The sequence below is a fragment of the Clostridium thermosuccinogenes genome (genome assembly GCF_002896855.1).
In the GTDB taxonomy this organism is placed as follows: Bacteria; Bacillota; Clostridia; order Acetivibrionales; family DSM-5807; genus Pseudoclostridium; species Pseudoclostridium thermosuccinogenes.
In genome coordinates, this window is sequence record NZ_CP021850.1 from 1 (window position 1) to 57,671 (window position 57,671).

At 43.2% G+C, this 57,671-nt stretch carries 41 protein-coding genes, 2 tRNA genes and 2 other annotated features (1 of these 45 running past the window's edge); of the genes, 32 read left to right on the forward strand and 11 right to left on the reverse strand.

Going from position 1 to position 57,671, the window contains the following annotated elements; genetic code table 11:
- Positions 1-601: 601 nt before the first annotated feature.
- Positions 602-1,492, forward strand: a complete 891-nt coding sequence (locus CDO33_RS00005) for a M23 family metallopeptidase (protein WP_103083028.1) — start codon at positions 602-604, stop codon at positions 1,490-1,492.
- Positions 1,493-1,766: 274 nt separating this feature from the next.
- Positions 1,767-2,600 (forward strand): diguanylate cyclase domain-containing protein, encoded by an 834-nt coding sequence (locus CDO33_RS00010; protein WP_103083027.1) that lies wholly within the window; start codon positions 1,767-1,769, stop codon positions 2,598-2,600.
- Between the two features lie 197 nt (positions 2,601-2,797).
- On the opposite strand, the gene CDO33_RS00015 is transcribed toward CDO33_RS00010, so the two are convergent.
- Complete coding sequence (locus CDO33_RS00015; protein ID WP_103083026.1) at positions 2,798-3,532, reverse strand: MurR/RpiR family transcriptional regulator; 735 nt, start codon at positions 3,530-3,532, stop codon at positions 2,798-2,800.
- 227 nt (positions 3,533-3,759) lie between these two features.
- Between CDO33_RS00015 and CDO33_RS00020 the strand changes: the two genes are divergently transcribed.
- The 9 genes from CDO33_RS00020 to CDO33_RS00060 all read left to right on the forward strand — a co-directional run bounded on the left by CDO33_RS00020 (position 3,760) and on the right by CDO33_RS00060 (position 13,831).
- A complete protein-coding gene (locus CDO33_RS00020) occupies positions 3,760-5,232 on the forward strand; it encodes an FAD-binding oxidoreductase (protein WP_103083025.1) in 1,473 nt (490 codons plus the stop codon).
- Between the two features lie 73 nt (positions 5,233-5,305).
- Complete coding sequence (locus CDO33_RS00025; RefSeq protein WP_103083024.1) at positions 5,306-6,568, forward strand: MFS transporter; 1,263 nt, start codon at positions 5,306-5,308, stop codon at positions 6,566-6,568.
- A 2-nt stretch (positions 6,569-6,570) separates the two neighbouring features.
- Positions 6,571-7,365: an electron transfer flavoprotein subunit beta/FixA family protein gene (locus CDO33_RS00030; protein ID WP_103083023.1), complete on the forward strand. Its 795-nt coding sequence runs from the start codon at positions 6,571-6,573 to the stop codon at positions 7,363-7,365.
- Positions 7,366-7,377: 12 nt separating this feature from the next.
- Positions 7,378-8,409: an electron transfer flavoprotein subunit alpha/FixB family protein gene (locus tag CDO33_RS00035; protein ID WP_242974829.1), complete on the forward strand. Its 1,032-nt coding sequence runs from the start codon at positions 7,378-7,380 to the stop codon at positions 8,407-8,409.
- On the forward strand, positions 8,406-9,182 hold the full coding sequence (locus CDO33_RS00040; protein ID WP_103083021.1) for an SDR family oxidoreductase: 777 nt from the start codon (positions 8,406-8,408) through the stop codon (positions 9,180-9,182). Before CDO33_RS00035 ends, CDO33_RS00040 begins: the two co-directional genes overlap by 4 nt.
- Positions 9,183-9,233: 51 nt before the next feature.
- Positions 9,234-10,679 (forward strand): FGGY-family carbohydrate kinase, encoded by a 1,446-nt coding sequence (locus CDO33_RS00045; protein ID WP_103083020.1) that lies wholly within the window; start codon positions 9,234-9,236, stop codon positions 10,677-10,679.
- 37 nt (positions 10,680-10,716) lie between these two features.
- Complete coding sequence (locus tag CDO33_RS00050; RefSeq protein ID WP_103083019.1) at positions 10,717-12,333, forward strand: BCCT family transporter; 1,617 nt, start codon at positions 10,717-10,719, stop codon at positions 12,331-12,333.
- Between the two features lie 638 nt (positions 12,334-12,971).
- Positions 12,972-13,283, forward strand: a complete 312-nt coding sequence (locus CDO33_RS00055; RefSeq protein WP_202849539.1) for a YciI family protein — start codon at positions 12,972-12,974, stop codon at positions 13,281-13,283.
- Positions 13,284-13,399: 116 nt separating this feature from the next.
- Positions 13,400-13,831 carry a DUF1801 domain-containing protein gene (locus CDO33_RS00060; protein ID WP_103083017.1) on the forward strand — a complete coding sequence of 144 codons (432 nt, stop codon included), beginning with the start codon at positions 13,400-13,402 and terminating at the stop codon, positions 13,829-13,831.
- A 359-nt stretch (positions 13,832-14,190) separates the two neighbouring features.
- On the opposite strand, the gene CDO33_RS00065 is transcribed toward CDO33_RS00060, so the two are convergent.
- From CDO33_RS00065 to CDO33_RS00075, 3 genes are all read right to left on the reverse strand, one after another.
- Positions 14,191-14,279: transfer RNA gene (locus tag CDO33_RS00065), tRNA-Ser, on the reverse strand.
- 149 nt (positions 14,280-14,428) lie between these two features.
- A complete protein-coding gene (tadA, locus tag CDO33_RS00070; protein ID WP_274540112.1) occupies positions 14,429-14,929 on the reverse strand; it encodes a tRNA adenosine(34) deaminase TadA in 501 nt (166 codons plus the stop codon).
- A 134-nt stretch (positions 14,930-15,063) separates the two neighbouring features.
- Positions 15,064-15,140: transfer RNA gene (locus tag CDO33_RS00075), tRNA-Arg, on the reverse strand.
- Between the two features lie 286 nt (positions 15,141-15,426).
- On the opposite strand from CDO33_RS00075, the gene CDO33_RS00080 reads away from it, so the two are divergent.
- Together CDO33_RS00080 and CDO33_RS00085 are read left to right on the forward strand one after the other, a co-directional pair.
- Positions 15,427-16,725, forward strand: coding sequence for an IS30 family transposase (locus CDO33_RS00080; protein ID WP_103083328.1), 1,299 nt, complete (start codon positions 15,427-15,429; stop codon positions 16,723-16,725).
- 598 nt (positions 16,726-17,323) lie between these two features.
- Entirely contained in the window at positions 17,324-19,657 is a 2,334-nt protein-coding gene (locus tag CDO33_RS00085; protein WP_103082165.1) for a fibronectin type III domain-containing protein, read from the forward strand.
- Between the two features lie 291 nt (positions 19,658-19,948).
- On the opposite strand, the gene CDO33_RS00090 is transcribed toward CDO33_RS00085, so the two are convergent.
- Complete coding sequence (locus CDO33_RS00090; RefSeq protein ID WP_103082164.1) at positions 19,949-20,587, reverse strand: cyclase family protein; 639 nt, start codon at positions 20,585-20,587, stop codon at positions 19,949-19,951.
- A gap of 155 nt (positions 20,588-20,742) precedes the next feature.
- Positions 20,743-21,318 carry a DUF6648 family protein gene (locus CDO33_RS00095; RefSeq protein ID WP_103082163.1) on the reverse strand — a complete coding sequence of 192 codons (576 nt, stop codon included), beginning with the start codon at positions 21,316-21,318 and terminating at the stop codon, positions 20,743-20,745.
- 464 nt (positions 21,319-21,782) lie between these two features.
- On the opposite strand from CDO33_RS00095, the gene pepF reads away from it, so the two are divergent.
- The 3 genes from pepF to CDO33_RS00115 all read left to right on the forward strand — a co-directional run bounded on the left by pepF (position 21,783) and on the right by CDO33_RS00115 (position 26,095).
- Positions 21,783-23,588, forward strand: coding sequence for an oligoendopeptidase F (gene pepF, locus CDO33_RS00100; protein WP_103082162.1), 1,806 nt, complete (start codon positions 21,783-21,785; stop codon positions 23,586-23,588).
- Between the two features lie 181 nt (positions 23,589-23,769).
- Positions 23,770-24,029, forward strand: a binding site (T-box leader).
- A 133-nt stretch (positions 24,030-24,162) separates the two neighbouring features.
- Positions 24,163-25,542 (forward strand): TrpB-like pyridoxal phosphate-dependent enzyme, encoded by a 1,380-nt coding sequence (locus tag CDO33_RS00110; protein WP_103082160.1) that lies wholly within the window; start codon positions 24,163-24,165, stop codon positions 25,540-25,542.
- Positions 25,543-25,588: 46 nt separating this feature from the next.
- Positions 25,589-26,095, forward strand: a complete 507-nt coding sequence (locus CDO33_RS00115; protein ID WP_103082159.1) for a DUF2284 domain-containing protein — start codon at positions 25,589-25,591, stop codon at positions 26,093-26,095.
- A gap of 302 nt (positions 26,096-26,397) precedes the next feature.
- On the opposite strand, the gene leuS is transcribed toward CDO33_RS00115, so the two are convergent.
- Complete coding sequence (gene leuS / locus CDO33_RS00120) at positions 26,398-28,845, reverse strand: leucine--tRNA ligase (RefSeq protein ID WP_422678806.1); 2,448 nt, start codon at positions 28,843-28,845, stop codon at positions 26,398-26,400.
- A gap of 42 nt (positions 28,846-28,887) precedes the next feature.
- Positions 28,888-29,142 (reverse strand) — a binding site (T-box leader).
- A gap of 180 nt (positions 29,143-29,322) precedes the next feature.
- Between leuS and CDO33_RS00125 the strand changes: the two genes are divergently transcribed.
- The gene (locus CDO33_RS00125; protein WP_161496550.1) at positions 29,323-30,330 is read left to right on the forward strand and encodes a polysaccharide deacetylase family protein; all 1,008 of its coding nucleotides are present in this window, start codon (positions 29,323-29,325) and stop codon (positions 30,328-30,330) included.
- 195 nt (positions 30,331-30,525) lie between these two features.
- On the opposite strand, the gene CDO33_RS00130 is transcribed toward CDO33_RS00125, so the two are convergent.
- Positions 30,526-31,089, reverse strand: coding sequence for a shikimate kinase (locus CDO33_RS00130; protein ID WP_422678805.1), 564 nt, complete (start codon positions 31,087-31,089; stop codon positions 30,526-30,528).
- A gap of 148 nt (positions 31,090-31,237) precedes the next feature.
- Between CDO33_RS00130 and CDO33_RS00135 the strand changes: the two genes are divergently transcribed.
- The 5 genes from CDO33_RS00135 (at position 31,238) to CDO33_RS00155 (ending at position 36,424) form a co-directional block, all read left to right on the forward strand.
- On the forward strand, positions 31,238-31,474 hold the full coding sequence (locus CDO33_RS00135; RefSeq protein ID WP_103082156.1) for a hypothetical protein: 237 nt from the start codon (positions 31,238-31,240) through the stop codon (positions 31,472-31,474).
- Positions 31,475-31,638: 164 nt separating this feature from the next.
- Positions 31,639-33,153, forward strand: coding sequence for a gluconokinase (locus CDO33_RS00140; protein WP_103082155.1), 1,515 nt, complete (start codon positions 31,639-31,641; stop codon positions 33,151-33,153).
- A gap of 95 nt (positions 33,154-33,248) precedes the next feature.
- On the forward strand, positions 33,249-34,070 hold the full coding sequence (locus CDO33_RS00145; protein ID WP_103082154.1) for an SDR family oxidoreductase: 822 nt from the start codon (positions 33,249-33,251) through the stop codon (positions 34,068-34,070).
- Positions 34,071-34,184: 114 nt separating this feature from the next.
- The gene (gene gndA / locus CDO33_RS00150) at positions 34,185-35,591 is read left to right on the forward strand and encodes an NADP-dependent phosphogluconate dehydrogenase (RefSeq protein WP_103082153.1); all 1,407 of its coding nucleotides are present in this window, start codon (positions 34,185-34,187) and stop codon (positions 35,589-35,591) included.
- A 62-nt stretch (positions 35,592-35,653) separates the two neighbouring features.
- The gene (locus tag CDO33_RS00155) at positions 35,654-36,424 is read left to right on the forward strand and encodes a sugar phosphate isomerase/epimerase family protein (RefSeq protein ID WP_103082152.1); all 771 of its coding nucleotides are present in this window, start codon (positions 35,654-35,656) and stop codon (positions 36,422-36,424) included.
- A gap of 119 nt (positions 36,425-36,543) precedes the next feature.
- Here CDO33_RS00155 and CDO33_RS00160 read toward each other — a convergent pair whose 3' ends face one another.
- From CDO33_RS00160 to CDO33_RS00170, 3 genes are all read right to left on the reverse strand, one after another.
- Complete coding sequence (locus CDO33_RS00160; RefSeq protein ID WP_103082151.1) at positions 36,544-37,554, reverse strand: Gfo/Idh/MocA family protein; 1,011 nt, start codon at positions 37,552-37,554, stop codon at positions 36,544-36,546.
- Positions 37,555-37,796: 242 nt separating this feature from the next.
- Entirely contained in the window at positions 37,797-38,954 is a 1,158-nt protein-coding gene (locus CDO33_RS00165) for a Gfo/Idh/MocA family protein (RefSeq protein ID WP_103082150.1), read from the reverse strand.
- 12 nt (positions 38,955-38,966) lie between these two features.
- Positions 38,967-39,824 (reverse strand): sugar phosphate isomerase/epimerase family protein, encoded by an 858-nt coding sequence (locus CDO33_RS00170; RefSeq protein WP_103082149.1) that lies wholly within the window; start codon positions 39,822-39,824, stop codon positions 38,967-38,969.
- Positions 39,825-40,016: 192 nt separating this feature from the next.
- Between CDO33_RS00170 and CDO33_RS00175 the strand changes: the two genes are divergently transcribed.
- From CDO33_RS00175 to CDO33_RS00220, 10 genes are all read left to right on the forward strand, one after another.
- Complete coding sequence (locus tag CDO33_RS00175; protein WP_103082148.1) at positions 40,017-40,892, forward strand: AraC family transcriptional regulator; 876 nt, start codon at positions 40,017-40,019, stop codon at positions 40,890-40,892.
- A gap of 209 nt (positions 40,893-41,101) precedes the next feature.
- Complete coding sequence (locus CDO33_RS00180; RefSeq protein ID WP_103082147.1) at positions 41,102-46,087, forward strand: S-layer homology domain-containing protein; 4,986 nt, start codon at positions 41,102-41,104, stop codon at positions 46,085-46,087.
- A 115-nt stretch (positions 46,088-46,202) separates the two neighbouring features.
- The gene (locus CDO33_RS00185) at positions 46,203-50,042 is read left to right on the forward strand and encodes a fibronectin type III domain-containing protein (RefSeq protein WP_103082146.1); all 3,840 of its coding nucleotides are present in this window, start codon (positions 46,203-46,205) and stop codon (positions 50,040-50,042) included.
- Between the two features lie 447 nt (positions 50,043-50,489).
- Positions 50,490-51,143 (forward strand): YwmB family TATA-box binding protein, encoded by a 654-nt coding sequence (locus CDO33_RS00190; protein ID WP_161496669.1) that lies wholly within the window; start codon positions 50,490-50,492, stop codon positions 51,141-51,143.
- 84 nt (positions 51,144-51,227) lie between these two features.
- A complete protein-coding gene (gene murA / locus CDO33_RS00195; protein ID WP_103082144.1) occupies positions 51,228-52,493 on the forward strand; it encodes a UDP-N-acetylglucosamine 1-carboxyvinyltransferase in 1,266 nt (421 codons plus the stop codon).
- 273 nt (positions 52,494-52,766) lie between these two features.
- Entirely contained in the window at positions 52,767-53,786 is a 1,020-nt protein-coding gene (spoIID, locus tag CDO33_RS00200; protein WP_103082143.1) for a stage II sporulation protein D, read from the forward strand.
- A 201-nt stretch (positions 53,787-53,987) separates the two neighbouring features.
- Positions 53,988-54,875, forward strand: coding sequence for a M23 family metallopeptidase (locus CDO33_RS00205; RefSeq protein WP_103082142.1), 888 nt, complete (start codon positions 53,988-53,990; stop codon positions 54,873-54,875).
- Between the two features lie 313 nt (positions 54,876-55,188).
- Positions 55,189-55,443 carry a sporulation transcriptional regulator SpoIIID gene (spoIIID, locus tag CDO33_RS00210; RefSeq protein WP_103082141.1) on the forward strand — a complete coding sequence of 85 codons (255 nt, stop codon included), beginning with the start codon at positions 55,189-55,191 and terminating at the stop codon, positions 55,441-55,443.
- Positions 55,444-55,687: 244 nt separating this feature from the next.
- Complete coding sequence (gene mreB / locus CDO33_RS00215) at positions 55,688-56,719, forward strand: rod shape-determining protein (RefSeq protein WP_103082140.1); 1,032 nt, start codon at positions 55,688-55,690, stop codon at positions 56,717-56,719.
- Positions 56,720-56,945: 226 nt separating this feature from the next.
- Positions 56,946-57,671: the 5' portion of a flagellar hook-basal body protein gene (locus CDO33_RS00220; protein ID WP_103082166.1), read on the forward strand. 54 nt of this gene lie beyond the right edge of the window; 726 of the gene's 780 nt are visible here — the first part of the coding sequence; the start codon lies at positions 56,946-56,948; the stop codon falls past the right edge of the window.

Here is a 57,671-nt window from a genome sequence, read left to right on the forward strand (position 1 = left end):
TATTCACCTCAGGGTTTTGTTGTATTTGTGTAAAATAGTAATGACACCTCACGACATACATTTCTACAACTGCGTTTATGGCGATTGACCTTTGTTCAAGCGTACAAAGGATTAGGTTGAATCACAGATGTTGCCATGTTTTTATATGCTTGGGTTTACCCAATGCTTTCCATCAAGGCGAGATCATGCTAACGCGATAATATGCCTACTTGCATGACGCTTGCAAAATTTATCACGCTTATCCTCCAGAGTATCATCGATATGCAACCGCCGATAATATACAGCACCATGACAATGCTGTGCCATATTCATCGCATATTTCAAATGCGGATATTCGATAAATATTATTCTGTATCCTTGTCTATTCCTTAATCATATTAAAGAGCTCGCTTTTGAGCACCTTCAGTATGTTGTTCTACTTGATTATCTAAATGAATTACATAAAACTCTGCAAGAGAAAAACGATTATTGACTTGAAAAACGGTCATGCAATTAGTTTGGATAGATCTAATAAATTGTAAGGTAAAGGTTTACTTTTATTTTCTTATTCTCTAAGCAACCAGACTCACAAGTCAAAAAAATATTAAAGGAGATGATGAAAATGGCAACAGGTTTGGTGATAAGCAAAACCCCGGTTTACTACGGACCAAGCACCACCATCTACCCATCTGAAGGCAGCACTGTAGGCCCTAACGAGAAGGTCACCATCTTGTGGAAGGAAGGCAGTTGGTACTATATTGAGTACTTTGTAGGCACCACATCAACCAGGAAAAGAATGTATATCGAAACTAATAGAGTATCCCATATTGTCGGAACTATCCCTTCCAAATCTTTTTTGGGCACTAAAAAAACAACCAGGCCAGCTACTGTTTATGCAGGACCTGGATCAGATTATGCAAAGACCGGCTCTGTAGGGGCAGAGGCTGTAACCGCCTATAATGAAGTGGCTGGTAATTATACCTTCATCGAGTATAATATTCCTGGAGGAAAAAGGAAAAGAGCGTATATTGAAACAAGCAGACTTAGCAATCCGAGTACATCAAAGATCATTAAAGACCCTATTAACCCTTCATTGAATTTTACCGGAAGCAATCACACTGACTATGGAGTACCTACAGGGACCCCGGTTTATGCAATGTGTGACGGTACTTTCAAATTTGCATATATTTGGGGGAAAAAGTACCAAGCCAGCAAGAACTCATACCTTAGCCTTGGGCGTGGAATACGCTTAACGCCTGCACCTGGATGGAAAACAGCGGACGGCAGAACACCTTCATATATAGAATATGGTCATTTGTCCCGCCTGAACGGTTTTTCCACACCAAATTATGTGGAGCGTTGTCAAGGCTCTGAAAGTGGCACAAACTACTTGGAAAAGACCGTTATTCTTGCCAATAAGACTGTAAAATGCGGAGAACTTATTGGCTATAGCGGTAATTCCGGAAACACTTATGGAGCAACCGGCGAACATCTTCACATTCGGTTAAGATAAAAGACCATAGTATAAAAAGGCAGATGTGCTAATTCTGCCTTTTGTTCTCGTTTAGCAAAGTCAAACCACACTTCTGTGAAAGCCTGGCATGAGCAAATACTAAAAATCTGATAGATAGTCACAGCTTGCATTCAAAGAAAATTAGAATATGGGGTTACTACAGATTTTCCCAGCCAGCAATAATTTGTACATAAAAAATCAAGTAGGGTCTTATATTCTTGATTATAATAGTATCTAGATAACGTTATCGAATGAAAGAAAAGAGGGGGTTCACGTGCGGGATTTATCTGTGCTTGTTACAGCTCTTGAGGTGGTTGAGAACAACCTATGTAAGCGATTCACTGTAGAAGACTTGGCTAGGGAATGTTATGTTTCTGTATCAGGCTTACAAAAGCTCTTTAGTTATGTCTTTGGTCTCTCAGTTGGTGAATACTTGTCAAAGCGCCGGTTGAGTGTGGCTGCTCGAGATCTGGTTAATACAAAGAAAAGCATAACAAGCATCGCATTGACATATAGATACACGTCTCCAGAAGCATTTTCAAGGGCTTTCAGGAAGTTCTGGGGGATATCGCCGTCAGCATTCCGCAAAGAACACCGCTTTTTTGAGTTGTTCCCCAAATTTGAATTTAATCTTGAAAACGGAGGTTATAATATGTCAGCTCGAAGAAAAGTTGATATAACAGAACTTTATGATGAACTCAAAAAGCTTCGTGACACGTATGTTTTGTGTGCCGATATATGCAATCTTAAGCTAACAAATGATACTTACGGTTTTGCAGCAGGTGACCTTGTTATTGCAGAGACTGCAAGGCGCATTGATTCTTCACTTTCTGATGATATGCTGATGTTCCGCATAGGACGGGATGAATTTGTTGTTTTGACCGGATATAATTCTGTAATTGATGCAGAAACCTTGGCTCAGAAAATCACTGCATTAAATGGCAAGCATGTTACATATGATGGCAAAGAGATTCCTGTCAGCATACGTATTGGTATTAGTAAAATTCCAAATGGTGGACTGAGTTATAAAGAAGCTTTTGACAAAATGCATGACACAATTGAAAGAGTTAAACAGGACGGAGTTTTCATTGGAGTTTTAGAGGAATAAGTAAGTTTGCAACACAATTTTATGAGAGGTGCACACCATTTAGCTCAGAGAAGGTTAAAGGGTGTGCACTTATTTATTTATCCTCATTTAACACACAAAATTCCGTGGAGCTGGAACCGTTAACGAGGCTTGCTTTGAGGAAATCCGCCAAGATGTAAAGCGACAGGAAGGTCGTAAATAATCCTGTATTGCTAAACTTAAAAATGAAATGAAATAGGAACGTTCCTTCGGTTGTCGGCAATGAGACGCTGGATTACCTCTTCAATAAAAATGAAGAAAACGGTCCTTGATTTCTCATAAGGCTTCAGGTCCTGCGGCTGAGGATACTTGGAAAGCCAGAAAATTCTGTCAAAACCGGTCTGCAGATTAGGGTTGTATTCCTCTATAATCAGAAGAACACTGCAACCCTTTTCTTTTGCAACCTGATTGACATAGTCAAAGGACTTGAACTGCCCTGTTGCGGAAAAAATGACGAGCAGGCTTGTGTCGTCCATCAGATTTTCCACAGAGACCTCATCGGGAACGGCGATAACTACCTTATTCGTTACGATTCTCAATTTATACTCAAAATACTGGGCGCATATAAAAGAAGGCCCATAGCCAAACAGAATAATCTTTTCATGTGCCTGCATCAATTCCACGAATTCATCGACCAGGGACACATCGAAATCATTAATAAAGTTTTTCAACCGTTCCAGTTCAGCTGAAAATTCGCGCCGCGGCTGCCACCTTCCATACAGAAAGTCAACATATTCTTTGAAATTGCTAAAGCCGAGTTTTTTTACAAATTTGGATATTTTTGAAATAGAACATCCGCAAATTTCAGCAGCTTCATTGATGGTGATATCTGAAGACTGCTTTGCATAGTTCATCAGCGTTTCGTTTATATTTCTTTCTAATGGGTTCAATCTATTGAAATCAATATTAATCATATGTATAAATCGCTCCGTCTATTTCTTTTCAAATTCTCAATACGGTTATCTGGCATATTGATTATATCACTTGCTGTTCTGTACTGCAAAAGGAAAATTTTCCGCTATACACTTAATTACAATATAAAAATAAAAAATTTTCCGCAAAAGTATTGACCTATAATTTTCGTTATTGTACAATTAAATTAACAATTCGACAAAATTCTACATTTCAGGAGGTAATCCATTTGGATAATCAAGCATTACTAAACAGCCTTAAAGAAATATTCTCAGAAGACCAAATCAATACCAATTATGAAGATTTGTACGATGCGGCTGCGGACCGTTATAAAAAATACGCTAAAGCCAAAAAAGTACTGGATGTTCCGGTTCCTATCGCAATCGTATATCCAAAATCTGCGGAAGAAGTAAGCAAGCTTCTGGTATTTTGTAATGAAAACAGCATCAACGTCATCCCAAGAAGCGGGAAGACGGCTACGGAAGGGGGGTTGGAAAACTGGAAGGAGCAAACAATTGTCATTGATGCGAAAAATCTTAACAAAATCATCAGGATCGACACCTATAATATGGAGGCAACCGTACAGGCAGGAGTTCCTCTGCAGGAGCTGGAGGATGAGGCCAGAAAACTGGGATATACCACAGGTCATTCTCCACAATCCAAACCGGTTGCAAAAATGGGTGGACTGGTAGCAACAAGAAGCATAGGCCAATTCTCGACGCTTTACGGGGGCATCGAAGATATGGTGGTGGGCCTTGAATGCGTATTCCCGGACGGACATATCGCAAGGATCAAAAATGTGCCGCGTCGTGCCGGAGGACCGGATATCCGTCATATCGTCATTGGGAATGAAGGTACGCTTTGCTATATCACTGAAGTTACGGTGAAGCTTTTCAAATTCTTCCCCGAAAACAGCAAATTTTATGGCTATCTGATCAAAGACATTGATACCGGTATAAAGGTACTCAGGGAGGTCGTGGTCAATGGATACCGTCCATCCATTGCCAGAGTCTATTCTGAAGAAGATGCAAGGCAGCATTTTTACCATTTTCACAAGGGAAAATGCGTGCTGATCTTCATGGCCGAAGGAAACCGGGATATAGTCAATGCCACCTGCGCGGGAATTGAAGCTGCGGTGGAGAAATTCAAGGATGGTATAATTGAGCAGGTTGACGGACAGCTGATATCCGACTGGTATGATCATTTGAACTGGTCCCAGCAGGACATTGATGACGAAATCCAGGGTATGATTGAAAATGACAGGCACGATGGCTTCACAACAGAGATATCGGCCAACTGGGAAACAATATCGAAAATTTACCACAATGTGATTAACAGAATCCGAAATGAATTCCCAAGAGCCCATGATTTGACCATGCTTGGCGGTCATTCATCCCACAGCTATATCAATGGAACAAATATGTACTTTGTTTACAACTACAATATCAATTGTGCTCCGGAAGATGAAATGAGAATCTATCACCATCCGATACACTCCATCATCGTAGAGGAAACGCTGAAACTTGGCGGATCCATGTGTCATCACCATGGTATCGGGAAGTACCGTACCGAATGGACAAAAGAAGAGCACGGTTCAGCATACTACATGCTGGAAAAGTTGAAGGAAGCTTTTGATCCGAAAGGAATTATGAATTTCGGAACCATTTATCCTCAGGAAGAAGGACTTAAGTATATTAAATAATTAAGCTTCCCCGCACGTCTTAACAAGCCCAAAATGGAAATTCAACAGTTTATTAAATGAAAGGTGATGAGGTATGAGTGATAAACTAAAAAGGTATTTCCAATTCCTGCTAATCGTGTTAGCGGCAGGAGCAATTTATCCAATTATGTATTTAAAAACCAATTATCAGGAAACTATTTTAGAAGTATTCAACATCACATTGCCTCAGCTAAATACCATCTATTCATTCCTTGGAATAGTGTGGGTTGTGGGTTATCTCCCCAGCGGTTTGCTGAGTGACAGATTTTCAGCTAAAAAATTGCTGTCCATCTCTCTTTTCGGTACAGCAGCAGGCGGATTATGGTTTGCACAGATACCTAACTATACCAATGTTGTAATCATCTACTGCATCTGGGGCGTATTCTCTGTATTTACCTTCTGGAGTGCCCACATGAAGCTGGTTAAGCTCCTGGCCAGCAGGGAAGAGGAAGGCCGCTTCTTTGGAATACTTGACGGCGGACGTGGCGTTGTGGAAGCTGTTCTTGCAAGTATTGCATTGCTGATTTTCTCAAATATTCTAGGCGACAGCACCAATATAGCGGATAAAAGATCGGCCATTGTTGCCATCATCTACATGTATTCCTTCGTATTGCTTGCTATTGGTATCCTTATTACCATTTTCGTCAAAGATGACGAGAAACTTATAGCTTCCGGGAAAGCCCAGGTTGTAAAACAAGACAGCTTCAGATTCTCGGATCTGGGTAAGGTATTTAAAAACAAATTCACATACCTGATGGGAGGCATCATTTTCCTCTCCTATGCCGTGACCTGGACTGTCTATTACTTCGGCGGCTTTCTGCAGACGAATATAGGTGTTGACCCTGTGACCGTTGCGACAATTACCGTTATCGTGCTCTGGATGAGACCCGTTGGCGGTATCGGTGGAGGAATACTGGCTGACAAGTTCGGTAGAGGCGCAATTGTTATGAGTGCTCTGCTTGCTACTGCTACCTGCCTCATCATTATGGCTGTTCTGCCGGCCAACATGGGCGCATCACTGTTCTATGCACTGGTTGTTGCCGGTGGCATGTTCCTGTACGCAATTCGCGGCACCTATTGGTCGCTTATCGGTGACTGCAAAATTGACAATGCCATCATCGGTACAGCCATAGGCTTCATTTCCCTGGTGGGATATCTGCCGGATATCATCCTTGGACCTTTCAACAGTATGCTCTTCAAGGTATTTGGGGATAACGGAGGATATAACGCCTACTTCATAGCCAGCGCCATCTTCGGCATTATCGGCGCATGTCTGGTAGCAGCATTTATTAAGATGACAAAAAAGGAAAGAGTATAGTAATGAAGATTGTATGCCTGGTTAAATTTATTCCCGATGTGGACAACTTCTCATATGACTATGAAAAAAATACCTTGGTCAGGGAAAATGTAAAACTGATACTGAATCCTGATGACGCGTGCGCCCTGGCTTTCGCCCTGGGAGTGAAGGCAAAAAGGCCGGAGACCATGGTGGAAATTGTAACTATGGCACCGGCAAGTGTCATACCCCTTGTTGAGGATTTGCTAAGGCGCAACGCGGATCGGGCGACCATAATCTCGGACCGGCTGTATGCGGGCAGCGATACCTATGTGACAAGCAGAATCATCGGCAGATATCTGGAAAGTATAGAATATGACCTCATTCTCACAGGCACCCATACCCTTGACGGCGATACTTCCCATGTACCTTCCCAGATTGCCGAAATCCTGAAGCTGGAGCAGCTGTCCAATATTGTGAAAATCCATGAAGAGTGCATGACAGGTAAAAGAGTCATCGTCGAAGCGGATACCGAAAAAAACTTGTCAAAATTCGAAATGGAACTTCCTTGTATCCTGAGTTTGAGCCATGAGAGCAAATACAAACTGCCCTATATCAGGTACAAGGATCTTGAGTTGGATGTAAGGGACAGGATATCGGTCATAGGCAATGAAGTGCTGTCTTTCCCGGAAACCGATACCGGTCTGAAGGGTTCTCTGACCAGGGTGAACAGAACCTTTGTAAAGTCTCTCCAGAAAAAAGAGAGAATAGTTGTAGGCACTGATGAAGAGGGTATAGAAACAGTTTATCGTTTTCTGAAATCCAAAGGATTTATCTGAAATTAAGGGATTTTGCCTGAAATCAAAAAGATTTGCATCAAAAGGATTCACTTGAAATTAAAAGGATTGTTTGATATGAAGAAAAGCTTGATTTATCTGGACGAAGGGGATCTAAAAAGTTCCATAGACTTATTGGAAGTTGTCCGTCAGATTTATCTCGGCGGATTCTATGAAACATATGCTTTCTGCATAAATCACTCACCTGATGCAGCCATAGGACAGTTTGACTATGTCTTAACAGTTAAGGACGGCAGGGTGCAAGACTGTGACACAATAAACTTGACAAATTGCTTGGAAGAGGCGCACAGAATTTATGATTTTGACAGTATTCTGATACCTGCCACCTATAAAGGCAGAATGCTCGCTCCCAGACTGGCTATGCGGCTTGGCGTCGGACTGGTGGCTGATGTTACCAGCATTGCCTTCAGCAACGGGGAACTGGAAATGGTAAGACCTGCTTTCAGCGGCAAGCTCTTTGCGGGAGTGACAAACAATGGCCGAAAACCGGTGATGATGAGTGTTCGTCCCAATGTTTTCACCTATTCTTCCGGTCATTTCAGGACAACACGACTGATGGAATTTCAGCCTTCATCAATACAGCCTGCAGGGTTAAGACTGCTGGAAACCAGAAACAAGGAAAAGGCAAAAGACATCAGGGAAAGCGAAATCCTGGTTTCGGGGGGCGGCGGAACTGCTGATCATTTTGATAAGCTTTATGAACTTGCAGAAGTGCTTGAGGGCATGGTATCCGCAAGCAGACGCATTGTTGACAGCGGCATTGCCGAACGCAGCATCCAGGTCGGTCAATCGGGGAAAACTGTCAGCCCCAGGCTATATATTGCGCTGGGTATCTATGGGTCAGTTCAGCACATGGAAGGACTCAAAAACGTAGAAAACATCATCTCGGTAAACACGAACAAAAATGCGCCCATCTGCAGTGTGTCCGACATTGTGGTGGAAGGCGACTCCAAGGAGTTCATCATAAAACTGACTGAAAAAATCAAAAATAACAAAAAATGTATCAATAAGGAGGCAGAAAAATGAATATCACAGATTTTAACATGGATTTCTTCTCATTGAAGGGAAAGAACGCAATTGTCACAGGTGGTAATACCGGTTTAGGACAGGCATTTTCTCTGGCTTTGGCAAAAGCTGGTGCCAATATCTTAATGCCAAGCATTATGCCTGATGATCCTGAATTCAACCGTCTGATCGAAGCGGAAGGCGTAAAAGTGGTGTATATGTACGCGGATATTACAAAGCCCGGAGTTCCCAGACAGATCGTTGAAAAATGTGTTGAAGTATTTGGTTCTGTTGATATTCTGGTTAACTGTGCTGGAATATGCATCTGCAAACCTGTTTTGGAATTTGACAGAACATCATGGGATCCCATGATTTCCATCAATCTTACCGCAGCGTTTGAAATGACCCATGAGGTTGCAAAGTTCATGATCCCGCAAAGGAGTGGAAAAATCATCAATATTTGCTCCATGTTCTCGTTCCTGGGCGGTCAGTGGTCACCGGCATATGCTGCCTCCAAGCACGGTATTGCAGGGCTGACTAAAGCGTACTGTGATGAGCTGGCACAATACAATATTCAGGTAAACGGCATAGCGCCTGGATACTTCAAAACCAAGGTTGCAGAGGCTTCCATGAAAGATCCTGAAAGAAACAAATGGATTGTTGACCATACTCCCGAAGGCCGATGGGGAGATGTTGCCGATTTAATGGGCACCACTGTTTTCCTTGCAAGCAAGGCATCGCAATTTGTCAACGGGCATATCCTGGCGGTTGACGGTGGTTTCCTGACAAGATAAGACCAGATAGAACTTATAAATAAAGCTTTTTATGAATCAGGAGGTGTCTAAGTGAGAGATAAATATCTCATTGGAGTGGACAGCGGTTCCCAAAGCACAAAGGTCGTTGTGTTCAATCAAAAAGGCGAGATCATCCTGAGTGCCAGCGAAAAACTGAGGGAAATGATAGCGAGAAAGCCAGGTTATGTTGAACATCCCGACGACGATTTGTGGGACAGTCTTAAGGCCGCTTGCAAAAAACTAATGAAGCAGTTCGAAGGTGATCCGAAGGACATCGTGGGTGTAGGTCTTTGTTCCATCCGTTGCTGCAGGGTTTTTATGAAAAAGGACGGTACTCTGGCTGAACCCGTGATGAGCTGGATGGATATCCGTTCATACGAAAAGTTCCAGGATGATAACCCTGAAATCAGCTACACTTGCCCGACTTCCGGCTATCTGACCCATCGTTTGACCGGAGAATTCAGGGATACTGCCGCAAATGCCTTTCAGTGGCAATTCCCTGTGGATGTGGATACCTGGGACTGGTCGGAGGATGAAGAATACTTTAAAAGCTTTAATATCCCAAGAGAAAAATTGTTAAAGCTTCAAATGCCCGGTACCATATTGGGATATATAACAAAGGAAGCCGCTGAAGCAACCGGCTTGCCTTCCGGGATTCCTGTAGTGGCAACCGCCAATGACAAAGCAGTTGAAGCTCTTGGCTCAGGTCTTATCACATCAGACACAGGATTTATATCGCTGGGAACCTATATCGCCTCAATGGTTTGCGGCAGCAAGAATGATCCTTCTGCAAAAAACTATTGGACGAATCTGTCCTGTATCCCGTATCGTTATTTGTATGAAAGCAATGGAATCAGGCGCGGGATGTGGCATATCTCCTGGTTTAAGTCTATTATGGGTGAAGCCTATGCGGAAAAGGCAAAAAGCGAAGGGTGCTCAGTTGAAGAATATCTGGAAAGGGAAGCTGTTCATGTGCCTGCCGGATCTGACGGACTCCTGACCATTCCGGACTGGCTGGCGCCTGCCAATCAACTGTACAGAAAAGGCGTTATGATCGGCTTTGATGAACGCCACACCCGGGGCCACATCTATCGTTCAATTCTGGAAGGTATAGCTCTCACCTTAAAGAACCATTACGATGCCATGATCAATGAGCTCGGAATCAAACCGGAAAAGATCATCATCTCCGGCGGCGGGTCTAACAGCGATCTGTTTATGCAGATTTTTGCGGATGCCTATGGTGTAAAAACCATCAGAAATGAGATGAACGGTGCTGCGGCTCTGGGAGCGGCCATATGCGTCGCAGTGGCCACAGGAATCTATCCGGGATTTGATCAAGCAGTGCGGCAGATGGTGAGACAGAAGGATGAGTTTATCCCCAATGAAGAAAACTTCAAAGTCTACAGCCGGATAAACGATGGTGTCTACCGTCAGTTGCCAGACTTGATGGAAGCAACACTGAAAACCGTATACGAGGCTGTAAACAAGAAAGACTAATAACGAAGCACGAAGTAAGGTTAAAAGGGGGATTTTAATGAAGAACCTTAGGCCTGTCGCATTTTGGATTCCGGTAATACTCTTTATTAGCGCCTGTGCCTACAACTTTGTGGACCAGGAAGGCTTTGTCAAAGTGATTAATAACGCCAATGCCTGGCTGATGGGCAATTTTGCCTGGGCCTTTTGCCTGGGGGTGCTTGTCATGCTTGGGGTAGTCATTTTTCTAATGTTTTCCAAGTTCGGTGATGTACGAATCGGAGGCCGTAATGCGGCTCCCATGTTCGATGATGTCAGGTATTTTTCTATTGTTCTTACAAGCATAATTGCAATCGGAATACTATTCTGGGCGACTTCCGAGCCGCTTTACCATATGACAGCTCCGCCCGAATCGCTGAATATTCAGCCAAACAGTCCTGATGCTGTCGTCTTTGCAATGTCCACACTGTTTATTCACTGGGGTTTCCTGCCCCTTGCGATCTATGCAATTCCATCGATTATGTTCGCCTTTGCTTTTTACAATATGAGAAAACCCTACACCCTTGGTTCAATGCTGACCCCTGTTTTTGGTGACAAGGTTTTGGGGAAATGGTCCCAGGGTATTGATGCGGTCTGCATGTATTCGTTGATCGCAGGAATGTCGGCTTCCCTTGGAACGGGTATTCTTTCAATAGCCGGAGGGCTCAAATATTTAACTAAAATTCAGACAGGAGCTTTTCTTTGGGCTATGGTGGATATTGCCATTGTCGCTACCTTTGTAATATCATCCATAACAGGCTTGTTTAATGGCATTAAAAAGCTTTCGGAAATCAATTTTGTGGTATTCATCTTCCTGGCTATCTTTGTATTTGTTTTCGGTCCCACCTTTTTCATGCTGAATCTGGGGGTGGAAGCTTTCGCAAATCATTTACAGACCTTTTTCCAGAAAGCAGCTTTTACAGGTGCTGCTGCCGGGGATCCATGGGCTGGCTGGTGGACAATTTTCTACTGGTGCAATTGGCTGGCATGGGCTCCAATTTCGGGCATGTTCCTCGGGAGAATTTCCTATGGACAGACTATCAGAAAAGCGGTCATGGTTATATTTGTTCTCCCGGCACTTTTCGATATTCTCTGGATGGTGATTTTCGGAGGTGCGGCTATCAGAATGGAATTGGACGGCGGAATGCTGTCGCAGGCAATGGCAGCCGGACCTGAATTTGCCGTATACGCACTGCTTGATAAGTATCCTGTCGTAGAAATCACAATACCTATCTTTATCATCTGTATGTTTCTCTCCTATGTCACCGGTTCCGACGCCTACACAACTACCCTCGGCGGCATGAGCACAACAGGAATATCTCCCAAGTCTCCCGAACCGTCTGCAAAAATCAAGATTTTTTGGGGAGCCATCATCGGTACAGTCAGCTGGATCATGATCACTTCATCGGGAATCGACGGAGTCAAAATGCTCTCGAATCTTGGCGGCGGTCCCGCTCTTGTTCTCGAGCTGTTGATCTGTATCTCACTGGTGAAGGTTGCGCTGAATCCGAAAACGTATGACACTTTCAAGAATGACTATACTGAGGACGGAACACCCATCAAGTCGGTTACCAAGAAGGCAATCATGTCGGAGGAAGCTGTGATCGATGTTATTATGAGTGAAACAAACGACTCGTAATAGAAGCTGTAAAACCTTTGTCTTGCAATCTTATAAGGCATAAATAGCACTGATCCTTAGGGAGTAACGCAAACTATTTGCATAGCAGCGTCGCTCCTTTTTTTCATGAGGATTAATTTCTGCTAAAAAAAATAAATAGGAGCTTGCATAGATTGTTTATATCTGCAGGCTGGTCGGATGGCGCAGAAACTCCGGATATGATAAATAGCAGAGCTCCAAGGTTTTCAGAAGCCTTTGCTATGACAATGAAGCCCTGAAGCCAAGGAAGGAGCACAAATCAATATATTAACAATTCAATACACTTACAAATTAATACACTTACAAGCCAATAACATCCATTCTATATGTTACAAATGAAAATTTTTCCAAGAACTCTCTTAGGTAAAATCATACCACGTTCATGGGTGGTTGCAGTGGTTTACTGGCGCTGGAAAGAAGCAACATCGAACGGTTCTCTGTCTTGTAATCAAAAAATATAAATAGCTATGATGATCGTTTGATGGTTGTTATGATGGATATTGATTGCTCTATATATTTATATATATATGAGTGTTTTTAGTGCTGAAATTAATATGTGCTTTATGGTAATATGTAGCTGGATATAAATTTATTGAAATAGCTGACAGAGGGGGATGCATTTGAAAAAACAGTTTATATACGTATTAAAGCTAATACCGGCCTTATTAAAAGAAGAGAATTGGACTGCAAAGGAAGAAGAAATTGTAGGCAGGCACTTTAAAAAGCTGCAGGAGTTACTAAAAAAGGGAAAGCTTATTTTAGCAGGTAAAACTGACGGATTGGATGAAAAGACCTTTGGCATTGTTATTTTTGAGGCCGATTCAGAAGAGGAAGCAAGAAAAATTATGAATAGCGACCCTGCAGTTGCAGAAGGAATAATGAAGGCAGAACTGTCCCCTTATAGGGTTGCATTAATGAGAGAATCTGTTTGAACATAAACACTTTTCAATAGACTGTTAAGTGAATTATGTTTTGTAATGTAAATGGTTGCTTAAACATAGAGGACAAAAAAGATACGATTATACTTTGATATAAAGGATATGTTAATATGGCAGAATTAAAGACCAAGCAGCACGATGGTGATGTTTTTGAATTTATTAACTCCTATGCCAATACCGAGCAAAAGCGTCATGATAGCTATGAACTTGTAAAGCTGATGCAAAGGGTTACAGGATATCCTCCAAAGATGTGGGGTTCTTCGATGATCGGGTTTGGCAGCTATCATTATAAATCTGAGCACAGCAGACAGGAAGGAGATTGGCCATTGGTGGCATTTTCGCCCCGTAAAGCAGCAATCTCATTATATGTATTTACAGGAAATCCGGAGCATGAGTATTTGCTGGACGACTTGGGAAAGTTTTCAAAGGGTAAGGGCTGCATCTATATTAAGCGGTTGTCTGACATCAATATAGAAGCACTTGAAAGGCTAATTCGAGTCACAATTGATTACTTAGAAGATAAATATGGGAGAAATCAATAGCAACAAATAAAAAACCATAGTCTTCTAATCAGCGAGCTCTACTATGAGCTAATTGCACAGTCTAATTTAGCAAGTTATATTTACTGAAGGAAAAGTTGATCACTGTGAAGCTTACGTTTGCATACGGAGTAAATGGTGTTACAGAAGAGTACAAATCCAAAAAGATAGTATTTTAATTATTACAAATCGAGGTACATAGGGTTGGGTATATGGAAAAAGTAATTCCACAATATGTAATGGAACGCATAGCTAAAATTACAAAAAATCAAAATGGGATGCGTGTTTCCATTGTGCATTCTAAAGTATTTGCCTCTTAAAAAGTCAGGAGCTGCTAATCTCTAGAATTAACAGCTCCATGATGGCGGAGAGGGCGGGATTCGAACCCGCGTGTCGTTTCCGACAAACTGATTTCGAGTCAGCCCCGTTATGACCACTTCGATACCTCTCCGTATTAAATGATGCGGCAAATTATTTTGACAGGCCAAGACACGACCTCAATTAAACATATGCCAGACATCAGGCCATTAAATAAGTTTAGCATATATATTTTACAGGTAATCCAATGTAAATGCAAGGGTAAAATTTGTATTCAACCGGCTATTTTGATTTTCGTGCCCTCAACTCTCTAAAAAATCTCTTTAAGATATCCGAACATTCATCCTCAAGAACTCCCTGCATCACTTCAACCCTGTGGTTGAACTGCTCAACCTCCAAAACATTTATCACTGATCCGACAGCTCCTGCTTTGGGATCGGGAGCGCCGATGAACAGACGGTTGATCCGTGCATGAAGGATGGCGCCGGCGCACATGGTGCAAGGCTCTAAGGTCACATACATATCGCAGTCATTCAAACGCCATGTTCCCAGCTTTTTGGATGCCTTCTGCAGGGCTGATATTTCAGCGTGCATAGTCGGGTCCTGCTTCAACTCTTTAAGGTTGTGGCCTCGGGCAATTATTTTGTCACCTTTCACTATTACGGCACCTACGGGTGTTTCATCCTTATCATAAGCTTTTTTTGCTTCCTTCAGAGCTTGTTTCATAAACCATTCATGGGTAGGTCCTTCTTTTTTTGATAAGCTGGTATCTGCCGGCTTCAAACTCCTTACAACCTCCATACAAGAAAAATGGAACATAAAACCTAAATTAAGCAAAACCTCACAACAGGATCGAAAAAAATATAAAATAAAAAAAGGATTAATACAATCCTTTTTTATTAAAAATATTATGTAACTGGTGCGCCCAAGAGGATTCGAACCTCCGGCCTGCGGTTTAGGAAACCGACGCTCTATCCTGCTGAGCTATGGGCGCATGAGCTAACGAATTATTATTATAGAGTAGAAAATGAGATTTGTCAACCCCTATAATAAGCATATTATATAACTCATATCAATGTAAATTATACGTTTAATTGAAAAAGTTATTTCCACCCCAAATTCATAGACAGTGGAATTTAGTTTTGCAAATCGCTAGAAATGAGAAAGGTGGAAGTTACTTTTGCAAAGATCACACTGTTCCTATTTTCTTGTGAAAGCTGGAATATTGTCTCTCAAAAAGCTATGATATATATGGTGGTGCCTCTGAAGGGGGTACATATATGCGTGGCTTTAAACATTTGAGTCAGGAAGAAAGAAATATAATTGAACAAAGGTTAATCAGCAGGAAATCATTCAAAAGCATAGCACGCGAGCTTGGAAAGGACCCAACCACGATATCCAAGGAAGTGAAGAACCATATCCAATTTAGGAAAACCGGCTGTTATGGAAGAGTGTTCAATGATTGTAAACATCGTATTGGTTGCCCTGTTAAGCATCTTTGCGGCAGTTTGCGTTGTAGCCGTTATTGTCGCGCTTGCAAGTCTCGCATGTGTTCATCACTATGTCATGAGTATCAACAGGAAATTTGTCCCAAGCTTTCGAAGCCGCCCTATGTTTGTAATGGTTGTGAAGACAAACAGTCTTGTACATTAGAGAAGAGGATTTATTCTGCAACACATGCACAAAGAGAATACGAGACAGTACGCTCTGAGTGCCGTCAGGGTTTACAAATCACTGAAGAAGAAGCGATAAGATTGGATTCCATTATTAGCCCGCTGCTAATTAAAGGCCAGTCACTCCACCATATATGCATTAACCATGCTGATGAAATCATGCTCGATGAACGCACACTCTACAACTATGTGGACAAGGGTATCTTTACAGCAAAAAATATCGATATGCCAAGAGTTGTACGTATGGGCAGACGTAAAAAGGGAAAAGACCAGTTCAAAGTGGATAAAAAATGCCGAATAGGCCGAACTTATCAAGACTTTCTTAAATTTATGCAAGAGCATCCGGACCTTCCCGTAGTGGAAATGGACACGGTAATAGGAAGAATAGGCGGCAAAGTCCTGCTGACACTGCATTTTACTGTCCCACAGCTCATGCTCGCATTCATTAGAGATGCTAATACCTCCCAATCTGTCATTGATATCTTTGATCAGCTTTACCTGGAACTAGGCCCGGATACCTTCCGCAAATTGTTCCCGGTATTACTTTGTGACAACGGCAGTGAGTTCTCGAATCCGTCCGCTATTGAATTCGATTCACATGGGCAACGCAGAACCTGTGTATTCTACTGTAATCCGCTGGCTCCTTACCAGAAAGGCGCAGCAGAAAACAACCATGCTTTGATTAGACGCATTATCCCAAAGGGTACTTCTCTTGATGAGTTTACTCAGCGGGACATAACTCTTATGATGAACCATATCAACTCGTACAGTCGACTGAATCTCGGGGATAAAACCCCTTATTGGGCTTTTGGATTGCTCTACGGGGAAGAAATATTAAGAAGGATGAATGTAGAACTCATCCCGACAGATAATGTCACCCTGCATTCATCCCTTCTTAAGAAATAAATATTAAATAACCAGAGGCACCACCAGCCACAACTCTATAAGCATTTACAAACAGGGTGGAAATTACTCTTGCAAAAAGTTAGTTAATCTTCACACCTCTAGTTTGATATACCCAAAAAAGGGCTGGCTTTGTTCCTCTACTTCATATTTTAACCTATTATTGACTGAAAAGCATTAAAAATTTGCCTAAATAAACTAATCCAAAACCCGCTGAATTACTATTTTTCTCAATGATAACAGCATCCATGGAATTTACTTTTGCAAAGTGGAAATTACCTTTTCAATTGACCATGTAAATTATACCCAATTGAAAATTAGATCATACCTTAAACAAATTTATAATGGTTTTACACTAAACAGCTTATAAACAATAAACTGCGTGGTAAAACTATGTCATCCTGCTACCTCAAAGGCAGTAAATATATAAAATGCAACAATTTTATGGCCGGCTCAGTCCCAACCTTCAGTTTTTACATATTTTATCCGATAATAATATAGGATTTGTTTAAAAAGTTGAATGTAAAAACAGATAATTCTGTCTGAGAGACGTATTGCTTCATTTATGATTTATCGACAGATATGACAGGAGGATATAGCGGTGTTTGGCTTGAAAAAGATAGACTGGAAGGATTTCTTAAAAATAATACTGGTGATTACAGTGGTCGCAGCGGGCATAGCCGGCCATGAGGCTGCATATGGAGCGGCAGATTCATCTCTTAAGCTTACTGTATTGTATACTACACAGATACGATTGGACTGGGAGGATAACCTGAACAATGAAAGTGGCTATATAATTGACAGGAAGGTTGACTCCGAAGACTTCAAGGAGATTGCATCCTTGCCTGCGAATTCCACAAGCTATACCGATTCCAGTGTTTCAATCGGCAAGGTTTATACTTACAGGGTTCGCTGGATTGATGCATCTAAAATGACCCATATATATACTGCTGAAGTGTCCACAACGACCACAGCGGTTGAGGCGCCCATATCTCTTAAAGTTACCCCTATGTCTTCCACCAGGATTGACCTGACATGGACCTATCCCAACTCCCAAAGCTACGAGACGGCTATTGAAAGAAGGGTGAAGGATGGCGAATGGGAGCTCATAGCGACGGTAAGCAAGGATGTCAACAGTTATAGCGATGAAGGATTGAAGCCAAATACAATTTATTATTACAGGGTTAAAGCGGTATCAGGAACTCAGGTGAGTTCTCGCACATATCCCAACAATAATGTGGGAATAGGGGCGCATGTCTTGATGGACGGACCGAAAAACCTATATGGATATGCTGTTACCAATGCACGTATATCCCTGCATTGGGACGATTGTGAGAATGAAACCATGTACTATGTTGAGAGAAGGGCCGATGGTGAAGATACATTTACAACTGTAGGATATGTGGCGGCCAACACCACCTATTGGAGCGACTGGGGAGTAAATGCAAATACAAGATATACATACAGGGTGAAGGCAGTAGCGACTGCAAACAGCTATGCATACTCCGATGAGGTGGCGGTAACCAGCACCTACCTGGAATCACCCGTTAACCTTAAGGCATCAGGTATATCATCTACGGAAATTGCTTTAAGCTGGGATGATAATTCGGGCAGAGAAACCGGATTTGAGATATGGAGAAGGGAAGAGGGATCAAGTTCTTGGAGTAAAATTGATTCGGTAGGAAGAAACGTAAAGAGCTATACAGATAGCGAGGTCTTTGCTGGTAAAAAATATTATTACAGAGTGCGGGCATCTGTTTTTCAAAAGGATATATTTTCTGCTTTCACTAATGAGGCGGCAGCATATGCTCAAGGTTTAAAAGCGCCGGGAAATTTGAATTATACTGTGGATTCGAATTCCCAAATAAGATTGACATGGACTGATAATTCCAGCAATGAAACTGGTTTTATAATTGAGAGAAAAACAGGGATGGACGGTGCCTGGAGCGTGATTGCCACCCTGGGAGCAGGTAAGACGAGCTTTACCCATACAGGTCTGGCGAAGAATGTCCATTATTTTTACAGGGTTAAGGCTTTTAACTCCGTGAATAACTCAGGCGCATACAGCGAAGAGCTGGAGGTGGTCATAGGAGACATACCTGAAGCTCCGTCCGGATTTAGAATTGAAGTTTTATCTTCCACAGAGGTACGCCTTATATGGACGGACAATTCCGATGATGAGCTGGGATTTGAGATAGAACGGAGACAGGGCAGCGTCAGGACTTTCAGCAAGGTGGGCGAAACGGGTGCAAATGCTGAATCCTACCTGGATCGCGGCCTAAAACCGGGAACAAGATACTGCTACAGGATAAGGGCTTTTAACAAGAACGGAAAATCAAAATACAGCAGGGAAATATATGTGACGACGAGAAAAGGCGAAGAATTTGCCGATGTAGATTCCGGCTACTGGGCATATGGAGCAATACAGACCACGGTTTCCAGAGGGATAATGGCAGTCGGCGAGGAAAAACGTTTTGATCCTGAAGGAATCGTAACCAGAGGAGAGTTTGCCGCAATCATAGTGAAAGCTTTTGACCTTGAAAAGGCAACTGCGGGAGCTTTCGACGATGTAAACCCAGGAACTGAGCATTACAAGGAGATACTGATTTTGAAGGGACTGGGAATTGTTTCGGGAGATGAAAATAACCGCTATTATCCGGGAAATCCTCTGAGCAGACAAGATATGAGCGTTATTGTTGCCAGGACAATGAAAGCTCTTGATAAACCGCTTACAGGGTATGGAGAGTCGGTGCTGAATAAATATTATGATCGGGATTCCATAGATTCTTACGCTTTGACAAGCATGTCGTCCCTTGTGGGTGAGAAGATCATAAACGAAAGGATACGAAACGGCAGAACCTATTTGGATCCGAAAGCCGGCATAACGCGAGCGGAAACTGCATGGGTACTGTATAATCTGCTGAGGATGCTTTGATAAATAGGGAGCGGTTGCGAAATCCCAGGAGAAGGCCTCCTGATTGACATAAAGCATTTTTATAGCTTTAATATCTTTAATACTAAAAATGAGTACAATAAACACAATAAAAATAAATTCAATTAATGCAATTAATGCAATTAATGCATCAAATATATCAGCCCTGCCTGTTTTAAGACAAGCAGGGCTGACTATTTTATCGTTGAATGTTATGTCTGGGCCGGCAATCTTTTTTTCCTTTTTTCACGATAGTTTAAAAAAATGTCTTTTATAATTAATAAAAACAGATACTTAACCTTCCTCGATCAGAACTGCTCTGACCGGGGAACCTTCTACGCCATCGATTTTAAGGGGCAGGCAAGAGAAAAAATACTCCCCTGGCTCCACATCCTTAAGCATAAGGCCTTCAACTATACCGATGTTATTTGACAAAAGGGTGGTATGCACCTGGCTGCTTTTTGTATGGAAGCCTTCAACCGAAAGATAATCCACCCCTACTGTCCTGACCTTCTTTTCCACAAGATAATCCGCTGCTGATTTGTCTATATAGATGAAATCCTCCCGGAAAATTCCATCCTCAGGTATAGAACTGTTTGCGGTTTTGAAAAATACCGCATCGCCAGGTTCGATTGGAAAAGAGATGATATCCTTCTCTGTTATGCATCTTTCAACATTGAGTTCAAAGACTTTGGTGTATCCGGTGAACCGGGACAGATCAAGGGAGTCTATCTTTATTCCGTCATCTATGAAATGATAGGGAGCATCCACATGAGTGCCTGCATGCAAGCCTATCTTTATGGAAGATACATTGCATCCGTCGCCATTCTTTATAGATTGATCCCTTATAATCTCCATATCCTTGTCTCCAGGCCATAGGGCCATGCCTGGGTAAATGCTTCTGCTGATATCGATAATGCGCCTGATTTTCATGCAACCACGTCCTTTCCTTATAAATGGCGGATTCTTCATGTATAACTCAAAGAAAAATATCCGGGTTTGCTATCATCTTGGTAGGTTAAACACTTCCTGAGGCTTAGTGCCTTATTGCAAACATATTTTCTGTTTTTAGCTTCCCCGGCTTACTGCTAATATTTCTTGTTAATATAATCATCCGTCAGGGATTGCTGCTTTTTATTTTCCAAAAGGCCTTCTGCTCTCAAAACATCGGCAATTGCAGCGCTCTTGGTATGAAGAATCAAAAAATCCCCTTCATCGGAATCGCCCAGGTAATGAAAAGCATCAATTTCCATCAATATATCAGGGTCTTTTATGACAATCTCAATCAGCTTGCCCTTCAATTGTTTTGATTTGACATTGACGTAATATGCCTCACAGTTGAAATCAATCAGCCGAAGCAGGGCAAGGGTGGTTTTATCTTTTAAATGGTAATAATTCATGGACTCCGCATAGTAATTGCGGCGTTCCTTATCTGAATTTTTTGGGTCATTGGCAATCCAACGCCAGTACTTGGCATAGGTGTTATAATAATGGTGATTGTATACAGCCTTTTTTATGTTATCCACCTTTGTGAAAGGCTTGATATCAAGGCTCTCCATATACCGGAAATTTTCTTCAATAAATTCGCTTTTAGTCATATCCCCCATTTTGTATTGTATTAGGAGGCTTTGTCTGTGTCTTAAAAACTGGTCAAATTTATTCATAAAGTTATGCACCGCCTGTCATGTTCCAATGATAAACGAGTTTTTGCAAATTGTAAAGGGTATGGGCACAATATCCAAATCCCTAAATGATCAAGCTTGCTCCATACAAAGGCTGTGAAGGCAGGCAGAAGCAAGAGCAGACAGAGACCAAAGCAGACATAAACCAAAGCAGACAGGGATATTTCTTTAGCATCCCACAGAATAAATTTCACAAGTCACAGGGGATTTATGCAAAAAGCAGGCTGCAAGGGATGTTGCATTAAAAATAAATTGTGGTAAATCATATACATAGCTTCATGAAGTATGGTTTCTACAATGATTTCATGGCGAGAGGATTTGGCACTGGAATTCCCATAGCGGAGTTTTATAAATCTTGTCGACAGAGGATAATAAATCTTTGACTTGGGTGATGGTTATCCGATATAATAGGGATAATCCATAATTTGGCTGAAGGAGGTATGAAGATGGCTGGTAAAACTAATACACTGCCAAAGCGTGATGAAATTGATGCTAAATATAAATGGGCACTGGAACATATCTATGAAGACAACGAAAAGTGGGAAGAGGATTTTAAAAAGGTAAAAGCTCTCTCGGGAGAGATAAAGAATTTTAGAGGGACCCTTGGAGAAAGCGATGAAAAACTACTGGCGTGTTTGAAATTGTGCGACGAGATGCTGTCGCTGAACGATAAGGTGTTTGTATATGCGAGGATGCGCAAGGATGAGGACAACTCCAACGGCTTCTACCAGGCCTTAGCTGACAGGGCGGCAACTCTTGCCACCGAAGTGTATGCATCGGTTTCCTTTATAGTGCCTGAGATTATTTCTATACCGGAGGAGAAGTTAAAGGGCTTTTTGGAGAAAAATGAGGATCTGCGGCTATACAAGCATTATATAGATGAACTGCTGCGGCAGAAAAATCATACCCTTTCGGAGCGGGAAGAGGAGCTTCTGGCACTTTCTTCAGAGATAGCCCGGGCTCCGCGGGACATTTTCACAATGTTCAACAATGCCGATATTAAATTCCCGGTGATTAAAGATGAAAACGGAGAAGAGGTTGAACTTACAAAGGGAAGGTATATAAGTTTTCTCGAAAATAAAGACAGAAGGGTGCGGCAGGATGCATTCCATGCCCTTTACAGCTCTTACAAAAAATTTGAAAACACCCTGGCGGCTTCTCTTATAGGCAATGTAAAAAAGAACAGGTTTTATTCTTCCGTGAGGAAGTATGGTTCAAGCCTTGAAGCTTCCCTGGATTCCGATAACATCTCCGTTGATGTATACAATAACCTGATCGATACCATAAACAAGAACCTACCTTTGCTTCACAGGTATTTAAGGCTGCGCAAAAAGGCTTTGAAGCTGGATGAGCTGCATATGTATGATCTGTATGTGCCCATCGTGGAAGAACCCGGCAAGAAAGTGCCTTATGAGGAGGCATTGAAGATGGTTGAGCAAGGGCTTCAGCCTTTGGGTGGGGAATATGTAGGATATCTGAAAGAAGGTTTTGAGTCGGGCTGGATCGATGTGTATGAGAACCAGGGCAAAACCAGCGGAGCATATTCCTGGGGGGCTTACAATACCCATCCTTATGTGCTGTTGAACTATCAGGACACCATTAATGATGTATTTACGATAGCCCATGAAATGGGGCATGCTCTGCATACCTTTTATACCAACAAAACTCAGCCGTATATATATTCGGAATACAAGATATTTGTAGCGGAGGTTGCATCTACAGTCAACGAATCGCTGCTCATGCAGCATATGCTTAAAAATACCCAAAGCAAGGCTGAAAAGGCTTACCTGCTGAATCATTACCTTGAAGAGTTCAGAGGTACAGTATTCCGGCAGGTCATGTTCGCCGAGTTCGAGAAGATTATACATGAAAAGATTGAGCAGGGTGAGGCGTTGACAGCAGAATCCCTGTCCAAGATATATTATGATTTGAACGTGAAATATTTTGGGCCTGAGGTGACGGTGGACGAAGATATCGCCATGGAATGGGCAAGGATACCGCATTTTTACACCAGCTTTTATGTGTACAAGTATGCTACGGGATTCTCAGCAGCCACATCCATCTCCCAGCAGATACTTAATGAGGGCCAGCCGGCTGTGGAACGGTATATAGGATTCTTGAGCAGCGGAGGCTCCGATTATCCTCTGGAGCTTTTAAAGAAAGCCGGAGTGGACCTTTCTACGCCCAAGCCTGTCCAGGATGCTCTGGATGTGTTCGCTCAGGTGCTGGAAGAACTGGAGAAGCTTATTTAAACTGTTAAAAAGCGAGCATCATTGCAGCGGACCAAAGGGACACTCGGATTATGGCTATATAATTTAAAATAAAATTTATCAGCATGGCGGCATAAAAAAGCAGTCTTTGCGGATTTGGTGTGATAAATTTTAAAATGGTGTTGACAAATGCAAAATCAGAATATAATATATATAAAAATATGTTAAACCGATGAGCGAGAGAAGTATGCCTGACACTGCGTTCAAAGAGATCTGCAGGTGGTGGGATTGCGGAAGCGAAAGACAGGTTGAATGGACTCGCGAGGGCAGCTGTGAAATTGATGCTGAATTGCGGGATAAAGTAGCGGCTGACGGGTACTCCACCTGTTATAAGGGGAGCATACATGATGGTGTATGGATAAAGGGGGCCTTTTAGGCCAATTTAGGTGGTACCGCAGAAGTCATAGAGCTTTTGTCCTTAAAATTTAAGGATGAAAGCTTTTTTTGTTACACAAAACCAAAGTGGTTATGCAAAACTAACATGCCAAATAGGTTTTGAAAAATCATAAAATTTACATAAATCATAACAAACAACAAAAAGAGAGGAGAAAGAATTATGGCGAGGATACCTTACAAGACATACCTTTCAGAGTCGGAGTTACCCAAACAGTGGTATAATCTGCGGGCAGACATGAAGGAGAAGCATGATCCGTTTCTTAATCCGGGAACATTAAAGCGACTTACGGCGGAGGAAATGTACCCTATATTCTGCGAAGAGCTGGTGAAGCTGGAGATGGATGACACTACAGAGTACTTCGACATACCTGAGGAGGTGCAGGAATATTACAGAACCTTCAGGCCATCACCTCTGGTCAGAGCGTATAATCTTGAAAAGGCTCTGGATACGCCGGCTAAGATTTACTTTAAATTTGAGGGAAACAACACTTCAGGCAGCCACAAGCTCAATGCAGCCGCGCCTATGGCTTACTATGCAAAGAAGCAGGGGCTTAAATCCCTTACCACCGAGACCGGAGCAGGACAGTGGGGAACCGCACTTTCCATGGCCTGTGCATATTTCGGCATCGATTTGACGGTTTATATGGTTAAAGTTTCCTATGAGCAAAAGCCCTTCAGGAAAGGGGTAATAGAGACCTATGGCGCCAAAATCATTCCCAGCCCTTCCGACACCACTGAAGCCGGGCGTGCCATCCTGGCTAAGGATCCTAATACGGGAGGAAGCCTGGGTTGTGCAATTTCCGAAGCCATAGAGGCTTCCCTGAGGGACAAGGACTGCAGGTATGCCTTGGGTTCGGTGCTCAATCAGGTGCTGCTGTTCCAGTCCGTCATTGGTCTGGAAAGCAAAATAGCCCTGGAGAAGCTGGGTGAATACCCGGATGTGGTAGTAGGCTGCGCTGGAGGAGGTTCCAACTTGGGGGGCCTGATAGCACCCTTCATGAAGGATAAGCTGCAAGGCAAGGTGAATACACGTTTTGTAGCCGTAGAACCGGCTTCCTGCCCGTCTTTCACCCGTGGCAAATATGCTTATGATTTTTGCGATACGGCAAGAATCACACCCCTTGCAAAGATGTATACTCTGGGAAGCAACTTCATTCCTTCCCCAAATCACGCAGGAGGCCTCAGGTATCACGGCATGTCCCCGGTGCTTTCAAAGCTGTATCATGACGGATACATGGAGGCAATCTCCGCCGAACAGACAAAGGTGTTTGAAGCTGCCGTCAAGTTTGCACAGGTGGAACAGATACTTCCGGCTCCGGAATCTGCTCATGCCATATATGGTGCAATTCAGGAAGCTTTGAAGTGTAAGGAATCGGGAGAAGCCAAAACCATTCTTTTCGGCCTCACAGGCACAGGTTACTTCGATTTGAAAGCATACATGCAGTATAATGAAGGAGCTATGGACGACTATATACCTACCGATGAAGATTTGCAAAAAGGATTCGAAGGATTGCCAAAGATTGATGGAAATGTGATATAATTTACCCAGAAAATCATTTGATTCTTATGATTCTTAGGGGGAAATTATGGAGGAACAATATTATATCGACAGAGCTTTGGAACTGGGAGCAGATCACGCGGTCGCCTTCAGTATTGGTGATATTGAATTTGATTCCCGGACAATATTAAAGTGCATGTTCGGTTGCGGGGATTGGGGCAAAGGCCATACATGCCCTTCAAGGCCAGGTTCGCTCAAACCGTGGGAGTATGAGCAGGTGTTTAAGAGATATTCGTGGGGCATCATTATACACTCTACCAGCAAGAAAGTTTCCCAGGAGGTTTCCTTCCAGATTGAAAGGGAGGCGTTTCTGAACGGGAAATACATGGCCTTTTCGCTGAGCGACTGTGCTATATGCTCCGAATGCATGGGGCTTAAGGGAAAGGAATGCGCCAATCCGATAAAGGCAAGGCCGGCGTTTCACAGCGTAGGGATTGACGTGTTCAAGACGGTCAGAAAATTCGGTCTTCCTATTGAAACATTAAAAGACAAGGATCAGGAGCAGAACTGGTACTCGGCGGTCTTTATAGAATGACATCAAGTACTGCCCTGTATGAAATCTTGGCACATAAAGAAAATGCGGCATTATAAAGAGAAAGCTATATTGTTCACAAAGCTTTGGAGTTGCTAAAAATTATTGTTTTTGACTGCAGGATTTCATTTTGCAATCAGTTTTCCAGGTAAAATTTCATATCGCGTATAACCTTAACTAAAAACCTCCTATGACGGTTTTATAAATCCCGCTATAGGAGGTTTCATTTATTTTTGCTTCATTGTTTTATCCGGAAAAGGCGGTGTTCTATTGACGTCAAACCTCTTCCGGATGCATATTGGCTTTTATTTCGCAACTATGTTGACCAGCCTGTTCTTTACTACGATTACCTTCTTGATCTCTTTGCCGTCTATAAACGGTTTTATTTTTTCATCAGCCAGAGCTATTTTTTCAACCTCACTGTTGTCGGCATTTGACGGTACGTCTGCCTTGCTTCTTACAGTCCCGTTGACTTGTATTGCAATTTCTATCGTGTCCTTGACCAGGGCATTTTTGTCCCACTCCGGCCATTTCTGGTTGAATATTGAGTATTCATAACCCAGTTGCTCCCACATTTCTTCCGCAAAGTGAGGGGCAAAGGGTGCCAGGAGCCTTATAAGGTCTGCTATAACTTCTTCCATAAACTTGAGGTTTTTCTGCGGTACGTCGGAATCATATTTGTAAAGGGCGTTTACCAGCTCCATCATTCTGGATATTGCCGTGTTAAACTGGAACTTATCGGCATCCTCCGTTACGCCTCTTATTGCAAAATGCCTAGCATAATTTAATTCTTTTTCAAAAGAGGCTATGTCATTTCGTCCGGCATCGCCTTTTATCTCATTAAACCTTTCTACGAGCCTTTCAACCCTGCTCACAAACCTTGCTATAGCCTTGATTCCATCATCATTCCAGGGACCGCCTTCAGTATAGTTGAAGCCGAACATCAGGTACAGCCTGAACACATCGGAGCCATACTTGCTTACATAATCATCGGGTGAAATGATGTTACCCTTGGATTTGCTCATTCTGTTCCCATCAGGCCCGAGGATGATTCCTTGATGTGTCAGGGATTTAAAAGGTTCGTCAAATTTGAGGTAGCCGAGATCCCTCAAAGCTTTTGTTATGAACCTTGCGTACAAGAGATGCATTGCTGCATGCTCCGGTCCTCCTATATATTTGTCTACCGGCAGCATTTTATTAATCCATTCCGGATTAAAGGGTTCCTTACTGTTTTTATTGTCCGGATACCTCAGGTAATACCACGACGAGCATACGAAAGTATCCAGCGTATCGGGATCTCTCTTTGCCGGAGCTCCGCATTTCGGGCAGGTGGTATTCATAAACTCCTGGCTCTTCTTTAATGGGGACTCGCCGTCGGGAGTAAATTCCACGTTATATGGAAGCAATACGGGGAGATCCTCTTCCGGAACAGGTACAATGCCGCAGTGCTCGCAATGTATCACAGGTATGGGAGCGCCCCAATATCTCTGTCTGGACACGAGCCAATCCCTCAACCTGTAGTTGATCTTCAGGGAACCTTTTCCGTCCTTCTCCAGCTTCTCAACTATCTTCTTCCTCGCATCCTCGGATTTTACTCCGTCGAATTCCTCACTGTTCACAAGTACTCCATATTCCGTGAAAGGAAGCTTGTCGTCAACGCCTTCAGCCCCTTTAATAACGCGCTTGATAGGCAAGTTGTACTTGGTTGCAAATTCATAGTCCCTTTCGTCGTGGGCAGGCACCGCCATAACGCATCCTGTGCCATAGCTGGCAAGCACGTAGTCCGCAATCCATATGGGGACTTTTTCTCCGGTTATGGGGTGTACGGCGTAAGCTCCGGTGAATACTCCGGTTTTTTCCTTGACGGTAGACATTCTTTCGATCTCCGTCTGCTTTTTAGCATACTCCCTGTATTCCTCGACTTTTGCCCTGCACTCCGGAGTGGTTATAACATCCACCAGATCATGCTCCGGGGCCAATACAACATAAGTTACGCCATACAGAGTGTCGGCTCTCGTGGTGAAAACCTTAAAGCTTTGGTCACTGCCGCTGACCTTGAATTCAATTTCTGCTCCCTCGGACCTTCCTATCCAGTTTATCTGGATCTTCTTGGTTTTTTCCGGCCAGTCCAGCTCATCCAGCTTTTCTATCAGTTCATCGGCATATGCTGTTATCTTGAAAAACCACTGGGTAAGATTTTTTTTGGTTACTTCCGTACCGCACCTCTCGCAGGAGCTATCCACCACCTGCTCATTGGCAAGAACTGTCTGGCACTTGGGGCACCAATTGACAGGGGCATTCTTCCTGTAAGCCAGTCCGGCTTCATACAGTTTCAGAAACAGCCATTGAGTCCATTTGTAGTAATCGGGAAGGCAGGTAACGATCTCATAGTCCCAGTCAAAGGAGGCTCCCATTTCCCTTAGCTGCCTTTCCATGGTTTCAATATTTTGAAGGGTTGAATCTTTGGGATGTATCCCTGTCTTTATGGCATAGTTTTCCGCAGGCAGACCGAAAGCATCAAAGCCCATAGGCTGAAAAACTTCATAACCCTGCATCCTCTTTAACCGCGCCCATGAATCGCTGGGGCCATAATTATACCAATGGCCTACGTGAAGCTTTGCTCCGGAAGGGTATGAAAACATCTCAAGACAATACAGCTTCTTGTCTATGTTTTCCGGATGAAACTTATACAGCTTGGTCTCTTCCCATTTCTTTTGCCATTTTCTATCGATGTCTGCTGAATATGGCATAATATCACTCCTTTATGTCTGCTAAACATTAAAAAAACCGCCTCAGCAAGAGACGGGGTAATTTCCGCGGTACCACTCTAGTTAGCTTCCTTTATAAGAAAGCTCCCTCTGTGAACGGCATCGGTGAAATGTAAGCTTTACAAATACCGTTCCTTTCTGTAACGGGAAAACCCGGCTTACCCTAATTATTCAGGCAGCAACTCCAGGGTGAGTTCAAAGGCGTGTTACTGCCGGCTCGCACCTTCCCCGGCTCTCTGAGAGTTCCGCTAACCTTTTACTAATCCCCTTCATAGTCTTTAAACTATACTTTTGAAAATATTATCACAAAATAAGAGTATTTTCAAGCCGTTTGTTTATCAAGTATTGACATGGCCGGCTGATTTTATTCCGATAAGTGTCATTGCTTCTGTAATGCATTTGTAATATACTGAAATCAGCGGTATTTTTATGTTCTATTATTCCGTATTTGGGGGGATAGCTTTGTTTCAGGAACATCCGGGAGTAAAACCGTCCATGAGCTTTTTTCTTATTATCATACCAGTTTTACTAGCAATTATTCCGGTGCTTGCCGCCTTCAGCCTTCTTCAGGAAAACCGCACATCTAATGAACAGAGAGTATCAGCCTTGGAAGAAGAAATACAAAGGCTGGAAGAAGAGAGGGACAGCCTTAAGGAGAAAATATCTGCCCTGGAAAAGGAAGCTTCTGCCTTGAAAGAGGAAAATACAGGCTTCAGGCAGGATATTGAGGAAAAAGATTCTAAAATCGAACACCTGCAGGAAGAAAAGAAGGAATATGAAGATAGGCTGAAGGACATGGAAGAAAAATTGAAGCTCTATGGTGCGGCAGGGATCACAGAAAACAAAAATCAAAAGGTGGCTTATCTGACCTTTGATGACGGACCTTCGGAGAACACTGAAAAAGTTCTGGACATCCTCAGCAAATACAAGATAAAAGCGACTTTTTTTGTAGTAGGCAGGCAAAACATGCCGGAAAGATATAAGAGAATTTTAAAGGAAGGCCACGCAATCGGTAATCATACCTATTCCCATGATTACAGCAAGATATATTCATCCGTGGATGCTTTCTTTGAGGACTTTGATAAGCTAAACTCGCTGCTTGAAGCTTTTACCGGACAGACTACAGATATATTCAGGTTTCCCGGCGGCTCCCACAATACGGTGAGCAAATCGGCAGGAGGATCGGAGATCATTAAGGAAATTATAGAAGAGGCCTCAAAAAGAGGTTACAAATATTTTGACTGGAATGTGACGGCTTCGGATGCGACCTTGGCCGGAGGCATGGTACCTAAGGAAACGATTGTAAATAATGTGCTTTCCGGCACCAAGGGCAGGAAAAATATTATAGTCCTGATGCATGATGCCGGCAGCAAGGATACCACAGTGGAAGCTCTTCCCGAGATAATTGAAGGCTTGTCCGCCCAGGGTTACAAGTTCGGTGTTCTTTCAAAATATGTGCAGGGAATGTAAGTAAAACAAAAGTATATAACAGGCAAAAAAAGGGGTTAGTCTTTCGACTAACCATGTAAAGGGGGTCAAAATGTATTTTGTGAGGTCAGTATTATTTTTGACCCCTTTTTACCTCCTTATACATAAAAATATAAATTTTTTTAATTTAATAGTATGTGGACTTTCAGTCTGCTAGAGCAATCAAGACACTGATAATCAACTGAGCTTTTTAATTATCTCCTCCACTATCCTGCTTTTGTGTTTTCCCGCACAATGAATGGTGATATCGGCATACTTTTTATATAAAGGCACCCTTTCCTTATAAATGTCAAGAAGCGTCTGGCTTTCATTTCTTGCAATTCCACGGGTGGACATATTCTTTATCCTTTTGTCCAGATTCCTGTAATTAAGCTGCAGATAGATAATTTTACCGCGGCTTTTTAAGTGGTGCATTGCATTCCTGCTGTAAACCACACTGCCACCGGTGGCTATGACATGGTTTGTTGTGTCAAGGCTCATCACCGCAGCTTCCTCAATCTCCATAAAGGCTTTAAGGCCTTTTTCATTTAAAATATCCTGAAGGGAAGAACCCTCTCTTTCCCGGATGATATTGTCCGTATCGATAAAAGGCATTTCCAAGGTTTTTGAAAGCAGCATTCCGACAGTGGTTTTTCCAGCACCGGGCATACCGATCAGCACTATGTTGTTGTCATGCATGGATAAAATCACCTCATATCTTTCTGTCCAGTTGCAGGCATATCGCCCTGTATAAAAATTCATATATTAACCCTTGTCTGATAATAATATTATAGATGACAAGGTTGCAAATTGAAATACTTGAAGTCTTTATGCCATTATATTACAGCCGGCGGCTATTTTTAGCTGATGCCTATGCTGTTGATTTAAATATTGAGGAGGATTTGACACTATGAGTGAGCATGAAGAGAAGATTATAAATGCGGAAAATCTGAATATTGATGCGACCCTGGAGGATATATCCAAAAACCTTGGGAGGGGAGAAACCCTGATTCTTGATGTCGGCAACAATTATTTCAATCAGACGGACAGAATATATGACACGCTGGTGACGAGGGGATATGATGTCAAAAAATCATTCAAAAACGGAAGAAACCAGATAATCATACGAAGCGGAGACCAAAGGTAATATCTTATACTTCATTATTGTACTCAGAAATTATACTCAGAAGATACTTCTGGGTTTTTTTCTTTATTAAGCAATATTTGCATTAAAAAGAGGCAATTAGTGCCATATTACGACTATAAAATGATATATAATAATATATATCAACATCAGATTGGGGTTTTGGTATGTACGAATGCTTCATCGGCCTGGATATAGGAACTTCAAGCGTCCGGGCTGTCATGTTTGATAACAAAGGCTTTCAGATAGGCATTGAAAGCATCGAGTACTCTATAATAAGCGATACCGACGGATGGGCTGAGCTTGACCCGGAACTTATATTCAACTCCAGCCTTAAGGTGATAAAGGACTGCATCGGTAAATCAGAATCAGGAAAGAGCTGTATCGCCGGCATAGGCATAAGCTGCCAGATGCATAGCCTTATGGCTGTAGACAGCGAAGGGACCCCTCTTACCAGGTTGATTACATGGATGGATACGAGGGCAGATAAGGAAGCTAAGCTTATATCGGAACGCTTTAATGCGGAAGACCTCTACTTTAGGACAGGATGCAGGGTCCAGCATCCTATGTATCCTCTGAGCAAGCTTTTGTGGCTTAAAAACAACGCTCCGGATATTTTTAAAAAGGCTTATAAGTTTATAACAATAAAGGAGTACATAATTTATAAGCTGTATAACCAATTTGTGGTGGATTATACCCTTGCATCAAGCCAGGGGTACTGCAATGTATACAGCCACCAGTGGGACAGGGATATGGTAGAGGGCATCCTGGACTTAAGCACCGACAGATTCAGTGATATAGTTGAGTGTACATATGCATTAAAAGGTATGAAACCCGAATATGCCGGAGCAATGGGAATTGATGCCGATACTCCTGTGATTATAGGCTCCGGAGACGGAATAATGGCAAACCTGGGGTGTGGAGTTTATGATGACACCTCCATGTCATCAACAATAGGCACCAGTGGTGCGATACGCATATCGGCAGACAAACCGCTGTTGGATCCTCAGCAGCGAACGTGGTGCTATTCCTTTACGGAGGATTTGTGGGTGTCGGGGGGCGCGATCAACAACGGAGGGATAGTGCTTAAATGGTTGAAGGAGCAGTTCAGGGATCAATTCGAGCATGATGCCGGACTCTATAACGAAAGCATATATAAGCTGTTTGACAGGTTTGCAGACGAAATCAAGCCGGGCAGCGACGGCCTTATTTTTCTTCCATATCTCACCGGGGAGAGAAGCCCCGACTGGAATGCCGGTGTCCGGGGAATGATGTACGGCCTTGGCCTTTCTCACGGAAGGAAGCACATCATCCGGGCAGCGATGGAAGGAATAATGTACAGAATGTACTCAGTGTATGAGGTGATATCGGGATTAAGGGACAGCGCTGTACATATAAGGGCGAATGGTGGATATGCCAAGTCCGATGTCTGGCTTAAGATGCAGGCGGACATTTTCAACAAGGAAATACTGGTGTCGGGAGTGGAAGAGGCATCAGCTCTTGGGGCGGCCTATTTATGCATGCTGGCTTTAGGAGAGGTCCGGGATATCAAAAAGCTCCTCCCGGGCATGCAGCCAAAAAAGGTCATCGCTCCATCACCGGAGAACCATGAGATATATGCAAAGGCTTATAAATCCGCGAAAGAGCTATATCAGAATGTAACCCAAGGCATGCTGAAGTAAGGCAAGTGGAAAAGATGGATGGCTAGACTACCTTGGCTTATGTCCTTGGTATATTTGATATTAATAGTACAAATTTATCGGGGGAGAGGAATTTTATGAATATGTTCAATTTACAGGGGAAAAATGCAGTGATACTTGGTGGTGCCGGTGTTCTTGGGTCAGCCATGTCCAGAGGGTTGGCTTATGCCGGTGCTGGTGTGGCTGTATGCAGCCTGCATGAAGAAAAGGCTGTAAACACTGCTTCTGAAATAGCAAAAGAGGGTGTAAAAGCAAAAGGGTATAAGCTGGATGTTACCGACCTGGATGAGTTGAATAATGTGTGCAAGGCTATTATAAAGGATTTTGGAAGAGTGGATATTCTGGTAAATGCGGTGGGAGGCAACATGAAAGGCGCTACAACATCTGATACCGTATCGTTTTTTGATTTGCCTGCATCAGCTATAGAAAATGTCTTCAGATTGAATCTCACGGCCGGAGTGGTGATGCCTTCCCAGGTATTTGGAAAAGAGCTGGTAAAGAATCCTGAGGGCGGGGTAATAATAAACATATCATCGATGAACGCCTTCAGACCGCTGACAAGGGTACCCGGCTACTCAGCAGCTAAAGCGGCGGTAAGCAACTTTACACAATGGCTGGCTGTTGATATGGCGAAGAACTATGGTGAGAAAATCAGGGTAAATGCCATTGCGCCAGGCTTTTTCCTGACGGAGCAGAACAGGTTCATGCTTACAAATCCTGAGAACGGAGAGCTCACCCAAAGGGGCAGAGACATAATTAATCATACCCCCATGGGAAGGTTCGGGGCACCGGAAGACCTTATCGGAACTTTGATATGGCTGGCTTCCGATGCATCGAGGTTTGTCACCGGGGTAGTTGTACCTGTTGATGGAGGATTTTCAGCATTTTCGGGAGTTTAATAGCGTGGATGTGGACAATGAGCCATCTAAAAGGTTTATTGTGTACATGATGGTGCTTTTACTATTAGCTGTTTTTGCAGTTTTACATAAATACAGATAGAAAGGTTGGATTTTATGAGCAAGCAACAGATAGGGGTTATCGGACTGGCCGTTATGGGAAAAAACCTGGCAAAGAATATTGAAAGCCGTGGGTTTTCGGTTTCAGTCTATAACCGTTCAAGGGAAAAAACCGACGAACTGCTGGCGGAAGCCGCAGATAAAAAGATTGTGGGGACATATAGCATTGAAGAATTCGTGAATTCTCTGGAAGTCCCGAGAAAAATAATAATGATGGTTAAGGCGGGGAAACCGGTGGATGATACGATAGAGCAGCTTAAGCCGTATCTGTCCAGGGGGGACATCCTTATAGACGGAGGCAATTCCTTCTTTATGGATACAATAAGGAGAAACCGGGAACTGGAAAAGGAAGGCTTCAGATATATAGGAACCGGTATTTCCGGAGGGGAAGAAGGAGCGTTGAAAGGCCCTTCCATAATGCCCGGCGGTCAGAGGGATGCCTATGAGTTTATAGAGCCGGTGCTCATAGCCATATCTGCAAAGGTGGATGGAGATCCCTGCTGTACATATATTGGCCCGGATGGAGCCGGCCACTATGTTAAAATGGTGCACAACGGCATAGAATACGGTGACATGCAGCTGATAAGTGAAGCCTATTATGTGCTCCGGGAGCTGCTGGGTTTAACTGCGGAGGAACTGCATGAGGTATTCTCCGAATGGAATAAGGGAGAACTGGACAGCTACCTTATAGAGATAACTGCTGATATATTTACAAAGAAAGATGCTGATACCGGTAAGCCGATGGTGGATGTCATACTGGACAGGGCAGGACAGAAGGGTACCGGAAAGTGGACCAGCCAGAGCGCTTTGGAACTGGGTGTTTCTGCTCCTACCATTACTGAGGCCGTATATGCAAGGGCAATTTCTGCATTAAAGGCTGAACGGGTTGCCGCCAGCAAGATTTTGAAGGGTCCGGAGCCCAAGAAGTTGGAAGTAGACAGGGATGAATTTATAGAACTGGTGAGAAAAGCCCTCTATGCCAGCAAAATATGCTCTTATGCCCAGGGATTTGCTTTAATGAAGGCGGCTTCGGAAGAATATGGCTGGAATCTCGACTATGGAAATATAGCCATGATTTTCAGGGGAGGCTGCATTATCCGGGCACGTTTCCTGCAGAAAATAAAAGATGCCTACGATAGGAATCCGAAGCTGGCAAATCTCATGCTCGACCCATACTTTAAGGATGTGCTGGAGAGCTACCAGTCGGCATGGCGCAAGGTTATATCGGTATCAATAGAGCATGGCCTGGCAGTACCGGCATTTTCCAGTGCCCTGGCCTATTTTGACAGCTACAGGAGTGAATTCCTTCCGGCAAACCTGCTGCAGGCACAAAGGGACTATTTCGGAGCCCATACCTTTGAAAGAGTGGACAGGGACGGAATCTTCCATTATAAGTGGTTTTAAGCAAACATAATATGTAAGGCGTATAAGATGAAAGATGCTTTCAGAAATATGGGGATGTTGATATGAAGATTGGGGTTTGCACAGGTATTGAGAACATATATAAGCTTGAGGAAATGGGATTTGATTATTTGGAAGCCGGTGTTAACAGCATAGCATCACTGGAGAAGGAAAAGTTCCTAGAGCTTAGAAAGCTGGTGGATGGCTGTTCTATCAAATGTGAAGTGATGAATGCCTATTTCCCATGGGATATGAGGTTGACAGGGCCGGATGCTGCGGGCGAAAGCACTGTCTCCGACTATGCCCGGAGAGCTGCGGAAAGGGCTGCTGCTTTGGGAACCAGAATTTTTGTTGTTGGCAATGGCGGAGCAAGACGGTTCCCCGACGGCTGGGAGATGGAGAAGGCATTGGATCAATTTGCCAGGGCTGTTGAAATTGTGGCGGAAGAGTCTTCAAAGTGCGGTATCATTGTCACTGTTGAACCTCTGAATAAAAGCGAGTCCAACCTGATCAATTCAGTTAAAGAAAGTCTGGACTTGATTAAAAAAATAAACCATGGCAATGTGATGCAGATGGCTGACTTTTACCATATGCGAAAGGAATCGGAAAGCATGGATGATATTATTGAGGCCGGAGAAGCCCTCGTCCATACTCACATAGCCAACAGCAACGGGAGAGTATTCCCCAGGGAATCAGGGGAAGACGATTATGAGTCATTCTTCGGTGCTCTGAAAAAAATAGGGTACAAGGGAAGAGTAAGTGTTGAAGCAAACACCAAAGATCTTGGCAGGGATGCTCCTGCGGCACTTTCGCTTCTCAGGAAGCTTGCCCGGTAATGCAAAGGCATATCCGGTCTTAATCGGTCAAAAAAGGCGGAAATAAAAGGCGGAGAGGTTTATCAGATAGATAAATCCTTCCGCCTTTTTAAATCCTTCTGCATTTTTGCGATACAGGCTCAGAACTTGACATACTCCCTTGTTTTTGTAGACTTATATACCGCTTCAATCATTTTCAAAGACGTTAACGCCTGGAAGCCGTCTATCGGCATATCTTCTCCTGTGCCAAGGCGTCTGTAAAAGTCCTTGATCAATGCCGCATGGCCGCTTCCCCAATAAGCTTTGCCGCCGGTTTTTGTGTCAGCCTCGGTTATGTGCTCGGTCCGTCCGTCTTTGTAGGTTACATTAAGGCCATCGGATAGCTTAAGAACAGCTTTTTCACAAAAAATCTCAATCTCCACAGGGGAATCGGTAGCGTAGCAGTTCGTAGCATAAAAGAGTCCTGTGGCTCCGTTTTTAAACACAATAGTGGCTTCGGCAGTGTCCTCTACCTCGATGTAATCTCCAAGAAGCCTGGTGTCGGCATTACCCTTTATTTTGTCTACATCTCCCAGGAACCATTGCAGGAGATCCAGGGTATGTATCGACTGATTTATCAGTACTCCTCCGCCTTCCTGCTCCCATGTTCCCCGCCAAGCTCCGCTGGCATAATAGTCTTTGTCCCTTTTCCATGTGACGAAGGCTTTCGCACCTAAAATCCTGCCGGCTGAGCCGGAATCCAAAATCTCCTTTATTTTTACAGAAGTGGCATTATACCTGTTCTGAAAACAGATTTCCAGCTTTTTGCCTGTTTCCCCGGATACGCGAATCATCTCCTGTGCATCTTCAGAGGTGATGGCTATGGGCTTTTCGCACAACACATGCTTTCCTGCGAGCATAGAATCTATGGCCATAGGCGCATGCAGGTAATGGGGCGTGCAGATATGGATAGAATCTATGCTGCTATCCTTCAGCATTTCCCTGTAGTCGGTATAATACTTGCAATTATATTTTTCTGCTGCTTTTGCAGCTTTGCTTTCATCTATGTCGCAAACGGCATACAGCGTTACGTCCGGCAAAGCAGAAAGCGCGTCCATATGAATTCCGGATATGTTTCCGCAGCCTATGACTCCGACATTGAATTTATTCATTGTGTTTTCCCTCGATCCTTATTATATGGTCCAGGAATTAATTTCCCGGTCATAAATAGTATAACTCATTGTGCTAGCATTTTCTAAACATAAGTTTCAAGTTAAAGAGCTAGTATGCTTGTTACGGGTCAAATCAATTCACTTCGCTAACTATCTCTATTAACTCTCCACAATGCTATCTCAAATTGGTTAGCACAACAAATTGCCTTAATATTTCAGCAGTAATAGTTTAAATCATCAGTTTAGAAGGAACCTTCCAAGTCCAACGTTTTTTCGTCCACGGTTTTAACAAATCTTGAATTCTTGATTTTTTCCTGGAGCATGCTGTAGAACAATTCTTCATCCACCGGAATGTCCACCCAATTGTCGGTCCATGCGGACAGGTGCATGGCGTTGGATATCTGCAAGCCGTTAATGCCTTCATATCCAGGAGCCAGGAGGGGTGTGCCGTTCAATATGGAATCCACCCAGTTGGCTGTAATGCCTGCATGGGCTGTTTCCTTTCCATGGATCGGGACTTCGCATTTCCAACACTCGGGCTGGGAAAATCCGTCTTTGGCTTCCCTTATATACTGGCTGGAGGACTGACGCAAACGCCAGAAATTTAATTTTCCGTCTTCTATGACGATCTTTCCTTTGTCTCCGACTATTTCAAAACGGTTTGTTCCGGGGGCTTCACCGGTAGTGGTAACGAATACGCCGGTTGCACCGTTTTCATATTCTACATAGGCAGTTACTTCATCTTCTACTTCGATATCATGATATTTGCCAAAGCCGCAGAAAGCCCGCACACGCTTGGGCATACCGCAGGTCCACTGCCACAGGTCCAATTGATGGGGGTCCTGGTTGAGCAGAACGCCTCCTCCTTCTCCTGCCCATGTGGCGCGCCATCCGCCGGAATTATAATAGGCCTGTGTGCGGAACCAGTTGGTGATAATCCAGTTGGTTCTTCTGAGCTCTCCCAGTTCACCGGATTTTATGAGTTCTCTCAGCTTTTGGTATAATGGGTTTGTTCTTTGGTTATACATTATGCCGAAAACCTTACCGCTTTTTGCTGCGGCTTCGTTCATTTCCCTTACCTGTTTTGTATAAACCCCGGCCGGTTTTTCCACCAGCACATGCAAGCCTTTGGCGAAGGCTTTTATGGCAAGCGGTGGATGGCTGTAGTGGGGAACTGCTATCATAACGCCGTCCACAATGCCACTGGACATCAAATCATCGGCATTGTCAAACGTGCGTACCCCACTGCCCAAATTTTCCTTTGCCCATTGGAGCCGTTCAGGTTTAATGTCGCACACTGCGGTGAGCTCAGCCTTGGGAACCTCTCCTTTTGAAAGATATAAAGCATGGCTGCTTCCCATGTTGCCAATTCCTATAATACCAATACGTACCTTACTCATGACACATCTCCCTTATCCTTTAATATCCGATAATATTTTATGCAGTTCCTGTGCTGCTATGGCAAACAGCTTGGGACCGCCTTCAGGCAGATTTTTGATATCAGCATTCTGTTCCAGATCCGCAAAACCTTTAAAGTTACCCAGATGCGGTTCCAGGGACAGGAAGCCTTCGAAACCTTTTGCATCTAGCGCCATAAGAATTTCTTTTACCTTGCCGTCTCCATGGCCTGCAGGCACTACGCTGTGGTCACTGTAAAGGGCATCCTTGATGTGCATATATGCAATATGGTCTTTCAGCAATTCATAGGCTTCCGGGTAAGTCTTTACATTGCACTGCACAAAATTGGCAGGATCAAAGGTCGCCTTAAGGATGCTGCTGTTCATCGTTTTTATCAGATCCAGGCATCTTTCGGCGGTATCCCCATAGATATCCTTCTCATTTTCGTGCAGCAGTATCAGCCCCGAGCCCTCGGCTGCTTCGATGAACTTTCCGAAGCGCTCCATGACCTCATCACGGTATTCGGACGGATCGGTACCCTGAGGGATGAAAAAGCTGAACACTCTTATATACCTTGTTTCCAAGATTTTGGCGATTTCAATCGTGTGCTTGAAAAGCTCAAGATGGGGAAGAAACGGATCTGTGATTTTAATTTTGCCTATGGGAGAACCTACGGCAGATATTTTAAATCCCCTGTCATCCAACTGTTTTTTTATTTCCATGACCTCTTCCAGGGAGTGTTGTGTGAGGTTTCTGCCATTAACGCCTCTCATTTCTATATGATATATACCATGCTTCTCTAATACATCCATCTGAGTTTGCAGGTTTTCGTCTATTTCGTCGGCGAAAGCACTTAATATGAATTTGCTCATGTCTGGCACCTCCTTGTACTTAAGAGCGGTCTTTTGATGCATTGATTTTTAAGCAGCAAGCCTGACGGCTCTTCTATTGATATTGTTTACTTAAATTTTATTGTATTGTATAATAAACGCAAGTTCATTGCTTTTATTGGCTTAAAGTATGCTATTATTGACATTAGCGGCCTTGGAAAGGAAGAGAATAGGATGGACATGAAAATACCGGAAATATATAAGAACATTTCAAAGGCCATTGACTACGGCCACACATCGTCCAAAGAGCCGGAAAGCTTTGAGTTTCACATCCATGACAGGTATGAGATCTACTTCTTCATATCCGGCAATGTCAACTATTTTATTGAAAAAGAGGTATATCACCTGAAATATGGGGATTTGCTCTTAATGAACAGCAATGAGATACACAAGCCATATTTTAAATCCAATTCGGTTTATGAAAGGATAGTCATTCATTTTGATCCGGCTGTGGCGAAGATTTTCAGCTCCGATCAGATGGACCTGCTTCACTGCTTTACGGGAAGACCTAAGGGTGAGCAGAACAGAATCAGCCTCAATGCCGCCCAGGTAAGCGAGGTGCTGAAATTGTTCAAGAGGATAGAAAATGCCGGCAGAAATTTGCATAGCGGCTCCGAAATTATAAAGCTGACCAGCTTTATCGAATTGCTTGTCTTTATAAACCGGGTTTTCATGGACAAACAGCATGTGGTTGAAAACTCCAATATACCTGAAAAGCTTGTGCCCATATTTGACTATATCAACAGCAACCTCAGCAGTGACCTCTCCTTAAAAACTCTGGAACAGAAATTCTATATGAACAGATTTTACCTCAGCCGTTTGTTTAAAAAAAGCATGGGAATAAACATATACGAGTATGTTCTTTTCAGGAGGATATCCGATGCCAAGAGGCTTCTTGCTGATGGCACAAGCGTTACCGAAACATGCCAGGCGGTGGGGTTCAATGATTACTCCAACTTTATACGCACTTTCAAAAGAATTGTCGGCGTGCCTCCGGGGCAGTACAGAAAGAACAGCGCAGCAAAATCCAACAGATACTATGAGGAATAAAGGCCAGATTGTGATGAGTGAGCCGGTTTAAGGGAGCATGATTGCAAACTGCGGTTTTTTCTTGAGCGTTATTTTTTATCCTTTTGGCATCGAGTTTAGCATCATTGCGGCATCACACTACAGAGGCGTTCAAAAATGAATATTTGCGGTTATCTTTTTGACCTTTTTTTACGATATAAACTACGAGCATATTTGTATGGAGGAGAACGATGAAGGTATTTAAAAAATTGCTTGCTATTATTTTAACATTGAGCATATTTCTGAGTATGATGCCGGGTGTCGGAAGCGTGGTTCATGCGGCAGGGCCAGGCATTGTTAATGTATATGTGGACAACTATGACCGGGAAACCGGAATTTTGACGATCCGGTGGGACGGTATTTCTGGGGCTCAGAATGTACGGGTGGAGTATAAGGCTCCGGATGGTACTGACCGGACAGAAAGTGCTGATAATATAACCACCAATACCCTTACTTTTAGTACAAAACTGGCAAATGATTTCATATATGCCATGGATATAAAAATATACAAGTCAGCAGATCCATTAACCCTTGCTGCCCAGGGTTTTTTGTGTTTTCTTCCCGGCATCACCTTCAGAGCTGTTGCAGTGGATGGAAACAGGGACTATGAAGACATCGACAAAATAGGAAGAGAAATAGGTATAAAACCGGCGCTCAAGCTTACCTGGTCCGTTCCTTCGGTATATAATGGCAGCAATTTCGTTCCGGCGGATACCGATGATGCGCTTTCAGTAATAGTAAGCAAAATAAAAACCATGTACGGAAAGAATATAAGCGAGAATGCACTTAAAAGTTATATCATAAGTGTGGACCGGAATGATCTGGGAAACAACCTTACTGCCCTTTCTGACATAGAAATAAAACAAGAGAGCATAAACTCGTATAAAGCCAATACTGCCAAAAACAAAAACTTGACTGCGAAGGTTGAATATAATACGACCTCCCATGAACTGACCTTGTATCTTGTGGGAGGGAAGGACGGGTCAGTGGTACTCCCGGCCACAGATGCAGAAAAGGATAGCGAATGGGATACAAAGTGGAAAAACTTGCTGCCGGCAGAAATGGCGGATGCCAATATTAAGGATTCGGTGCTGTTCGATCCCGATATACTGCCTGGTACGGTATACAGCATGGGGGTAATGCCCATATTTAAAGACGGGCAGAATCTGGATGTCATTTCGGTGGGTGATCCTGAAGACGACCAGCAGAGCCCTCTTACCGACGTACCTTATATTTATACCGCTATGAGATTTAAACTCACAAAGGATGAGTGGGGAAACCTCAATGTCATCATTTACAAGGTAAATGGCGGCAGCACTAATCTTCCCAACCTTATTTATGAAATTCAGTCGGGTAAGTCTTCTCCTGGTCTGGGAGGGGATCTTCCTCTTATCGAAAGCATAGATGATATCTATTATCCCACCGGTATAACCGTGTTCAGCTCCATCCGGGATATTGAACCGTCGAATACAGATAACTACAAAGTAGTGGCCAAGTCCCAGGCAGGGGAAAGGATAGCTTCCTGGAACATGCCTTTCAGACTGGCGGACTATATAAGCGGGCCGCATATGCCCAACGATGTTAAGATAGAACCGGACAGGAATGAGGTTTCAATAGAGGTGGTGAATCCTCAAACGGGTGATACTTTCATAGAAAAAACCACGGATATTACAATTTCGTGGAAAAAGCCTGCCAATTGGGCTAATGAAATAGAACCCAACACCGATCCCGATAAGGATGTTTACTATCATGTGCTTCTCAGCACGAACCAGACCGACCTGGGCGAAAAGAAAAGCCTGGAGGCCAATGGAGTAAATTATGGTGATTTCGATGTGAAATACAGGCGGGTGCTTTACTTCAGTTCCAAGGCCGCGGTACAGGATCCGCAGGACTCAAGCCGCCTCATGTATACCATCAAAGGAGACGAGCTGTTTAAATATGTCAAATTCACCGGTACATATGATGCAGAGGGGAAGCCTGTATTCCAATACGGAGACATCGACAATGCCGAAGGGTATCCGGAATTTTTGCTTCCCAACAAGGTTTATTACCTTCAGATGTTCACGACAACCGGAGAGCATGCCGACAACCCCGGTGAAAACCATAAGTCCGGCTACTCGGCTATAAAATCTTTCGCCACAAGCGTGGGAGCCCAGCAGATAGTGCCTGTGCCTTACAATTTCAACTACACTTTGAACGATATAGACAGGAATACAAAGAGGAACTACATAGAGTTTGTCATTGCAGAAAATGACGTGGATAAGGAATCGTTTATAGCCAACCGCGGTGCTTCCAGCAACCCGACGGTTAATGTTTACTATGAACTATACATGGCAAAGCCCCAGGGTTCAACCCATGCATCCGAAACTTTGGATTTTGAGCTTATCGATACCCTGCCGGGCACCGGAGAGAAAAGCGCACCTGTCATCCATGTTTCTGTAGGAAGGACGGGAACACCGGTGCTTAAAGCCAACACTACATATTATTTCAAGGTAGTTACTAAGCTGGTTTTGGATGAAGGAAAAAGCACGGAGAAGGTTATAAGGTCGGAGTCATCAATGATCCGCCCGGTAACCACAATCAAGTCCATAGTTATAGATACTCCGGATACCTCAAATCAAAAACCACTGGCGCCGCTGGATTTTACCGATAAGGATGACAACGGCGAATCTACGGTAAACGGACCGAGCGTTACATTGAGCTGGACGAGGCAGAAGGATGACGAAATAGGCAAGGATGACATAAAATACACTATCGTTGTCACATCAACCAGGTTATCGGGGATGGATGAGCTTCCTGTAGGAGACTATATTCATGACACTTTTATGGCAACCATTGGAAACAAGCTGAAACTGTTGGACCCCGGAGCGGCTCCCATGGAAGACAGCGATATCAAGTTTGAGTTTGATGAGGGTAAAAACAAGTACAGGCTTGTTATTAAAAACTGGCTGGATCCCAACAGGCTTTACTTTTTCAGCATTCGGGCCGTTAAGGGAGGAAAGACCAGCGACTGGGTTTGCATACCGGTCACTACACCGCTTATCCCGGAACCAACCAATATGGAAGCCATAAAGGATTACCAGCTGGGATTCTACTGGAGGGATACAACTCCCTATGTGATGCCTGAGGATTATGTGATCAAAATTAAGAAGACCTCGGACTCCAATTATGAGGAAGTTCCAAGGTCCAGATCATTGATTACAAAGGATGGCAGCACTTTTTATGCAAGAGTTTACAATCTGGCTCCCAATACATCCTATGATATAAAGGTGTATAGAGGAAACACGCAGATGACAATATACCCGGAAGCAAGCTCAATGACCACAAGGGACAGCTACCACCAGGTGGCGGTCAGTTGGAAGGGGCTTCCGTATGGTTATAAATATGAACTGGCGATAAGAGCTGCGGATGAATCCGAATATACCATATTGACGGATGACGATCTGGTATTTTATACAAACAGCGATGGAAAGAGCTATCCTTATTACATTGAGGAGCATCAGGATACCGCAGGAAATGAGTATGCTTACTGTTATGCGGTGATCAAGTCCGTCAGGGTGACTACGTCCTTGGGAATAGTGCAGCATCAGCCGCTTAAATCCAATATGAAGTATTATATCAGGGTGAGGGCGGTAAAAGTAAGTGCCGAAGGGACCGTATATTATTCAAAATATGCCGGACCGGTGGAAATAAGGACGGAGTTTTCCCAGGATGATTATGACGACACGGAGCAGGATGAGGAAAAGAAAGACAAATTCCTTGATAAGATTTCCAAGCTTGAGGAGAAGCTGTATTGGAGAATGTATATGAGCAACAGCAGCATAACCAAATTGCTTGTAAAAAGTGAAAGAATGGTTGATGCTGTAATCAATGACGGCAATCCTGCTTTTGTGCTGGATATTTCCGATATAGATGAAAACATGGATATTGATGTGATATACATGCCTCTTGAGGTTATAGAAGCTGCCGGTAAAGAGATTAAGAATTTTTCCATTAAAACCGACAGCGGAGAGTTTATATTCAGGCCCGGGACGTTGGATACCGAAAGAGATGAATTATTTAAAACTGTAAGGACTTCCTCCGGGGTGAAGGATTTGTTCCTCAAGATAACTTTCTCAAGGGGTAAGCTGCCTGATTCCAGCCTGCCTCAAGGGAAAAGGGTATCGGATGTGAGTGAGCTTAAATTGCAGGTACTGGGTACTTCACTTACCGATGAAAACTTGAAGAATATGATCCATGACAGGCTATACAATGAAAAAACAGGGCTGGTCAAAGAAAAGTTGGATATACTGATGAATTCCAACGGGAGCAGTAATATGACACCCAAGCAGTTGGATCAGTACCTGGATTTACTGGTGGAAGACGTGGAAAGGGAGCTGTCGGAATATATAGGAGGAATCGTCGAAGGCGGCAGGTACACATCGGGAATGGTAGTGAGGACGGAGTCTTTGACGGAATTCAATGTTCCCATGTTGGTAAAGCTATACCACGGGAAGGAGCAGGGACTCATAAATCCTTATGCTTATTACAGCGATGCGAAGTCATGGAGGAAATTATCTGCGGATGTAGACCAATCCTATGGTTCCGTAAGCTTTAATGCCGGAAAGACAGGGCAGTATGTCCTCTTAACACAGAATAATTCCATGAAGGACGTACCGGACGACTACTGGGCCAAAGACAGCATAATCAGGTTTACGTCCAAGTATGATCTGACCGGTGTATTTGCCGGCATTGAAAAATCCTTCAGTCCCGAACTCAGTGTTTCGGTTAAGGAGATGGTGCTCTTATACGACAGGATCACCGGCAATACAGGGGAGAGCAGCGGCACAAACATTAAAAAGAGGGCTCAGATTCTGGGCCTGGACAAGCTTTTAAACCTGTCGAATGCCGTACGGGACATCTCCAGGGAGGAGACGGCGTCAGTGCTGGCGAAGCTGTATTGTATGAAAACAGGTGTTGACTTAAGCAGCATAAAGCCCGGAAGGACAGTGTTTATTGCTGATGATGCCGAGATCTCGAATTCAAAATACAACTCGGTTATCGTATGTATAGATCTCGGTATATTGGAGTTGGATGAGAATGTCAGATTTAAACCGAAGGGAAGCATGACCAGGGCAGAAATGATCACCGCCTTGGTAAGGCTTCTGGAGCTTACGGAGGATATGGCTGGTAAATAGGTTTATTCCCGGCGGAGCTTCCGCCGGAATAGACCGGTGGAAGGGATAAGAGTTGGGATGAGCCAAAGTTTTACGGCACATATTTTAATAAAGTTTCAGGGTTAGGAGTTTTGTTATGAGGATATCAAAAAGAGGGATAAGTGTCTTATTGTCAATATTTCTGTTTTTGTCTATGGGGATGGAAACGCTTCTTTATGCAAAACAGTATGATGAAGTGCCTCTTCCTCCTAAAAACATAAAGCTGAATGGTAATAATGCCGTCGGCTATAATCAGGAAGATGGTTACTATGCGGATATCAAGTGGGAGAATCAGTACGACAAGTCCCAGGACGCTAATACTGATGACTTTGTAGGAGAATATTTTAACTTCTACCTTCAGGAGATAAGAGAGACGGATACGGTGCGGTACCAGTATTATGAAAAGAACATTTTAAATTTAAATAACACTATGACTTCCTACAGGCTTAAAAAGCTAAAATCGGGTACCGTTTACTATGTTGATATGACCACATACCATAACCACAAGGACAGCGAGGATAATATATACTCCAGCGGACCATCGGAGCCGTCCCTCCGGTATAAGTTCCTGACCAAAATCAACCTTAAAGTGGATGCGGTGAGCTCCAATGAAATTAAAATCGTTTGGGATGATGTATGGGATGAAAATGAATCAGGGGTAAGAGAGCGCATCAACTACAAGCTGTACATATCCCAGGATAGAAGCAAAATCCTTGATGTGTCGCCCATATACATAAAAAAGGAGCAGATCGGAGAAGGCAAGGCTATAAGGGTCAATTCGGACGGTGATCTGGAATATACCCACAAATTCAATGGCGACGTAAAGAACGTAGCCGGTAGGGTGTATTATGTGAAAATCGTGCCGGATGTAAGCAATGAGGCGTTTTTGCAGGCGTCCACCGACATAGTGCCTGCGAGCACATATATAAATGCCAGGGTTTATAAGACTGCCGTTACCGATGAAGGAAGCATATGGAGGCTGGAATGGGACTCTATCGGCAACAGCATAACCTACAGGATAGACAAGATAATCGACGGGGTTGCAAAACCATATATACATGAAGTGACCACAACCAACTGTGATCTTGTTATACCGTCGAATGAAAAGGAAAGCATATTTATCATCAGAGCCAATGTGGACAGTACGACTCCTGTACCAATAGTATCAAGGGAGATAGTGATAAGCGACGATATCCTTTCTCCTATTGAGCTGGTTCCGGCTCCCGAATTTGTTGACGAACTGGCTTCCGGAGAGGCGAGGATCACATATCCGGAACTCCTCAATCCCGACAACGCTACCATCCTCTGGCGTGCTCCTAGAAAAGGGGACGGCAGCTTGTATGAGAATCTGGAGTATGATATGTGGCTTGTCAGGTATGACCAAGCGGAAGATGACAGCTCGGTTTTGCCTGTAAACATAACCATTAAGGAAGAAAACCATGTTATAGATACCAATGGCCAGATCGTAGGCTATAAATATAAAATCAACGATCTTGAACCCAATACCATGTATTATGTAAAGATGGCTGCCAAAAGCCCCGACAAGGATGCGGCAGGAAATACGGTATATTCCCCGGTGTCTGTTCGCATTGTCGTAACACCGTCCTACGGGAATACTGGTGAAAGGCCTGTGGCTCCAGGGGAAATCATACCTCTGTATCCAACCGAAGGAGATATGTTTGATGACACCAACACCATAAAAGTCCAGCTTAACACCTCCTGGTATGAAAAATATGTGGATGCAGGGGACGGCACAGGATACTGGGTTCCGGTAGGAGAGGATTATGATCCTGTAGTCAATCCTCCCGATGGGGTTTATTATCGCAAGGTTAACTATTTGCCCGAAGTGCAGTTCGATTTGTATTATGTTGAGTACAGCGAATGGGTGGGAAAAAATTATGGAGATGCCGATTACGAACAGCTGATTGAGCTGGAGAAGACCACGAACAAGGTTCCTCCTGAGAATTTCTCCAAAGTCAATAACATTGTCAAAGCTACGATTGAAGGACTGGAAAGCAATACTGCGTATGTTTTATGGGCCAGGGCAAAATATGGGGATGATCTTGTTTCAGATCCTTCCACTCCTGTGGTGGTGACTACCGACCCAATTATCATACCCGGGATTGAAACCCCTGTTGTTCCTGTGTTCAATTATTCCTATGCGGGGGATAATTATGTTGAAATCGGGTGGAATTTCAACTTCACCGATGGATACAGCTATCGTATAAAATATGGAACTGTTGAGGATATCAACAAGGCTGAAGAAATTGACGAGCCTGTAACGAAAGAGACCTATAAAAATGGCTATTACAGAATCGACGGACTTAACCAGAATACCTTGTACCATTTTTGGATAAAAGCAGTATATACCAATGCGGAAGGGCAAACGGTGGAATCAGGATGGAGCGATGCTCTGTCAATAAGAACCAAGCCTTTTATTCCGCCGGAAACCCCTAAAGGTTTTGGTATTAAAAATGATGCCGGAGCAATAACCGAAACCAGCTTAACTTTTGAATGGCTCCAGGAAGAAGGATTGGAGTATGTGCTGGAAGTGGCGGACAACATTGATTACAAGAATGCTGTGGAATATAATGCCGGAAGCAGCTCCGAATATAAAGTCGAAGGGCTTATTTCCTATCGCAGGTATTATGTGAGGCTGTACGCTTATGATCCGGAAAAGGATCTCAGGTCACAGCCGACTCAAAGTATCATTGTAAGGACTAAAAGGAGTAAAGATGATTACGACTCCGATCAGGATCAGGACGTGAAGGAAATAAAGCTGGATGAAATAATTATCAAGGATCCCGCAGCAATTGATGGCGTGTGGAATGTCAAAATAACCGGAAGTAATGCGGAGAAATTCATTGAATATATCGTATCCGACAAAAAGCTGGATTTTATTCTGGATTTGACGAAGCCACCGGCAAAAACGTCAAAAGTCAGCATCCTGATGTCCAGCAAAATATTTGATGCTCTGACGGAACTGGGGGAAAACTTCATAGTTAAATTGAAAGATTTCCGATTTGTCATAAGGCCGGGAACGCTTGATAAGACGCTGGCGGGACCTGAGCTGGGCAAGCTTTCGTCCTATAACTATCGTATATTTGTTACTCTTTCGGCGGATACTTACGGGAGCAATGCCGCAAGCCTCATATTCAAGGCAAAAGCTGCGGATATTGAATTTAGTGCGATGAACGGCAGCAGCCCTGTACCTGTAGCAGCCCTGAAAAAACCGCTCAAGGCGGAAATACCTTATTCGGAAAGGGATTGGTATAAAGAAGGGAAAACATCGGCATTTGTGTACAGCCCGGAAAAGGGTCTCTGGGAAAAGCAAGATACATACAATCTGTTTGACAGCGAAAAGGACGAAGGATATATAGGCTTTGAGATGTCAAAGGTCGGAAAATTTGCAGCAGCGGATACTTATGGTGGCTATTACACCGATATCGGCGGGCATATGTTTGAAGAGGCCATAAGCAATGTATCTTCCGTGCATGAGCTTAAGAGCATAAAGGGCAGAAAATTTGAACCGGATAAAGAATGCACCATTGGTGATGCCGTGAAATTTATGCTGGATGCCATGGACTACAATTATGGCAATGATTATATGAATATAGCAGTCAAGTCCGGCCTTATAAGCAGATCCGATGTTAACAGCGCCAATGTGAAGTGCACAAGGGAAAAGGCAATAGCGATGGTTGTAAGGCTTTATGAGCTGAAGACAGGTACTGTAGCCCGTACCGAGTATAAGAGTTATACAATATTTAATGATATGGATAAGGTTGATCCCGGATTGGTTGAAAAGGTCAGCTTTGCTGCAGAAAATGGAATAGCAATCGGAAAAACGGGCAAAAATCTTATGCCGGATAGCATAATCACCCGAGGGGAAATTATGGGATTGCTGGAGAGGATGATGATGCTTTCCGGAGAGATATAACCGAGAATGTAGCCTTTTAAATATTTATGTCATCTGAAAATACTTGAGGGTGGTCCATATTTGGTGCTATAATCAATTGGTGGAATGATAATGCTGAGTAATAATTTGTAAAATATGGCAAGACGGGGAAGGGCATTCTCCGTCTTGTTGGAGCATTGTGATGCAATTGCTTGGCAATTGCTTTCGCTGTTATAAAAATCGAAATATTTGAATTTTATTATGATTAAGGCATTGCTTAGGTAAAAAGCCAGGTGCAGTCATGTATTAAAATTATTACATGTATATCCCAATGTCGATGAGGCAATAATTTTACTAGGGTTTCAGTAAAGGGGAATATACATGGAGAAATTAAGGATTGCGGCCTTTTTTACAGTGCTTTTTATCTTAATATTATCAATATTTAATTTAAAAATGCATTATCAAATCAACTCTACTCAAACTACCTTGATGAATAGTTATAATAATTTAGGTGCTGAGTTTGTTAGCAGTGAAATCTACATATGGGGGAGGATAGAGGAAAACCAACATAATATAAGCGATTTGCGGGCAATGGCAGGAGATATTTTCAATAAGATGGGAATACGTGAAAACAGTGAGTTTGCGGAAATATCTGACGAAGATGAAGGTGGTCGTAGGTTTGAGATGAAAGGAACGACGGATGACGGGATTGATGCATGCATCAGCATTAAGACCGGCGCCGGACGGGATGAGGGTAGCGAAAGCATCCTTTCGGTGAGCGTTAAGAATTATGCAACCTGTTCGTCAATGGAAGAGGCGGCCAACATAATAAAGGATGCCTTTGAAAATTATCATATCAAACCTGTGATAAATACCATCATTACAGGAAGTTTCCCCGGAAGACTTGACAAAAATCAGGAAGATGATGTCTTGAGGCGTGTTATCAAGAGCACCGGGGCGAAAAAGATCGAAGGCGTTAGAGACAAAAACCTGCTAAGTGTTTCAGCTTATTCTCCCTTCATAAAGGAGTCGGTAAAAGTGAAGGGAAAGGATGTAAACTTAAATCTTGCCATCAGGTATAACTCATATGAGAGTAAAACGTACATATGGCTTGCAGCACCGGTTATAACTACGGAGTATTAGAGTGAGAGCTGGAGTTCCAGGTTGTGGAAGTGAGTTTGGGAAAACAAAAGAAAAAACAGAGAACGTAAGAAAAGGAGAATTAACGTGCCCAAATATATTATCACTGAGGGATCACCTCTAAAAGGGAGAATAAAGGTCAGCGGAGCAAAAAATTCTGTATTGCCTATTATTGCAGCTTCGTTGCTGGCAGATGAGCAAGGCGTTATTGAAGAAGTTCCATACTTGAATGATGTAAAAGTGATGTGTGACTTGCTGGGAGAATTGGGGGCAGAAGTCAAGTTTATTGACAACAATGAAAAATTGGTGATCAACCCGGAAGGTTTATATAATGAAACAGCACCCTATGAGCTCGTGAACAAGATGCGAGCATCTTTTCTAATCATGGGGCCCTTGCTGGCAAAGCTGGGTGTAGCCAAAATACCACTCCCCGGAGGCTGTGCCATAGGCTCAAGACCGGTGGATTTGCATTTGAAGGGGTTTTCAGCCATGGGTGCTGAGATAATCCAGAAGCATGGCTATATTGAAGCAAAGACCAGGGGCAAATTGAAAGGCAATAAGGTTTATCTGGATTTTCCCAGTGTAGGTGCGACCGAGAATATCATGATGGCAGCAACCCTTGCAGAAGGCCAGACAATCATAGAAAATGCGGCAATAGAACCTGAAATAGTTGACCTTGCCACTTATTTGACGGCTATGGGCGCTGATATAAAAGGGGCAGGCACGGATACGATCAAAATAAACGGAGTTAGTTCCCTTAAAGGGGTAAGCCACGCAATCATCCCGGACAGGATAGAAGCAGGCACTTATATGGTAGCTGCGGCCATCACCGGTGGCGATGTTGTTGTGGAAAACGTAGTTCCGGATCACTTAAAGCCGATCACAGCAAAGCTCAGAGAAGCAGGAGTTGTGGTCATTGAAGAGCCGACCAGCATACATATAGCCGGCAGGAATTGCTTGAAGTCGGTAGATATAAAAACTCATCCATACCCAGGATTTCCGACAGACATGCAATCCCAGATGACCTCGCTGATGTGCACAGCGGAAGGGACCAGCATTATAATAGAGACAATTTTCGAGAACCGGTTTATGTATGTTAATGAATTGAAAAGGATGGGTGCCAATATCAAGATAGAAGGAAGAAGCGCTGTTGTAGAAGGCAAGCCCAAACTCCTGGGCGCCCGGGTTAAGGCTACAGATTTGAGGGCAGGTGCGGCATTGATATTGGCAGGCCTGGCTGCGGAAGGCGTCACGGAAATAACGGATATTGAGCATATAGAGAGAGGCTATGTAAACATAGATGGTAAATTGAGATCTCTGGGAGTCAACATAGTGAGATCCGATGATGACTAAGAAATAAATATAATGATTTCGATATAGAGCAATCCTTGTACTATCAGGCATAGATTGCGGAAAAGACGAATGGATGCTGCTTATGCGGTGTCCATTTTTCATTTTTGTTTCAATTCTTTCAACAAATCATAAATGAAGCATGTCCATGAATATATTTATCTGTATGTAGCCATAAAGATTATTTCACGACGTATTCCTCCAATTTAAAGGAGCGATATCCGTACTCCGATAATAATCTTTATAGCAATAAAAAATTTGATGGCAGGTATATGGATGAAGAAGATTATTGTCTATGCGATACTGATGATCATTATTGTCATTATATTTCCGATGCTCATCGTGAGGGGCTGCGATTTGTCCGTAGGAAAGCAAATCCAGGAAGAAATCGAAGAAGGCGGCATTGACAGCACAAACCTGGAGGATGTCATAAAAGATGTTTACATAAAGGTGTACATAAAATCTGAGAATAAGGTACAGGATATGAAGCTGGAAGAATATATAAAGGGAGTAGTCGCTGCGGAGATGCCTGCTGAGTTCGGAATAGAGGCATTAAAAGCTCAGGCTGTCGCAGCAAGGACATATGCCTATGGAAGGCTGAAAAAAATCTATGGTTCTGAGGATGATGGGCATAAAGGTGCGGATATTTGCACCGATGTACACTGCCAGGCGTGGGTCAGCAAAGAAGAGGCTATGGATAAATGGGGAATATTTTCAGCATTTAAGTATTGGAACAAAATAGAGCGGGCTGTGAATGAAACCCGTAATATCATACTGACATATGAAGGCAAGGTCGTAAACCCGGTGTTCCATTCCAGCAGCGGGGGTAGGACAGAGAACGCGGAAGATGTTTGGGAAGGCGCCGGAGAACCATATTTGCGAAGTGTAGTCAGCATGGGGGAAGAAGCATACCCTGGATTTGAGACAGTAGTAAGGATAAAAATAGAGGACTTCCGTAAAACATTGGAAAAGGAGGTCCCTGGAATAAAAATAGGAAGCAACATTATGGAAAATATACAGGTTATTGATTATACCGAGGGCGGACGGGTTAAAAATATAAAGATAGGAAATACTACTTTGAAGGGTACTGACATAAGGAGAATTTTCTCCTTAAAATCAGCGAATTTCAAGATCGAAAAGGAAGACGAGGAGACTTTGAGAATAACTACCATAGGCAATGGACATGGTGTCGGCATGAGCCAATGGGGAGCCAATTACCTTGCAAAAAACGGGAGTACCTATGAAGATATTTTGAAGTATTATTATAGGGGAACGGAATTGGAAATGCTTAAATAAGCTTAAGTTATACATTTAAAGTAAGCCACGCAACGAAATAAACCGAATGAGTTAGCAGAAAGATCAGCTCAAAAAAACAACGGACAAGGTCGGAAAGAGACCTTTAAAAACAGCGTAAAAAGCCATATATTCTCAATTATTTTTCACCTCCATGTATATTGCTGCCAAGGGCGGAAACAATATTATATGGAGGTGGAAATTGTGAACGAAAAAAAATTATTTCCAGAAAAAAAGCTATCAAAAAAAGGTCTGATGGAATTCCTGGATAAAAAGGGATTCTATATTGTATTGATACTATGCATTGCGGTGGTAGGGGTTACGGCAGTTTTTTTAACAATGCAGAATAACGCGCCCATGGAGGATAATAATCCTGAGGCCGAGAATGTAATACCGGAGGAAGATACTGATTCGATTCTTGGAGTTCAGGATCCGGGACCGGCACAGTCATCCATCACTACTGCTGATGAAGACCAGGAGGATGTTGCTGCAAATGCTGTTCCTGATGTTGACGAGGAAGAAAATGTAGCAGCCAAAGATCCCGTACAAAAGGATGACGGGAATAAGGGAACTGAGGAAAAGAAGGAAGATAATAAGAATTCTGAGCCTGCAAAAAATCCTTCCGGCAGCAGTACTTCGACTTCAGCTAAGTCTGAAGAAGAGGTTAAGGAAACTTTTGTGATGCCTGTTTTCGGGCAGATCTCCTATGAATTTGCCCAGGATAAGCTGGCATATTCTAAAACCATGGATGACTGGAGAAAGCATGAAGGCGTGGATATCGCCGCGGACAGAGGAACACCGGTAAAAGCTGTAGCAGCCGGAGTTGTAAGTGAGATAAAGAATGACCCCAGATTTGGAATAACAGTTATCATTGACCATCAGAACGGTATTAAGACGGTCTATGCCAATCTGGCCAGCGATGAGATGGTAACTCCAAACCAGAGGGTGGAGAAGTCGGAAGTAATAGGCAGCATCGGCAATACGGCAGCGTTTGAGTCTGCAGAGCAGTCCCATCTGCATTTCGAGGTATGGAAGGATAATAAACCTGTTGATCCGACGGCATACCTGCCTGAAAATACAGAAGATAAATAAAAAAATAATGAAATATATTGTACTTATATAAGGCAAAGGCAGCATATCAGTTTTATGCTGCCTTTGCTTTTTCCATGCAAAACCGGCCAAATCCGGAAAATTGAAAAGTATGATGGTTGTTGCGAAAGGATTTCATCCAGATTATTCATAAGGGAGCCCTCCAGGGCATATATATACAGTAGTGAACAGTATTTAACCATTTAAATACATTTAAGGCTTGAAAATGGTATAAGTCCGAACGAACAGCATTGCTTAAGGCGGGTTCGAGCTTGGATCAATCCTTAAGGTAAACAAATCAAAGGGGGGCATATAGTTGAAGGGGTATATCGAGGAAAGAGTGATGGAGCTCGCTTACTATATCATCGAAAATAAAACTACCGTAAGAGCAGCAGCTAAAAAGTTTGGAATAAGCAAAAGCACAGTGCACAAGGATGTAACAGAGAGACTTGCAAAGATAAAACCTGCTTTAGCTAATGAAGTTAAGCTGGTGCTTGAAGAGAACAAGGCTGAAAGGCATATAAGGGGAGGCCAGGCTACAAAAGCAAAATATAACAGCAATGCTATATAATAAAATAAATACGGTACATGCTCATGAAAAGCCGGGAAACCGGCTTTTAAGTTTGTACGTTATAAAAATATTGCATTATTAAAATATTATGGTAATATTATAATGAGCGCAGTATCAAATAATTATTTTCATAGATAAGATGTGGAAATTTCATCGATAACTACCTCTGTTATTTTTTGTTTAATGATTTGTTATCGACATGGGAATGCTTTTATAAAGTATGTTGAAAGGGAGATGTTTGTTGTTGGGCTTCGGACAGGATATCGGAATTGACCTTGGAACAGCTTCTGTGCTGGTTTACATAAAGGGAAGGGGAATAGTGCTCAGTGAGCCTTCGGTCGTAGCTATAGACAGAAATACTAACCGGCTTCTTGCGGTAGGAGAAGAGGCCCGTCGGATGTTGGGAAGAACCCCGGGCAACATAATAGCGATAAGGCCCCTCAGAGACGGAGTTATATCGGATTATGACATAACTGAAAGGATGCTTAAATATTTCATAAGCAAGGTTTGTGGCAACAGAGCTTTTAAGCTGTTTAAGCCAAGGATAATGGTATGCGTGCCCAGCGGTGTTACCGAAGTGGAAAAAAGAGCGGTAATTGATGCAGCAATGCAGGCAGGCGCCAGAAAGACCTATCTTATTGAAGAGCCTATTGCGGCTGCGATAGGTGCCGGTATCGACATCTCAAAAGCATGTGGAAGCATGGTCGTAGATATAGGTGGAGGTACTACGGACATAGCAGTAATTTCTCTCGGGGGTATAGTGGTGAGCACCTCCATAAAGGTAGCAGGGGACAAGTTTGATGAAGCCATTGTCCGTTTTATGCGCAAAAAGCATAATATAATGATAGGTGAACGTACGGCTGAAGAGCTTAAAATAAATGTCGGATCGGTGTATCCGAGAGTGCAGGAAGTGACTATGGATATCCGCGGAAGAAATCTCATATCAGGCCTTCCGAAGACTATTACGGTTACTTCTACAGAAATTATGGAGGCGCTGGAAGAGCCGATTTCCAGCGTGGTGGAGGCAGTGCATTCGGTGCTGGAAAAGACACCGCCGGAACTTGCCGCAGACATTAGCGACAGAGGCATAGTTATGACAGGGGGCGGAAGCCTTATATATGGATTGGACAAGCTATTGCAGGAGAAAACGGGCATAAATGTAATCATCGCGGATGACGCTATTTCGTGTGTCGCGTTGGGTACCGGCAAAGCACTGGACAACATTGAGATACTTGAAAAGAGCGCTGTGGCGGAAAACCGAGTGATAAAGAGATAGAACATTTTAAAGGCATATGTGAAAGCATATGCTTTTTTGTGTTAAATTTATTTTAAATATTGCCGATAACTTTTTTGTAAGATAAATAGCTTATCAAATTGCAGGGAAAGCAATTAAGAATATAACATGAAGCGCAGAGGATTGTTCTGTGGCTTTTACTCCGGTTGAAGCCGGATTAAAACGGAAGGTGCATGATGCATCAATATTATTGTCAGGAGAATGTTCTATGATTCGTGGATTGTACACATCAGGTTGGAGCATGCTGGCTAACAGCAAGAAAATGGATGTCATATCCAACAATCTTGCCAATGCAAGCACCAATGCTTATAAAAAAGACACGGTTGTATTTGAAAGCTTTCCGGAGGTTTTGACCCGAAGGCTGAATGATTTCCGGAGCGGCACTAATCGGTCGGGAATAATAGGAACGATGGAGTTAAGCAGTGATGTAGGTGAAATCTATACATATTATCAGCAGGGACAGCTGGCAAAGACGGAAAACCCGCTGGATTTGGCAATTCAGGATGGCGGTACTTCCTTTTTTACCATCAGTGCCGATGACGGAAACGGAAATGTCAGGCAATATTATACCAGGGACGGGTCTTTTAAGTTAAGTGCCGATGGCCGGCTGATCACAGCGGATGGTTACACTGTAATGGGTGAAAACGGACCCATCGTATTGAGTAACGGTGATTTTACAGTAAGGCCGGACGGAACCATAGTGCAGGATGGAGAAGTGGTGGACCGGCTTCTGATAAGGGATTTTGTGGACACCACCGTTTTGAGGAAAGTAGGATCAAACCTTGTGGAGGTGCTGGAAGGCGCTGAGGACAGGCCTTTCACGGGTGTCGTGGCACAGGGTTATCTGGAACAGTCAAATGTGAATGTTGTCAAGGAAATGGTCGATATGATCACAGTTACACGGGCTTATGAGGCAAACCAGAAGGTTATACAA

What these genes read in the sequence shown, in the direction of transcription:
- CDO33_RS00050 (WP_103083019.1), top strand. Translation starts at nt 10,717, where the DNA reads ATGAAGAACCTTAGGCCTGTCGCATTTTGGATTCCGGTAATACTCTTT.
- CDO33_RS00175 (WP_103082148.1), top strand. Translation starts at nt 40,017, where the DNA reads ATGGACATGAAAATACCGGAAATATATAAGAACATTTCAAAGGCCATT.
- CDO33_RS00025 (WP_103083024.1), top strand. Translation starts at nt 5,306, where the DNA reads ATGAGTGATAAACTAAAAAGGTATTTCCAATTCCTGCTAATCGTGTTA.
- pepF (WP_103082162.1), top strand. Translation starts at nt 21,783, where the DNA reads ATGGCTGGTAAAACTAATACACTGCCAAAGCGTGATGAAATTGATGCT.
- CDO33_RS00060 (WP_103083017.1), top strand. Translation starts at nt 13,400, where the DNA reads ATGGCAGAATTAAAGACCAAGCAGCACGATGGTGATGTTTTTGAATTT.
- CDO33_RS00190 (WP_161496669.1), top strand. Translation starts at nt 50,490, where the DNA reads ATGAATAGTTATAATAATTTAGGTGCTGAGTTTGTTAGCAGTGAAATC.
- CDO33_RS00130 (WP_422678805.1), bottom strand. Translation starts at nt 31,089, where the DNA reads ATGAATTTTTATACAGGGCGATATGCCTGCAACTGGACAGAAAGATAT.
- CDO33_RS00005 (WP_103083028.1), top strand. Translation starts at nt 602, where the DNA reads ATGGCAACAGGTTTGGTGATAAGCAAAACCCCGGTTTACTACGGACCA.
- CDO33_RS00030 (WP_103083023.1), top strand. Translation starts at nt 6,571, where the DNA reads ATGAAGATTGTATGCCTGGTTAAATTTATTCCCGATGTGGACAACTTC.
- CDO33_RS00160 (WP_103082151.1), bottom strand. Translation starts at nt 37,554, where the DNA reads ATGAATAAATTCAATGTCGGAGTCATAGGCTGCGGAAACATATCCGGA.
- CDO33_RS00170 (WP_103082149.1), bottom strand. Translation starts at nt 39,824, where the DNA reads ATGAGCAAATTCATATTAAGTGCTTTCGCCGACGAAATAGACGAAAAC.
- CDO33_RS00090 (WP_103082164.1), bottom strand. Translation starts at nt 20,587, where the DNA reads ATGAAAATCAGGCGCATTATCGATATCAGCAGAAGCATTTACCCAGGC.
- spoIID (WP_103082143.1), top strand. Translation starts at nt 52,767, where the DNA reads ATGAAGAAGATTATTGTCTATGCGATACTGATGATCATTATTGTCATT.
- CDO33_RS00155 (WP_103082152.1), top strand. Translation starts at nt 35,654, where the DNA reads ATGAAGATTGGGGTTTGCACAGGTATTGAGAACATATATAAGCTTGAG.
- CDO33_RS00135 (WP_103082156.1), top strand. Translation starts at nt 31,238, where the DNA reads ATGAGTGAGCATGAAGAGAAGATTATAAATGCGGAAAATCTGAATATT.
- CDO33_RS00185 (WP_103082146.1), top strand. Translation starts at nt 46,203, where the DNA reads ATGAGGATATCAAAAAGAGGGATAAGTGTCTTATTGTCAATATTTCTG.
- CDO33_RS00095 (WP_103082163.1), bottom strand. Translation starts at nt 21,318, where the DNA reads ATGAATAAATTTGACCAGTTTTTAAGACACAGACAAAGCCTCCTAATA.
- gndA (WP_103082153.1), top strand. Translation starts at nt 34,185, where the DNA reads ATGAGCAAGCAACAGATAGGGGTTATCGGACTGGCCGTTATGGGAAAA.
- CDO33_RS00145 (WP_103082154.1), top strand. Translation starts at nt 33,249, where the DNA reads ATGAATATGTTCAATTTACAGGGGAAAAATGCAGTGATACTTGGTGGT.
- CDO33_RS00040 (WP_103083021.1), top strand. Translation starts at nt 8,406, where the DNA reads ATGAATATCACAGATTTTAACATGGATTTCTTCTCATTGAAGGGAAAG.
- CDO33_RS00115 (WP_103082159.1), top strand. Translation starts at nt 25,589, where the DNA reads ATGGAGGAACAATATTATATCGACAGAGCTTTGGAACTGGGAGCAGAT.
- CDO33_RS00080 (WP_103083328.1), top strand. Translation starts at nt 15,427, where the DNA reads ATGCGTGGCTTTAAACATTTGAGTCAGGAAGAAAGAAATATAATTGAA.
- CDO33_RS00015 (WP_103083026.1), bottom strand. Translation starts at nt 3,532, where the DNA reads ATGATTAATATTGATTTCAATAGATTGAACCCATTAGAAAGAAATATA.
- CDO33_RS00165 (WP_103082150.1), bottom strand. Translation starts at nt 38,954, where the DNA reads ATGAGTAAGGTACGTATTGGTATTATAGGAATTGGCAACATGGGAAGC.
- CDO33_RS00110 (WP_103082160.1), top strand. Translation starts at nt 24,163, where the DNA reads ATGGCGAGGATACCTTACAAGACATACCTTTCAGAGTCGGAGTTACCC.
- CDO33_RS00140 (WP_103082155.1), top strand. Translation starts at nt 31,639, where the DNA reads ATGTACGAATGCTTCATCGGCCTGGATATAGGAACTTCAAGCGTCCGG.
- CDO33_RS00180 (WP_103082147.1), top strand. Translation starts at nt 41,102, where the DNA reads ATGAAGGTATTTAAAAAATTGCTTGCTATTATTTTAACATTGAGCATA.